The organism is Frondihabitans cladoniiphilus, assembly GCF_039544345.1.
In the GTDB taxonomy this organism is placed as follows: Bacteria; Actinomycetota; Actinomycetes; order Actinomycetales; family Microbacteriaceae; genus Frondihabitans; species Frondihabitans cladoniiphilus.
The window spans coordinates 394,865-450,767 of record NZ_BAABLM010000001.1 but is presented as its reverse complement, the minus strand read 5'-3'; the positions used below and the strand labels follow the sequence as shown (position 1 = coordinate 450,767).

Below are 55,903 nucleotides of genomic sequence, written 5' to 3'. Positions count from 1 at the left end.
CTTGACGCCGATCTGGAGCACGTCGGGGACCGGGATCCGCTCGCGTCGGTACCGCTCGCTGAGCGACGACGAGCACAGTTCCATGACGAGGTAGGGGCGACCGTCGGCGGACACGCTCGCCTGATAGACGGTGAGGATGGAGGGATGCCCGCTCAGCTGGGCCATCAGGTTCGCCTCGGCCTGGAACATCTGCCGCACCTGGTCGTTGACGACCTCGCTGAGGAGGACCTTGACCGCGACCTGGCGCCGGGGCATGTTCTGCTCGTACAGGAAGACGTCGGCGAAACCACCCGACCCGAGCACGTGCAGGTGCGAGAACCCCGGCAGGACAGGAGGCTGCGAAGGGAGGCGGCGTGCCATGGAGCCCCCTTCGGTACCAGTACGTGGAGAACCCGCGTGCCCGCGGATTCGTGTCATTCTAAATCGCAGTGTCCCCCGGTTCGCCGACCAGGGGGTCGATCTGGGGACAACTGAGTGTGCCCCAGTTCGGGGGGCAGAAGGCGTCAGGCGCGCGGGATCTGCCCCGACGGGAGCGTCGCCTCGACGTCGTCCGCGTCGACCGGACCGCGCACGTCGACGACCACTGCGGTGACGTTGTCTCGTCCGCCGGCGTCCACCGCGGCGTCGACCAGGGCCTCGGCCGCCGCGAGGCTCTCGGGGTTCTGGGTGAGGATCGCCGCGATGGTCGCGGCGGGGAGCTCTTTCGTCAGGCCGTCCGAGCAGACCAGCAGCCGCAACCCGGGCCGTGCCGCGATCCGCCAGTAGTCCGGGCTCGGTTCCGCGCCGAAACCGATCGCCTTGGTGATGACGTTGCTGTCCGGGTGGTTCTCGGCGTCGTCGGGGTGGAGCATCCCCGCCTGCACCATCTCCTGGACGACGGAGTGGTCGACCGTGACCTGGCTCAGCAGCCCGCTGTCGAGCATGTAGACGCGCGAGTCGCCGACGTTGAACACCGTGAAGAACGCCGAGCCCGACTCCTCCGTCAGGATCGCGCCCGTGACGGTCGTCCCGACGCCGAGCTCGGTGCCGATGGCCGCGATCTCGATGTCGTCGGTCGCGAGGCGGAGGGCGTCCTCGAGGGCGTCGGTGTCGAAGAAGGCCCCCGTGGCGGCCTCCTCGAGGCGACGGACGACGGCGTCGCTGGCCACGTCGCCGGCACTGTGGCCGCCCATGCCGTCCGCCACCACGAAGAGAGGCGAGCGCGCGACGTAGCTGTCCTCGTTGTGCGCGCGCCGTCTGCCCACGTCGGTCGCACCCGCCCAATCGAGTTGGAGGGTCCGGCCGCGGCCGAGGGAGAGGGAAAACGCGGTCGTCGGGCGGCCGATCTCTGTCACTGGTGTGGTTCTTCCTGGGGAATGATGCGCGTGAAGGGGAGGATCTCGAGAAGGTTCCCGTCCCCGATGTCTACTATCGTGCCCGTCAGCACCACGAGGGACTCGCCCTGCCGGAGAGCGACAGGGTTTCGCCCGGGAATCTCGACCCGGGTGCCGTTGGTCGAGCGGAGATCGGTCACGACGACCGCGCTCCCCTCCTGCCGGATCTCGACGTGGCTGCCCGAGACCTCGCCCCGAGGAGATGGGACCGTGACGAGCGCGGGGACGTCGCCGCGGAGGACGCGCGGACCGGACGGTCGACGGCCGATCACCAGCGGCGACGACAGACTCCACGCGACGCCGCCGACCCGGACACCCTGGAAGCGCGAGCTGGACTCCACTGCGTCTCCTGCGTCTCGAAACGGTGCGCGGTTCTGTGCCCCCCAAGACCGCGTCGGTCAACGGTACCGGGTCCCCGCGTACTCTCGACGCATGAGTGAGAACGTCGCCGCCCCCGAATCACCCGTGGCCGAGCCGCCCGCAGCCGAGTCGTCCCCTGTGTCGCGCACGCGCCGAGGGAAGGACATCGGCGCGCTGATCGCGTTCCTGGTGATCGCCTACGCCGTGGCCGCGTTCGGCACGGTCTCGACGATCACCAACGTCGACGGCTGGTACTCGGAAGCACGCAAGGCCGCCTGGAACCCGCCGAACGCCGTGTTCGGCCCTGCATGGGGAATCCTCTACACGCTGATGGCCGTCGCGGCGTGGCTGGTCTGGAGGAAGCGCCACGAGGTGCGTCCCGTCGCGCCCGCCCTGGCGCTCTACGTGGTGCAGCTGATCCTCAACTCGCTCTGGACCCCCGTCTTCTTCGGGGCCTACCCGGGGTGGGGTCCGGCCGCTCTCTGGATCGGCTTCGTGATCATCCTGCTGCTCGACATCGCCGTCGCCGCGACGCTGGCCTCGTTCCTGCACGTGTCGAGGGCAGCCGGGTGGATGCTCGTGCCCTACCTCCTCTGGGTGCTCTTCGCCACCACGCTCAACTGGGCCCTGGCAGCGCTGAACTCCTAGCCACCTGTTCTCCCCAGGTCGCCGATCCCCCGGAGCCCTCCCCAGGGATGCCTGAGGCCGGCTCCTGACGCCCGTCGCGTTCGTACCGTGGCTCCATGACCACGCGCGAAGCCTCCCTGCAGACACCACCCGCCTCCCTCGCCTCCGCCGGCCCGCCCGCCGCAGACACGGGGTTCGCGATCCACGACTCCCCCCTGGGGCGGCTCGGAATCCACACACGACACGGCGCCGTCACACGTCTCGATGTCGAACGAGCCGGCGTTCTCCCTCACGAACACCTCGTCCTCCAGCGCGACGAGGTCATCGACGAGACCCGACGGCAGCTCGACGAGTACTTCGCGGGAACGCGTCGGCAGTTCGCGCTCCCTCTTCGCATCGACGGGACCCCGTTTCAGAACGAGGTCTGGACGGCTCTGACGCGGGTGACCTGGGGCGCGCCGACCACGTACGGCGCGCTGGGGTCCGCGACGGGCCGCCCGACAGGCGCGCGAGCCGTGGGTGGGGCGGTTCGCGCCAATCCGGTGGCCCTGCTGGTTCCGTGCCACCGAGTGCTGGGCGCCGGGCGCCGTGTCACGGGCTACAGCGCCGGCAACGGAGTGCCGACGAAGACCTGGCTGCTCCGGCACGAAGGCATCGACTTCGTCGAATGACCTCGCCGGCCGAGGCTCGGCCTGCTCAGCCGCCGAGCACGCTCTCGGAGACGATGACGAGTTCGTCCCCCGACCACTCGACGACGATCCCGTCGGCCCGCGCCCAGGAGACGAAGTCGTCCACCGACCCGAATACGGGGCGGGCGGCCAGCAGCCGTGCCACGAGTGTGCCCTTGGTCTTCTTGTTGAAGTGGTTGAGCGCCCGGCGCCGGCCACCCTCGTCCGAAACGATTCGCACGTACACCGAACCCGCCGGCGCCGCGCCGAGATCGACGTACCCTTCCGATCGCAAGTCGACGACGGGCTCACCGAGCTCGGCCAGGGCGCCCGCCACCGGCCTCGACCACAGGCCGCGAAGGGGCAGCTCGGCCAGGCGGGAGTCGTGGGAGAGCCGATACGCAGGCACCGGGTCGGTGGCCCTCACCACCCCGAAGAGCGCGGAATGGATGGCGACGTGCTCGGCGGCCCAGAGCCACGCTCCCTCGTCGAGATGCTCGGCGTCGATGGGGTCGTACACGACGCCCGTGTAGCGGAGGAGCGCCGGCATCGTGGGCGACTTCTTCACGAGCCGGTTGCGCTCGACCTCGCTCCGCAGCGTGGCGCCCAGCTTCAGCGCCTTCATCGACGCGTCGACGTCCCGACTCAGACGGACCACGGCCGCGACGGCCGACCGCCGGGCGCGCGTCAATTCAGGAAAGGAGAGGGCGGCGTGGTCGAGCGTCGTCCCCTCGACTCCCCCGCCGCGCTTCGTCTCGGAGGGCGGGAGCAGGAACAGCACCACGGAACGGGCCTCTCGGGTCGGACGACGAAGGGCCCGGCTGCCGAAACAGCCGGGCCCTTCGGGGTGTGGAACGGGTGGTTCGACTACGCCAGCGCGGCGTTGCGCGACACGATCGTCACGGTGTCGTTCTCGACGGACAGGAACCCGTCTTCGGCCGAAGCCTCGACGATGGTGCCGTCACCCTGACGAACCCGGACCTGCCCGGACGCCAGGATCGCGAGCAGAGGCTCGTGACCGGGAAGGATCCCGATCTCACCCTCGGTCGTGCGAGCGGTGACCTGCACCGCCTCGCCCGCCCAGATCTGCTGGTCGGCCGAGACCACGTTGACACTGAGACCAGCCACGATCAGCCGTTCTCCTTCTGGATCTGAGCCCACTTCTCTTCGACGTCGGAGATGGAACCGACGTTGAAGAACGCCTGCGTGGCGACGTGGTCGAACTCGCCGTCCGCGATCGCAGTGAAGGACTCGATGGTGTCTTTCAGGGGCACGGTGGAGCCCTCGACGCCGGTGAACTTCTTCGCCATGTAGGTGTTCTGCGAGAGGAACTGCTGGATACGACGTGCGCGCGACACGGTGATCTTGTCCTCTTCGGAGAGCTCGTCGACACCGAGGATCGCGATGATCTCCTGGAGCTCCTTGTTCTTCTGAAGGATCGCCTTGACGCGGATCGCCGTGTTGTAGTGGTCCTCGCCCAGGTAGCGGGGGTCGAGGATACGGCTGGTCGAGGTCAGCGGGTCGACTGCGGGGTAGAGACCCTGAGACGCGATCTCGCGGGATAGCTCGGTCGTCGCGTCGAGGTGCGCGAAGGTCGTCGCCGGGGCCGGGTCGGTGTAGTCGTCGGCAGGCACGTAGATGGCCTGGAGGGACGTGATCGAGTGACCGCGGGTCGAGGTGATGCGCTCCTGAAGGATGCCCATCTCGTCGGCGAGGTTCGGCTGGTACCCCACGGCGGACGGCATGCGGCCGAGCAGCGTGGAGACCTCGGAACCGGCCTGCGTGAAGCGGAAGATGTTGTCGATGAACAACAGGACGTCCTGCTTGGCGACGTCGCGGAAGTACTCCGCCATCGTCAGCGCGGAGAGCGCGACGCGGAGACGGGTCCCCGGCGGCTCGTCCATCTGGCCGAAGACGAGGGCGGTCTTGTCGAAGACTCCCGCCTCTTCCATCTCCATGATGAGGTCGTTGCCCTCGCGGGTGCGCTCACCGACACCGGCGAACACCGACACACCACCGTGGTCCTGCGCGACGCGCTGGATCATCTCCTGGATGAGGACCGTCTTGCCGACGCCCGCACCACCGAAGAGGCCGATCTTTCCGCCCTGCACGTAGGGCGTAAGGAGGTCGATGACCTTGATGCCGGTCTCGAAGAGCTGCGTCTTCGACTCGAGCTGGTCGAAGGCCGGGGGCTGACGGTGGATCGGCCAGCGCTCGGTGATCTCGACAGTCTCTCCGGGCTCGAGGTTGAGGATGTCGCCCGTGACGTTGAAGACCTTGCCCTTGGTGACGTCGCCGACGGGCACCGAGATCGGTGCTCCGGTGTCGGTGACCTCCTGGCCGCGGACGAGACCGTCGGTCGGCTTGAGGGCGATGGCGCGGACCAGGTCGTCGCCGAGGTGCTGAGCGACCTCGAGGACGAGCTCGACCGTCTGGTCACCGATCTCGATGCTGGTCTTCAGGGCGTTGTAGACACCCGGAATCGCATCGTGCGGGAACTCGATGTCGACGACGGGACCCGTGACGCGGGCGATACGCCCGACGCCGGGAGTCGACTCCGTCGCGACTGGCGCGGTGGCGATGTCAGTCATTGGATTCTCTCTACTTGGTTACTTCTTGGCCGAGCCGAGGGCGTCTGCGCCGCCCACGATCTCGGAGATCTGCTGCGTGATCTCGCTCTGACGGGCGTTGTTGGCCAGTCGAGTGAAGTCGCGGATCAGGGTGTCGGCGTTGTCGCTCGCCGACTTCATGGCCTTCTGGCGAGCGGCGTGCTCGGACGCCGCGGACTGCAGCATCGCGTTGAACAGGCGGCTCTCGATGTAGACGGGAAGGAGAGCGTCGAGGACGTCGCCGGCCTCGGGCTCGAACTCGTACAGCGGGAGGATCGCGTCGTCGCCCGGGTCTTCGATGCCTTCGACCACTTCGAGGGGAAGAAGACGGACGACCTCGGGAACCTGGGTGACCATGCTGATGAACCGGTTGTAGACGACGTGGATCTCGTCGACACCGCCCTCGGCCGAGTCGGTCAGGAATTTGGCCACGACCGCGTCGCCGATCTCCTTCGCCGTGTCGAACTCGGGCTGGTCGGTGTTGCCCGTCCAGATCTGCTCCGAGTCGCGCTGACGGAAGGTGAAGTAGCTCGCGGCCTTGCGCCCGACCAGGTAGAACACGACGTCCTTGCCCTGGCTGCGGAGCAGCGTGGCCAGCTCTTCGCCCTGCTTCAGGACGTTCGACGAGAACGCGCCGTTCAGACCGCGGTCGGAGGTGAAGAGGACGATCGCGGCGCGATCGATCGACTCCGGCTCGGTGGTCAGCACGTGGTCGACGTTCGAGAACGTCGCCACGGCCGACACCGCGCGGGTCACGGCACGCGAGTACGGACCGGAAGCGGCCATCCGGGCCTGCGCCTTCTGAATGCGCGAGGCCGAGATGAGCTCCATGGCCCGGGTGACCTTCTTGGTCGTCTGGGCAGAGCGAATGCGCTGTCGGTAGACCCGAAGTTGCGCTCCCATGTGTCTCCTGTGGTTTCGAGGTACGAGGTGAAAGGCGTCAGACCGCTAGCGAGCGGACTTGACGATCTTCTCCTGGTTGACGTCTTCGGCGTTCGTCGCGGTGAATTCCTCACGGCCGACCGAGGCGAGCGGCTTGCCCTCGCCGGTCTGGAACTCCTGCTTGAACGCGTCGATCTGCGTCTCGAGCTCGGCGACGACCTCGTCGGACAGGACGTTGGTCTCGCGCAGAGTGGTCAGCACCTCGGAGTTGCGGCCGAGGAAGTCGTGCAGCTCGCTCTCGAAGCGCAGGATGTCGGGAACCGGGACCTCGTCGAGCTTGCCGTTGGTGCCGGCCCAGATCGAGACGACCTGCTTCTCGACCGGGAACGGCGAGTACTGCGGCTGCTTGAGGAGTTCGGTCAGACGAGCACCGCGAGCCAGCTGACGGCGGCTGGCCTGGTCGAGGTCGGACGCGAACATCGCGAACGCTTCGAGCGAGCGGTACTGGGCCAGCTCGAGCTTCAGCGTGCCGGAGACCTTCTTGATCGACTTGACCTGGGCGTCGCCGCCGACTCGCGAGACCGAGATTCCGACGTCGACCGCCGGACGCTGGTTGGCGTTGAAGAGGTCGGACTGGAGGAAGATCTGGCCGTCGGTGATCGAGATCACGTTGGTGGGGATGTACGCCGAGACGTCGTTGGCCTTGGTCTCGATGATGGGCAGACCCGTCATCGAACCGGCACCCAGCTCGTCGGACAGCTTCGCGCAACGCTCGAGGAGACGCGAGTGCAGGTAGAAGACGTCGCCCGGGTAGGCCTCGCGCCCCGGCGGGCGGCGCAGCAGCAGGGAGACGGCACGGTAGGCCTCGGCCTGCTTCGACAGGTCGTCGAACACGATGAGGACGTGCTTGCCCTCGTACATCCAGTGCTGGCCGATGGCCGAGCCGGTGTACGGGGCGAGGTACTTGAAGCCGGCCGGGTCGGACGCGGGCGAGGCGACGATGGTCGTGTACTCCATCGCGCCGGCCTCTTCGAGGGAACCCTTCACCGAAGCGATGGTGGACCCCTTCTGGCCGATGGCGACGTAGATGCAGCGGACCTGCTTGTTGGTGTCGCCCGACTCCCAGTTGGCCTTCTGGTTGATGATCGTGTCGATCGCGATGGCCGTCTTGCCGGTCTGGCGGTCGCCGATGATCAGCTGACGCTGGCCACGGCCGATCGGGATCATGGCGTCGATGGCCTTGATGCCGGTCTGCATGGGCTCGTGCACCGACTTGCGCTGCATGACGCCGGGGGCCTGGAGCTCGAGGGCACGACGGCCCGTGCTCGCGACCTCGCCGAGGCCGTCGATCGGGTTGCCCAGCGGGTCGACGACGCGGCCGAGGTAGCCGTCGCCGACGGGGACCGAGAGGACCTCGCCCGTGCGAGTGACCTCGAGGCCCTCGTCGATGCCGGAGAACTCGCCGAGGACGATGACACCGATCTCGTCTTCGTCGAGGTTCTGGGCGAGGCCCAGGGTGCCGTCGGCGAAGCGGATGAGCTCGTTGGCCATGACGCCGGGGAGACCCTCGACGTGGGCGATGCCGTCGGCGGCGTCGATGACGTGGCCGATCTCCTCCGTGGAGGTCTTGGAAGGCTCGTACGCCGACACGAAGTCTTTGAGGGCGGCACGAATCTCATCCGGGCTGATCTTGATGTCTGCCATTGGGATTCCTTTGTCGTTGTAAGGCACTTTGTCGTGAGGAGACGCAGCGCGAGGCTTCGTGCCCTTGAATCTTGTGTTCGCTCCGGCCGAGCCTTCTCGACCGATGCTACGTGCGTCAGCCTGCGAGCTGGAGGCGGAGTTCGGAGAGCTTCGTCGAGACGGTGCCGTCGATCACGTCGTCGCCGACCTGAACGCGGAGCCCGCCGAGGATGCTCGGGGAGACGACCACGTTGATCGTGAGATTGCGACCGAACTGCCTCGAGAGACCGCGCTCGAGCCGGTGGAGCTGCTCGTCGCCCAGGGGCTTCGCGCTCGTGACGGTGGCCACGAGTTCGTCGGCCTGGTCGGCGACGATGCGCGCCGCGTTGCGGAGCAGTTCGCCGATGCGACGGCCGCGCGGCTGTTGTACGAGCTGCGAGACGATGGAGACCGTCTGCTCCGAGGCCTTGCCGCCGAGGAGGTTCTCGACGAGGGCCGACTTGGCCGGACCGTCGCTGAGTTTGGTGCCCACCGCGAGCTCGAGGTTGGCGTCGGACGACACGATCTCACCGAAGGCGAAGAGCTCGCCTTCGATCGACAGGCCGGCCGGAGCGCTGGCCGCGATGACGCGGATGCCCAGCTCTTCGATGCCCGCGAGGAGATCGGTGTGAGACGACCACCGCGTGGACACGAGAGACACGAGCAGCGCGCGAGCGGCCACCGTGAACTCACCGAAGACCTGGTCGATCAGGCCCTTCTTCGCGGTCGCCTCGGCCGACGAATCGGCGAGGAAGGCGACGAGCTTCGACGAGCCGCCGATGACGCGGCCGGCGTTGAGGAGCTGCTCTCCGGTGGCCAGGTCGGCGGAGTCACCGAGATCGGCGAACACCCCGCGTGCGGACGCGAGGGCCTCTCTGGTCATGGAACCCACGGTCAGTTGCCTGCCTTCGACTGTTCGTCGGCCTCGAGGTCGGCGAGGAAGCGGTCGACGATCGCCGATGCCTTCGCGTCGTCGGTGAGGCTCTCGCCGATGACACCCGAAGCCAGGTCGATCGCGAGCGATCCGACCTCGCTGCGGAGCGAGACGAGAGCCGACTGGCGCTCCGCCTCGATCTGCGTCTGCGCGGCCGCGGTGATGCGGTCGGCGTCTGCCTGTGCCTGAGCGGTGACCTCTTTGCCGATGCGCGTGGCGTCGGTGCGAGCCTGCTCGCGGATCTTGGCTGCCTCGGCACGAGCGTCGGCGAGCTGCTTGTTGTATTCGTCGAGCGCGGCGGCAGCCTCGGCCTGAGCGTTCTCGGCCTTCTTGATGCCGCCCTCGATCACCTCGGCGCGAGCGTCGAGGAGCTTCTGCATGCGCGGAAGCACGACACGCCAGAAGACGACGACGATGACGATGAAGCAGATACCGCCCCAGAGCAGGTCGGGGGTACCGGGCAGGATGGGGTTGTGGTCTTCACCCGCCGCCACCACGAGTGTCTGTGCACTGAGCATGTGTCAGCCCTACTTGGTGAAGATGAAGTACGTCGCGATGCCGATGAACGCCAGCGCCTCGGTGAAGGCGATACCGATGTACATCAGGGTCGTCAGGCGGCTCTGGAGCTCGGGCTGGCGGGCGACGGACTCGATCGTCTTGCCGACGACGATACCCACGCCGATGGCCGGGCCGATCGCCGCGAGGCCGTAACCGACCGTCGCGATGTTTCCGTTGATTGCAGCGAGAACGGTAGTTGCGTCCACGTGTATTTCCTTCCGTGATGGCGGATCGGGCAGGCGCCCGGACCGTTGTTAGTGTTCGTCGTTCAGCGCGAGCTGAGCGTAAACAGCGGTGAGCAGCGAGAAGACGTAGGCCTGGAGTACAGCCACGAAGATCTCGAACAGAGTGAAGACGAATCCGAAGGCGACCGTACCGATGCCGAACAGCGCCAGGAGGTTGCCGGATTCGAAGAAGAAGAACGACGTCGCTCCGAAGAACAGGACGAGCAGCAGGTGCCCGACGATCATGTTCATCAGGAGTCGCAGCGTCAGGGTGATCGGCCGCAGGACGAACGTCGAGACGAACTCGATCGGCGTCACGATGATGTAGAGGAACCACGGCACCCCGGGCGGGAACAGCGCGTTGCGGAAGAACGTGCCCGGGTGCTTCTTGACGCCGGCGTAGATGAACACCACATACGCGACGATGGCCAGGATCAGCGGGACGCCGATGGTGGACGTACCGGCGATGTTGATGCCGCCGATGACGCCGGTGAGGTTGAAGAACAGCACCATGAAGAACACGGTGGTGAGGATCGGCAGGAAGCGCTTGCCGTCTTTCTTGCCCAGGATGTCGTCGCCGACGTTGCCGCGCACGAAGTCGAGGCCCATCTCGATGATGCTCTGGAAGCGACCGGGGACGAGCTTCATCTTGCGGGTGCCCAGCCAGAACAGCAGGATCAGCAGGATGGTGGCGAAGAAGCGCGCGAGCGTGATTCGAGTGATCTCGAACGGCGTACCCGCGAAGAGAAGAACCGACGGGAAGAACTCGTCGATCGATGGGCCTTGGAAACCTCCGCTGCTGCCCGTCGCGGCAGCGAGGGGGTGCAACAGGGTGATGGCGTTAGCTAACAGCGCTATCTCCTGATTCGGGACGCGAGCTCGGCAGCCGACATGCCTCTGTTCAGGAGCAACGATGTTGAAGAACAGTGACCGTGACGACACCACGAGACGCGGCGATGATCGGTGTGGAAGCGACCCTTCGGCAGTGAACAGGCCGGGGACACGAACAAGTACAGCCTATCAACAGAATTGATGGTTCATGCACCATCGGCCCCACTGTCGGGGGACATTTTCGACCGGTTCAGGAGTCCGAGTCGCCCGGAAGGCTGATGTCGCTCACGTACGGCATCCGGGAGCGCGACACGACGACCACGTCGACCACGAGGCTCCCCACGACGCCAACGACAATGCTGAGGAACATCACGAGCGTGTTCACCCAGGGCTGGTCCTTCAACAGGATCAGCAGCACCAGGAACACGATGAACTTCAACAGCCAGCCGCCGAGCACGATGCCGAAGAAGGCACCGCTGATCAGACTTCCGCCGGAGACGCGGAGGCCGACGAGGATGCTCACGGTGGTCAGACCGGTGAACACGAGGGCGAGCGCGGTGCCGATCAGGGCGCTCGTGACGCCCACTCCCCCCACAGTGAGGAAGCCGACGATCGAACCGACCACGGCGATGCCGAGGGCCAGGAGGCAGCCGTAGCGGAGGATCCTCGTGAAGATCTTGAGGTTCTCGGGTTTCATGCGTGCTTCTCCGTGTCGCGGTGCGGGTCTGAGGGCAGGATCGGCACCGGGCTCGTGGCGCCGGCGCGGGCGCTCACCGCCGTGCGCTCGTCGTCGAGGCTCGGCTTGCCGGGGGCGCGGGTGACCGGGGAGGCCGCGTCGAGGCGGTCGAAGTGCACGACTCCCGATGCTTCGGCGTCGATGCGGGCGGCGCGCTGCACGGCCCGCTCGACGCGTTTGCGTCGACTGAGCGGGGCCAATGTGATCACGGCGCAGACGATCAGCCCGACGGCGAGGAACAGGAACACCCAGCGCGCCGGGAGGAAGACGAAGAGCAGACAACCGATCGACACGACGGCGGTCCAGCCGTAGAAGATCAGCACGGCGTGGAAGTGCGAGTGGCCCATGTCGAGCAGGCGGTGGTGCAGGTGCTTGCGGTCGGCGCTGAACGGCGATTTGCCGGCGCTCACGCGACGGAGCACGGCGAGCCCGAAGTCGAGGAGCGGCACGACCAGGATCGCGAGGGGCAGGACGATGGGGATGAACGCGGGGATGAGCGAGGACCGGTCGGTCGTACCCGGATCGATGTTGCCCGTGACGCTGATCGCACTCGTCGCCATGAGCATCCCCGTCAGGAGGGCGCCCGCATCGCCCATGAAGAGCTTGGCGGGATGCCAGTTCAGCGGCAAGAAGCCGATGGCCGCACCGATCAGGACCGCGGTGATGAGGGCGGCGAGGTTGAAGTACTCGTACTCGGTGCCGTTGGAGAGCACGAAGCTGTAGATGAAGAACACGCCGTTCGCGATGATGGTGACGCCGGCGACCAGGCCGTCGAGACCGTCGATGAAGTTGACGGCGTTCATGACCAGGACGACCGCGAGCACGGTGAGGATCAACGACATGTAGCTGGACCCGACGGCGAGCGACCCGCCGATCGGGATCGACACCAGCTGCACGCCCTGCCACGCGAGGAGCCCCGCGGCGATGATCTGCCCGGCCAGCTTGGTCATCCAGTCGAGATCCCACAGGTCGTCGACCACGCCGATGACGACGATGATCAGCGCAGCGCCGAGGATCGCCAGGATGTGCTCCGGCTGGGCGAACACCAGTCGGAAGTAGTCGACGCCGGCGATCAACGGGAACAGGAACCAGGCCGCCAGGAGCGCGATCACCACACCGATGAACATGGCGATGCCGCCGAGGCGAGGCGTGGGGTTGACGTGGACGTCGCGTTCGCGGATCTTCGGGGCGAGGCGGTATTTCGTGCCGAGACGCCAGGCCAAGACCGAGAACGCGAAGCTGACCACGGCCGAGATGGCGGCGGCCAGGAGGTAATACCTCACCGGATCGGTGCGGAGGGGGCGTGTCTCGTCATACGACCACCTCGCTTCCGGCCACACGACGGATCTCGTCGTCGGAGATCACGCCGTGGCGCACGATGCGCAGGATGCCGTCGCCGGCCGCGGTGGCGTCGACGATCGTCGAACCGGAGTTTGCCCCGGGACGCCGCTCGTAGTCGGTGCCCGCCTGACCGCCGTCGAGGTAGACGGAGACGCTGTCGCCGAGCATGTCGAGCGCTTCTTGCGCCGAGGTCGCCGCCGGCTTGCCGGTGAGATTGGCGCTGGAGACGGCGAGGGGCCCCGTCTCTTCGAGCAGTTCGAGCACGAGACGGTTGCTCGGTTGACGGAGGGCGACTGTGCCCCGGGTCTCGCCGAGATCCCAGGAGAGGGAGGGCTGGGCTCGCAGGATGACCGTGAGCCCGCCCGGCCAGAACTCGTCGAGGAGAGGCAGGATGAGGTCGGGGACCGACTCGGCCAGCGCGGCGAGGGTGTCGCGCCCCTTGACGAGGACCGGCGGCGGCGACTGGCGGGTGCGCCCCTTGGCGTCGAGCAGTCGTTGCACGGCCGCAGGGTCGAAGGCGTCGGCGGCGAGGCCGTACACGGTGTCGGTGGGGAGGACGACGAGCTCGCCACGCCCGAGGGCGGCACGCGCGAGGCGCATGCCGGTCAGGAGTTCGGAGTCCACCGCGCAGTCGTAAAGGGTTGCCATGACCCGGTAATTGTAGTGTGCCGTTCCCGGCAGCCCCCTGACGGCTCGCCCGGGGTCAGCGAAGGGCGGTCGTCGCCCGGTCGCGGCCGGTGAAGTCCGGATGCGTCGCGGCGGCCCGCCAGCCTTCGTCGCTCAGCAGTGCGCGGATCGCCGGCCCCTGCTGTTCGCCGTGCTCGATGACGAGGGTTCCTCCGGGCATCAGGAGGCCCAGGGCCCGCTTCGAGAGCGAGCGAATCACGTCGAGACCGTCGTCTCCCCCGTAGAGCGCCAGCGCCGGGTCGAACAGACGGACCTCGGGGTCGCGGGGCACCATCCCGAGCGGGATGTAGGGCGGGTTCGAGACCACGACCGACACGGTCCCGTCGATGTCCTGCAAGGACGTCCCCATGTCGCCCACGACGAGGTCGACGCGGGCGCCGGTCGCCGCGATGTTGCGCTGGGTCCAGACCGCGGCCTCCGGAGACAGCTCGACGGCGTGCACGTGCGCGTTCGGCACCTCCGTGGCCATCGCCAGGGCCAGAGCGCCTGAACCCGTTCCGAGGTCGACCGCGACCGGCGACGGGTCGGCGACCGCACGCAGCGCGTCGATGGCGATCTGCGCCACCCCCTCGGTCTCGGGGCGCGGCACGAAGACGCCCGGGCCGACGTGCAGCTCCAGCGAGCGGAACGGCGCGAGCCCCGTGATGTGCTGCAGCGGCTCGCGGGTCGCACGACGGGCGACGAGGTCGCCGAAGGCCTCGGCATCACGGGGGGCGAGGGATGCACCCGTCAGCTCCTTGACCAGGACCTCGCCTCGGCTCAGACCGAGCACGTGGCCCATCAGGAGCAGCGCATCCACCTCGGGTGAAGGGATCTCCGCCTCGGAGAACACCGATCGCGCCGACCCGAGGGCCGACGCGATCGTGGGGTGCGGACTACTCACCGGTGTCGCCGATGTCGGCGAGCCTGGCTTCCTCGTCGGCCTGGATGCAGGACTGCACCACGGGCTCGAGCGCGCCGTCCATGACGGCGTCGAGGTTGTAGGCCTTGTAGCCGGTGCGGTGATCGGCGATCCGGTTCTCGGGGAAGTTGTACGTGCGGATGCGCTCCGAGCGATCCATCCCGCGGATCTGGCTCTTGCGGGCGATCGAGTCGACGGCGGCCTGCTCCTCCGCCTGACGTGCCAGGATCCGGGCACGGAGGACGCGCATCCCCGCCTCTCGGTTCTGCAGTTGGCTCTTCTCGTTCTGCATCGCGACGACGATCCCGGTGGGAAGGTGCGTGATGCGGACGGCGGAGTCGGTCGTGTTGACCGACTGGCCGCCGGGGCCGGACGAGCGGTAGACGTCGATCTTGAGGTCGTTCTGGTTGATCTCGACCTCTTCGGGCTCGTCGACCTCGGGGAACACCAGCACGCCGGTGGTCGAGGTGTGGATGCGCCCCTGCGACTCGGTCGCGGGCACCCGCTGGACGCGGTGCACGCCGCCCTCGTATTTGAGGTGCGCCCAGACGCCCTGGGCGGGATCCGTCGAGTTGGACTTGATCGCTACCTGGACGTTCTTGTAGCCGCCCAGGTCGGACTCGTCGCGCTCGAGGAGCTCGGTCTTCCAGCCCTTCGACTCGGCGTAGTGCGAGTACATGCGGAGCAGATCGGCGGCGAAGAGGGCGCTCTCGGCACCACCCTCGCCTCCCTTGATCTCCATGATCACGTCACGGCCGTCGTCGGGGTCGCGCGGGATCAGCAGTCGGCGGAGCTTCTCCTGGGAGTCGGCGAGGGTCGTCTCGAGAGCCGGCACCTCGTCGGCGAACGCCTCGTCCTCCTTGGCCAGCTCGCGAGCGGCCTCCAGGTCTTCGGTCGCCTGCTGCCACGCGGTGTGCGCGGCGACGATGCGGCCGAGTTCGGCGTATCGGCGGTTGATCTTCTTGGCTCGGGCCGCATCCGCGTGGACCGCAGGATCAGAGAGCTGAACCTGCAGGTCTTCGTACTCGGCCAGCAGCACCGCCACTGACTCGAACACGACTAGTCCTCCTTGTGGCCGTTGGCCGGGACGGACTTCTGGATCTGGACCAGGAACTCGACGTTCGTCTGGGTCTCCTTGAGGTTGCGGAGGACGATCTCGAGGGCCTGCTGCTGGTCGAGACCGGCAAGGGCCCGGCGCAGGCGCCAGGTGATCTTAACCTCGTCGGGGCTGAGCAGCTCCTCTTCGCGGCGGGTGCCCGAGGCGTTGACGTCGACCGCCGGGAAGATGCGCTTGTCGGCCAGGTGGCGCGACAGGCGGAGCTCCATGTTGCCGGTGCCCTTGAACTCCTCGAAGATCACTTCGTCCATCTTCGAACCGGTCTCGACGAGGGCCGTGGCGAGGATGGTGAGGGATCCCCCGTTCTCGATGTTGCGCGCAGCGCCGAAGAAGCGCTTCGGCGGGTAGAGCGCGGACGAGTCGACGCCGCCGGAGAGGATGCGACCGGAGGCCGGGGTGGCCAGGTTGTAGGCACGACCGAGGCGGGTGATCGAGTCGAGGAGCACGACCACGTCGTGGCCCAGCTCGACGAGACGCTTGGCGCGCTCGATGGCGAGCTCGGCGACCGTGGTGTGGTCTTCGGCGGGGCGGTCGAAGGTGGAGGCGATGACCTCGCCCTTCACCGTGCGCTGCATGTCGGTGACCTCTTCGGGGCGCTCGTCGACCAGCACGACCATGAGGTGGACCTCGGGGTTGTTGATGGCGATGGCGTTCGCGATCGACTGGAGGACGACGGTCTTGCCGGCCTTGGGCGGCGAGACGATGAGGCCGCGCTGGCCCTTGCCGATCGGCGACACGAGGTCGATGATGCGCGTCGAGAGCTTCGACTGCTCGGTCTCGAGGCGCAGGCGCTCCTGCGGGTAGAGCGGGGTCAGCTTCGAGAACTCGACTCGCTTCGCGGCCTCGTCGATGGTCTGGCCGTTGATCGAGTCGATGCGCACGATGGCGTTGTACTTCTGGCGGCCCTGGGCGTTGTCGCCCTCACGCGGCTGGCGGATCGCGCCGACGACGGCGTCGCCCTTGCGGAGGTGGTACTTCTTCACCTGGCCGAGGGAGACGTAGACGTCGCTCGCACCGGGCAGGTAGCCCGTGGTGCGCACGAACGCGTAGTTGTCGAGCACGTCGAGGATGCCCGCGACGGGGATGAGGACGTCGTCTTCGGTGATCTCGGGCTCGAAGTCGTCGTTCTGGCCGCTGCGTCCGCGCTTGCGGTCGCGCTGACGGTTGCGCGAGCGACCGCCCTCGGCGTCGTCGCGCTGCTGCTGAGCCTGCGTCTGGGCGTTCTGCTGACCGCCCTGACGGCGGTTGTCGACGTCGTCGCCCGGCTGGTCGTTCTGGTTCGGCGCGCTCTGCGGGGCGTTGCCGTTGCCGGTGCCGTTGCCGTTCTGGGCGTTCTGGCCGTTCTGCTGGCGCTCGGCCTGCTGGCCGTTCTGCTGGCCGCCCTGCTGAGCGGTCTGACGGTCGCCGCGGTTGCGGTTGCGGTTGCGGTTGCGGCGGCCGCCACCCTGCTGCGGCTGGTCGCCCTGGTTCTGATCGCGGTCGTTCTGGTCGCGGTCGTTCTGGTTCTGGTCGCGGTCGTTCTGCGCGGAGCGAGCGCCCTGCTCGGTCTCGGCGGCGTCGGTGGCCGGGGCGGAGCTCGACGCGGCGGCGGCCTCGGCCTCGCGCTCGGCACGCAGACGGGCCTGCTCGGCGCGGGTGCGGTCGGCGCGGGACTGGCGCGGGGGGAGGTCGATGCTCACGCCGTTGACGGGCTCGGTGGCCTCGACCTCGGCCGGAGCGGCCGCGGAGGTGGCGTTGCCGCCGGTGGTCGCACGACGCGAACCGCGACGGTTGCGACCGCGACCGGCGGGAGCCTCGGTCGTGGACGCGTCGGAGGAGGCCGCGTCGGAAGCCGGCGTTCCGGTCTCGACCGGCGTCGTGGCTGCGCTCTCGACCGGGGCGTCGGCGGTCGCCGCAGCGGCGGGCGCCTCGACGGCGGCGGGCAGTTCGATGATCGGGGTGACGCCGGACTCGCCCTGGTTCGCGTGCGAGACGGCGGACTTGGGCTCGGGGGCACCGGCGGCGGCGGTCGCGCGGCGGGGGGCACGCTTGGCGCGGACCGGGGCGGCGGGCGCCTCGGTGGCGGCCGGCTCGGCAGCCGCCGGCTCGGCGGGGGTCTCGGCGGAGACCGAGGCGGCAGCGGGCGTCTCGGCCTCGATGCTGAGCGTCGGCTGCTCGACGGCGGGGGCCGAAGCGGCGGGGGCCGAAGCGGCGGGGGCCGAAGCAGCCGGGGCGGAAGCAGCCGGCGCGGCAGCACCGTCGCGGGCCGCGGCGATCGCGGTCACGAGGTCGCCCTTGCGGAGCTTCGAGATGCCGCTGATTCCGAGCGTGGAGGCGAGGGCCTGGAGCTCGGGGAGGCGCAGAGCGCGCAGATCGGCGGCGGAGTCTGTCGACTCGGTGGTGATGTCGGTCAAGAGGATGGTTTCCTTTCGCTCCCCCACGAAGACTTCGCGGAGGTGAGCCGGCCGAGCTTCGAGCTACGGCCACAGGCGAGAACACCCTGCAGGAGAGGGACGTGATGAGCCCCGCTCGCGAAGGGATACTCGCGATGATTGATTCGGAGAAACACGCAACTCGGGATTCGACGGCCGACGACGACGAACTCTGTCGTCAGACCTGCGCTTCTACCGAGTGCGGGTTCACTGTAGCACCCTTCAAGTCCACGGCCAGCATGAGCGGACGCCATGTCGAGACGGAGTGTTCGGCCACCAGTTCGGCGGCGAAAAGCCGCTGCGACGGGTCGCTGCCCAGCACGAGCAGCGACGGCCCGGCGCCGGACACGACGGCCGCGAGCCCGGCGTCGCGGAGCATGCGGATGAGCGTGTCGGTCTCGGGCATCGCTTTGGCCCGGTAGCTCTGGTGCAGGCGGTCTTCGGTCGCCGCCAACAGGAGCTCCGGGCTCTGGATCAGCGCCGCGACGAGCAGGGCGGAGCGCGAGACGTTGAACGTGGCGTCTTCGTGCGGTACCGACGCCGGCTGGAGGCTGCGCGCGAGCTTCGTCGACAGGGTCGTCGAGGGCACGAAGACGACGGGCGACACCCCTCGGTGGACGAGGAGGCGTTTGTGCGACGGGCCCTCGGAGGTGGTCCACGCGATGGTGAGTCCGCCGAACAGGGCCGGCGCCACGTTGTCGGGATGACCTTCGAGATCGGTCGCCAACCGCAGCAGCGTGTGCGAGTCGACGTCGACGATCCCCTCGAGGAGCCCCTTGGCCGCCATGATCCCGGAGACGATGGCCGCCGCCGACGAGCCGAGGCCCCGACCGTGCGGGATCACGTTGGCCGCCTGCAGACGAAGGCCCGGCACGGGCTGCCCGAGCGCCTCGAAGGCGTGCACGACGGCCTGGGCCACGAGGTTCGAGCCGTCGGTGGGCACCTCGCCCTGACCGACACCGGTGACCTCGACGTGGATGCCCGGCTCCGCGACGGCGGCGACGACGAGTTCGTCGTACAGCGCGAGCGCGAGCCCCAGCGTGTCGAAGCCCGGGCCCAGGTTGGCCGACGTGGCCGGGACCCGGACCTTGACCGACCGCCCGATCACGCCGGACGCTCGGGAAGGCGTGATCATGCCGTCGCTCGCACCAGACCGAGCACGTCGGCGACCTCGGCGGTGTCGACGCCCACGACGGTGGGGGTGACCTCGCCGCCGTCGGACGTCTTGAGAGCCCACTGCGGGTCCTTCAGTCCGTGCCCGGTCACCGTGAGGACGATCGTCGACCCGGCGGGGACCTGGCCGGCCTCGGCACGCTCGAGGAGACCGGCGACGCTGATGGCCGAGGCGGGCTCGACGAACACGCCGACCTCCTGCGACAGGATCTTCTGGGCCGCGAGGATCTTCTCGTCGGTGATCGCGCCGAAGTAGCCGTCGGTGAGCTCGCGGGCCTCGAGAGCGAACTGCCACGAGGCGGGGTTGCCGATGCGGATCGCGCTGGCGATGGTCTCCGGGTGCTTCACGACGGAGCCGCCCACGATCGGCGCGCTTCCCGCCGCCTGGAATCCGAACATGCGGGGCAGCTTGGTCGTGCGGTTCGCGGCCAGGTCTTCGCGGTAACCGCGGGTGTAGGCCGTGTAGTTGCCGGCGTTGCCCACGGGCAGGTAGTGGAAGTCGGGCGCGTCGCCCAGCACGTCGACGACCTCGAACGCGGCGGTCTTCTGGCCCTCGATGCGGTCGTTGTTGACCGAGTTGACCAGGTGCACCGGGTAGTTCGCGGCGAGGTCGCGCGCGATGTCGAGGCAGTCGTCGAAGTTGCCCTGGATCTGCAGCAGCTGGCCGTTGTGAGCGACGGCCTGGCTGAGCTTGCCCATGGCGATCTTGCCCTCGGGCACGAGCACGGCGGCCGTGATGCCGGCATGGGCCGCGTAGGCCGCGGCCGAGGCCGAGGTGTTGCCGGTGGAGGCGCAGATGACGGCCTTCGCACCGTGCTCGACAGCTTTGGAGATGGCCATCGTCATTCCGCGGTCCTTGAAGGAGCCGGTGGGGTTGATGCCCTCGTACTTCACCCAGACCTTGGCGCCCGTGCGATCGGACAGCGCCTTCGCGAAGATCAGCGGTGTGCCGCCCTCGCCGAGGGTGACGATCGGGGTCGCGTCGGTGACGTCGAGGCGGTCGGCGTATTCGCGCAGGACACCCTGCCACTGGTGGGCCATCTCAGGCTCCTTCTACTCGGAGGACGCTCGTGACGGAGTTCACGACGGTCGCGTTGGTGAGGGCGGCGACGGTGGCCGCCAGGTCGGACTCGCGGGCTCGATGCGTTCCGATGATCAGCGTAGCGGTGGCGACGCCGCCGTCCGACGAGATGACCCCCGAGGTCTGCTCGACGGTCTCGACGCTCACCTCGTGCTGCGCGAGGAGGCTCGCCACCGTCGCGAGGACGCCCGGCTGGTCGGCCACGTCGAGCGTGATCTGGTAGCTCGTGACGACGTTGCCCATCGGCAGCACGTGCAGGTTGGCGTGATTCGACTCCGCGAGACCGGGCCCCCCGATCACGTGGCGACGAGCTGCGGACACGAGGTCGCCCAGCACGGCCGAAGCGGTCTCCACTCCCCCGGCGCCGGCGCCGTAGAACATCAGGTCGCCGGCGGCCTCGGCCTCGACGAACACCGCGTTCTTCGCCCCGTGCACGGCGGCGAGCGGGTGACCGAGGGGCACGAGTGCGGGATGCACGCGCGCACTCACCCCGGGAGCGCCGTCGTCGTCGACCAGGCTCTCGCAGATCGCCAGCAGTTTGACGACGTAGCCGGCCTTGCGTGCCGCCACGACCTGCTCGTGCGTCACGCCCGTGATGCCCTCGCGATGCACGGACATCAGCGGCACGGTCGTGTGGAAGGCGAGGCTCGCCAGGATCGTGGCCTTCTGAGCGGCGTCGTAGCCCTCGATGTCGGCGGTCGGGTCGGCTTCTGCGTAGCCCAGCGCCGTGGCCTGGGCCAGGGCGTCTTCGAGGGACTCGCCGAGCGAGTCCATCCGGTCGAGGATGAAGTTGGTGGTGCCGTTGACGATGCCCATGATCCGCTTGATGCGATCGCCCGCGAGGCTCTCCCGCAGCGGGCGGATGATCGGGATCGCTCCCGCGACGGCGGCCTCGTAGAAGACCTGGGCGCCGACCTGCTCGGCCGCAGCGAACAGCTCGGGGCCGTGGCTCGCGAGGAGGGCCTTGTTGCCCGTCACGACGTCGGCCCCCGACCCGAGGGCCTGGAGGACGTAGCTTCGGGCCGGCTCGATGCCGCCGATGAGCTCGACGACGATGTCGGCTCCGAGGATCAGCGATTCGGCGTCGGTGGTGAACAGGTCGCGCGGCAGGTCGACGTCGCGCTCGGCATCGAGGTCGCGGACGGCGATGCCGGTGAGCTCGAGGCCGGCGCCGGCGCGCCCGGCGAGCTCGTCGGACTGTTCGAGCAGCAGGCGGGCGACCTGGCTGCCGACCGAGCCGGCTCCGAGGAGGGCGACGCGGACGTTGCGGTATTCGATCATGGGGATCCGTTCTGAGCGGGATCCGGGCGAGGCCCGGGGAGGTCGTCGGTGGGTCGGGAGGGCGAGCGTCGCCCGAGTCGGGAGGGCGGTCAGGCCCGAGTCGCTTCGGCGCCGATGCCGGCGTCGCGGGCGAGCAGGTCGGAGATGGTCTCGCCCCGCACGAGCAGTCGGGCGTGCCCGTCGCGCACGGCCACGACCGGCGGTCGGCCGACGTGGTTGTAGTTGCTCGACAGGCTCCAGCAGTAGGCGCCGGTGACGGGCACCGCCAGGAGGTCGCCGGGCTCGACGTCGCCGGGGAGGTAGTCGGCGAGGACGACGAGGTCGCCGGACTCGCAGTGCTTGCCGGCGATGCGCACCAGGGCGGCCTCGGCGTCGGACGCGCGATTGGCGAGCCGCACGGAGTAGTCGGCGCGGTAGAGGGCCGTGCGGGCGTTGTCGCTCATCCCGCCGTCGACGCTCACGTACTTGCGGACGGCGACCCGGGCGTCGCCACTCGGGTCGGCCGCCGCCTCGTCGACGGTGACCGCGACGTCTTTGATCGTGCCGACCGTGTAGAGGGTGGAGCCGGCGGGTGCGGCGATCACGCGGCCCGGCTCCACGGCGAGAACCGGCACGGGGATGCCCAGGCGCGCACACTCGGAGGCCACGACGTCGGCGATCCCCCGGGCCAGCTCGGCCAGCGAGGCCGCCGCGTCGACGGACGTGTACGCCACGCCGAAACCGCCGCCGAGGTTGAGCTCGGGAACGGGACCGGTCTCGAGGAGAGAGGCGTGGAGCTCGAGCATCCTGCGCGCCGCCTCTTCGAACCCGGCCGTGCCGAAGATCTGCGAGCCGATGTGCGAGTGCAGGCCGAGGAACCGCAGCTCGGGTCGGGCTCGGATCCGGGCGACCGCGGCTGCGGCCTCGACGAGGGGGATGCCGAACTTCTGGTCTTCGCGCGCGGTCGCCAGGTATTCGTGCGTGGAGGCGTGGACGCCGGTGGTGACACGCAGGCGGACGTTCTGCACCGCCCCGTGACGACGAGCGGCCTCGGCGACCCGCTCGATCTCGACGAGGCTGTCGATCACGATGGCGCCGAGCCCGATGGAGACGGCCTGGTCGATCTCGGCGAGCGACTTGTTGTTGCCGTGGAAGCCGATCCGGTCGGCGGGCACGCCTCCGGCCAGCGCGACGGCGAGTTCGCCCTCGGTGCAGACGTCGACGTTCAGCCCCGCCTCGTCGACCCAGGCGGCGACGGCGGTCGAGAGGAAGGCCTTGCCGGCGTAGTAGACCTTGGCGTGCGAGCCGATCCGCTCGAACTCGCGAGAGAAGGAGGCACGGGCCTCGGTCGCGCGGGCCCGGAAGTCCGCTTCGTCGACGACGTAGAGCGGGGTGCCGTAGGTGTTTTCGAGGTCGGCGACGGGGACTCCCCCTATGAGGAGCGCCCCGGTCGCGTCGCGCGTCGTGTTCGCCGACCAGACGGCTGCGTCGAGGGCATTGGCGTCGCTCGGCACCTCGAGCCAGGAGGGGGCGAGCGGGTTGGGGGTGGTCACGAGCAGCTGCCCTTCGTGCTGAGGCCGGCGGAGCTCAGCGGCAGGCCGGTGTTGTGGAGGTCGAGCGTGACCTGCTTCGGCGTGACGGCCACCTTCGTGACGGAGCTGCCGGCCGGGAGCGACTCGGCGATGCAGACCTTCGGCGGACTCGACTTCAAGAAGTTCAACAGGGTCGAGACGTCGAACGCCGAACCGCCGTTCGTGACGTCGGCCTTCGTCGGCGTGAGGACGAGCTGCTTGCCGCCGTCGGAGAGCGACGGGTCGACGGTGACGCGGTAGCCGATGGAGAGCGAGAGGAACTTGATCGACGAGTCGTAGGTGAAGTCCCCCGAGCCGAGGGCCACCTGGCCGGTGACCCCACCCAGCACGGCGGACTTGTTCAGAGCGGCCTGGCTCAGCTTCACGGTCGCGTCGACCGCGCCGGTCTCGCCCCCGGACTTCAGCGGCACGTCTTTCACGTCGGCCGAGAAGATCAGCGGCACCCCGCTCGCGACGATGTCCGACGACGAGAGGTTCACGTCGCTGAGAGAGCCGGAGAGGGCCTGGAGGATCACGCTGAAGCCGTGGATCTTCACGTCGACCGTGCCCGTGGTGCCGGTCGGGAGGTTCGACTCGATCTGCTTCTCGGCGCGGTTCTCGGCGTAGTTCCGGGCAGCGAAGTCGGCGATCACGGCGAGGATCACGAGGACCACCACGATGACGACGAGGACGATCACGGCGGTCCGGCCGCGACGACGCCTCTTCGGCGAGGCGCCGTCTCCGGGCGCCCCGGCCATCGCGAAGTCGCCGGAGCCGGGTTGCTGGGGCGACATCGTCACATTCTCTCGGGGGCCGACACGCCCAGGAGTCCGAGGCCGTTGCGGATGACCTGACCGGCGGCGGCGTTGAGCCAGAGGCGGGTGCGGTGCAGGTCGGTGACCTCTTCGTCGCCCAGCGGGGTGACGCGGCACGCGTCGTACCAGCGGTGGTAGGTGCCGGCGACCTCCTCGACGTAGCGGGCGACGCGGTGCGGCTCGCGGAGCTCGGCGGCCTGCTGGACGACCCGGGGCAGCTCGGAGAGCGCACCGAGGAGCGCCGCCTCGGTCGGGTGGGTCAGGAGCGAGGCGTCGAAGGCACTGCGATCGACACCCGACGAGGCGGCGTTCCGCGCGACGGCCTGCGTGCGGGCGTGGGCGTACTGCACGTAGAAGACCGGGTTGTCGTTGGAACGCTTCGTGAGCAGGTCGAGGTCGATGTCGATCATGGAGTCGATGCTGGAGCGCACGAGGGCGTAGCGACCGGCGTCGACCCCGACGGCGTCGACGAGGTCCTCCATCGTGACGACGGTGCCGGCGCGCTTGGACATGCGCACGGGCTCGCCGTCGCGGACCAGGTTGACGAGCTGCCCGATCAGGATCTCGAGATTGACCCCGGGGGTGTCGCCGAACGCGGCGCACATGGCCATCATGCGGCCGATGTAGCCGTGGTGGTCGGAGCCGAGCATGATCAGGTTGCGCTCGAAGCCGCGCTCGCGCTTGTCGAGGTAGTAGGCGAGGTCGCCCGCGATGTAGGCGGCCTCCCCGTCGCTCTTGATGACGACGCGGTCGCGGTCGTCGCCGAAGGTGGTCGTGCGCAGCCAGGTGGCGCCGTCGGCCTCGTAGATGTGGCCGAGTTCGCGCAGACGCGCGATGGCCCGCTCGACGGCGTGCGACTCGTGCAGCGAGTTCTCGTGGAAGTAGACGTCGAAGTCGACCCCGAAGTCGTGCAGCGACTTCTTGATGTCGGCGAACATGAACTCGACGCCCACCGCGCGGAACAGCTCTTGCGCCTCGTCGCGGGGCAGGTCGGCGATGTCGCCGTCGTACGTCTCGATGACCCGGGCGGCGATCTCGGGAATGTACGCCCCGCCGTAGCCGTCTTCGGGCGTGGGCTCGCCGAGGGCACTGGCGAGGAGGCTGCCGGAGAAGCGGTCGAGCTGCGTGCCGTGGTCGTTGAAGTAGTACTCGCGCGTGACGAGGCCGCCGACCGCCTGGAAGATGCGCGCGAGGCTGTCGCCGACGGCCGCCCACCGGACGCCGCCGAGGTGGATCGGACCGGTCGGGTTCGCGCTGACGAACTCGAGGTCGATCGTGACGCCCTGGTAATAGGTGCCGTCGCCGTAGGAGTCGCCGGCCTCGACGATGCTCTGGGCGAGGGCGCCGGCAGCGGCGGCCTCGAGCGTGATGTTGATGAAGCCGGGGCCCGCGACGTCGACCGAGGCGATGCCGTCCTCCTCCATCAGCTCGCCCGCGATGGCCGTGGCGAGCTCGCGAGGGTTCGTGCCGACGCGCTTGGCGAACTTCATCGCGATGTTGGAGGACCAGTCGCCGTGGTCGCGGTTCTTCGGGCGCTCCAGCACGGCGTCGGCGAGGGTGACCGCGACGGGTGCGGTGACGACGGCGGTGGCGCCTTCGCCCGACCCCTCGCCTGCAGCACCCTCGTCGGCGCGTCGGCGCTCGAGAACGCCCTGGACGACGGCGAGCAGGGAGGCGGAGAGTTCAGCGGGAGTCACGGTCGACAATCCTACCGGGCCGGTCTCCGGGGAATTCGAGGGCCGACACGCAAGGATGGGCGTCATGTCCACGGCCTCCCGACCCCTGCCCGTCCGTGCGCTCGCACTCGCCACCACGGCTGTCGCCGTCACGGCCCTGCTGGCGGGATGCTCGGCCGCGGCCTCGACGTCGTCCCCGTCGAGCCGGGCATCCTCGTCGCCCTCGGCCACGGCCGCGCCTGTGACGGGCAGCCCGGTCTCGATCGCCTGCACCGCGCTCGTCCCGTCCTCCGCCGTCGGCGGGGCCGCGCTCGCCACCGCGTACCCCGGCATGACTCCTACGACTCCGGCGAAGGATCCGCTCGGCGACGCCGGGGTCGTGGCCGACGCCTCGGGACGCGTCTGCACCTGGAACACGACCGACGGGCACCCGATCACCGTCGCGGTCGGCTCCTTCGACGACAGCACGCTCACGCGGGTGAAGAACGGCCTCGTCACCACGAGCAACTCGGTGCCGACCTACGGCGTCGAGGGGTACTTCGCCCTGGTGGAGAAGACCGGCATCGCCGAGGCGTTCACGGGGTCGTACTGGATCGTCGCGACGTCGAAGTCGTTCGTCGAGCCGGGATCCGCGCAGCCGCTGATGGCGCAGGTGCTCTCGACGCTCGGAGGCTCGGCGGGCTGAGGCTCGGGTCGGGCTGAGTCGCGGGTCGGTCGGGCTGAGTCGTGAGCCGGGCAACAGCTCGTCGTTGCGGTCAGGGCCAGAGCTCGGCGCGAGTCCATCCGCCGTCGACCGTCGGGCGCGAGTAGCCGAGCCGGACCTGGTCGTGGCCGGTCGTCGCCTGCCAGAACTCCACGGCGGTCGGGTCGACGCGGTACGCGGTCCAGTCGTCGGGGGCGAAGGAGTCGTCGGCGGCGATGCGGGCTTTGGCGGCGTCGAGGTGGGCCCGTGCATCCCCCGGGCTCGTGACGACGGAGCTCTGCGGCTGCGCGATCGCTCCGGCGCGGGAGTCGGGATGCCGCGAGGTGAAGTCGGCCACGCTGACGTCGCGCGGCCCGGGCGCGGCCCGACCGACCACACGGATCTGGCGGCCCTGCTCGCGCCAGTAGAAGGTGAGGGCGATGCGCGGATCCTCGGTCATCTGCCGACCCTTGGGGCTGAGGGACGACGTGGCGAACCAGAGGGCTCCGTCGCTCACGTCTTTGAGGAGGAGCGTGCGGGCCTGCGCTCCCCCGTCGGCGGTGGCGGTCGACAGGGTCGCGGCCTGGGGCTGGACGGCGCCACCTTCCGCCGCGGCGCGGATCCACTGGGTCAGGAGCGCCATAGGGTCGGCGGGAGCCTCGGCCGGGTCGAACGCGGGGGCGTCGTTGGCAGGGCGGGCGGCATCGTGGAGCAGCGAGCGGATGCTCGGGACGGCGTGGTCGGTCATGGTCACCACCCTGCTCCCCCGCCGGGCCGCCGTGCCCAGCGGGTGCGTCCGGCTGTTGTGCGGCCAGGACCCTCGCCCGCGGCACAGAACCACGCCGCGGCGCCACTCTCCGGCCGCATGCGAGTTTCCTCGCCGCCGAGCTGCTGTGCCCAGCGGGTGCGTCCGGCGCGGGCCGCTCGGGCTGCTAACGTTGGTCCTGCTCCTGGCCCCCATAGCTCAGGGGATAGAGCACTGCCCTCCGGAGGCAGGGGCGAAGGTTCGAATCCTTCTGGGGGCACCGAAGTCTTTCATTTCCCTCCAGCGCTCGTCACCCGCCGCTGCGTCCACCTCCGGCCGACCGGCGATCGGCTCTGGCGCGGCCAGACGAAGAGGGCGTCTCCCCCACGGAACCGTCGGAGCATCACGAAGAGCACACCGACGGGAAGCGGCACCACGAAGCAGCCGATCTGGACGATCGGAGCGCGCACGGGGTCCGCCACTCTCAGGAGCAACACCATCACGCTCAGGTGCGTGACGTAGAAGACGATCGACTGCCGCCCGAGGCCGCCGAGAGCCTCGACGACACGGCCCCCCGCCCGGCTCCTGGCTGCCTTCCAGGTCGGTCCCGTGATCGCCAGGGCCACGAAGAGTCCGGCCGGACCCCAGGCGAAGGCCGATTCGTATCTCGTCCGCCAACCGAGCACGCCCTCCGCCAAGACGGCGAGGGCTGCCGCGAGCCCCATCCCGACGGCGACACCGCGACGTCGACACGAGACACGGAACTGTCGACGTTCGGCCCACCACCACCCCCCGAAGAAGAACGCCGACAGGAAGGCGAATCGTGGCAGACGGTGGACGTCCGGCACGACGGTGCTCGACAGCAGGGCCACGACGGCGAGGATCGGCAGAAGCAGGGCCGGTGCCCCGACTGCGGCCCGGAGACGGGACACGAGCCACGCGAGGCAGCAGAGCAGACCGAGCAGCCACAGGTACCAGAGGTGCGTCGGGGAGAACACGGGGATTCGGAGCACCGATGACAGGGAGAGGTCGCCGACGCAGACGAGCGTCACGACCGACCAGAGGACGTACGGCCACCCGAGCCGCCGCCACGTGCCGCGAAAGAAGGCTCCCGGAGCCCTGCCGAGCGAACGGGGGACGACCAACCCCGAGAGGGCCATGAGCATCGGCATGCGAAAGGCGCCGACGGCGTCGTCGAAGGCGAAGAGGGCTCTCGGTACCTCCCATCCGGCCTGATCGACGAGGCTCGTGGCGTGATGAGCGATGACGAGGAGGACGCAGAGACCTCGGACGAGATCGATCCAGACCTGCCGAGCCGGCGGAGAGGGGCGAGTGGGGGCGGGACGAGTCGGAGAAGCCACTCACCATGAGTAGCGTTTTCCATCTGAAATGTCAGCGGTGAGTCGATCCGTACAGAGGCCAGACGAAGAAGGCGCGAACGATCGGGACCCTGGTGAGGCCGGCGACCACGGCTCCAACACCCAGGCCCGCGACGAGCGCGAGCGAGAAGCTCGGGCCGACGGGCAGCCACTGGAGAGCGACGTCGAGCGTGAGGGCGATCACACTCATGTGCGTCACGTACATCACGAGCGCTTGACGACCAAGGAACTGCAACCCGCGTTGCAGGGCCCTCGCGCTCCTGGGACGCCACGCTCGGAAACGAGGACCGGCCGCCGCGAGGGCGACGACGAGCCCGATGGGGCCCCACGCCCACGGCAGGGTGTGTCGAGCATCCGCCCCCAGGATCGCCGCCACCGCGACGACCGCCGCAGCGACGCCGCCCACGGTCACGGCGAGCCGTGCGCCGACGGTCCTCTCCTGGAGCGGCTGCCGTTCCGCCCACCACCATCCGAACAGGAAGAAGGCGCCGAGGAAGGCGAAGCGAGAGAGCCGGTGCGTCTCAGGAAGCCCGGCGCTGGCCGCCAGGAGGACACCGGCCACCAGCAGCAGGGGCGTGGGACCCAGGCCGAGTCGACGAAGGAGTCGCGCAAGACAGAATGCGAGGGCCGAGTAGGCCAGGAGGAACCAGAGGTACCAGAGGTAGGTCGGAGCGAAGAGTGGAATGCGCGAGACGGTGGCGAGCGACAGCGATCCGAGCGCGGCGAGTGTCAGCACCGACCAGACGAGGTAGGGCCAAGCGACACTCCTCAGTCGGGAGGCGAAGAAGGCGCGCGTCGATTTCCGCAGGGAGAACGGAAACACGAGTCCTGACAGCGCCATGAGCAGTGGCTGCCGGAAGGGACCCGATGCCTCGTCGAAGGCGAGGATGCCGGCAGGGAGGGCGGCCTCCCTCTCGACGAGCAGGCTCGTGACGTGACGGAAGACGACGAGGACGACGCAGATGCCGCGAACCCAGTCCATCCAGGTCTGACGGATCCCGGAGCCGAGGGTCGGTGACGATGACCGAATACGCGTGTCTCGGCCGGATTCTGCACTCATATTTCAATACTAACTGAAATACCACGCGAGTGAGACTGACAGCGGGCATGAGAAACGGCCCAACGGTGGGGACCGTTGGGCCGTCGCTGACACGAATCAGGACCGGGTCAGGCGCTCGACCCCGGTGGAACGATGTTGCTCAGTTGTAGGTCAGTGCGATGACTGCCACGTCGAGCGAGCCGTAGGCCCCCTCGGCACGGGTGGCGCTGCGGACCCGGCCGCGAAGGACGTGGAAACGGCCGTCGTGCTCTTGCACGAATCCGATCACGCCGGCGGTCGGTGTGGAGACTCGGGTGAATCCGTCTCCCAATGGAACGACCTCGGCCTGCGAGGTGCGTTCGAGAACAGCTCCCATGATGTTCCTCCCTGTTGCACTTACCGACCGCTGCCCCGCGGTCATGTCCAGAACACTACCCGCGGCCGGGGGACAAACCACAGGGCCGCAACCCAGAATCGCCTGAGTAATCAGGCATTTCGGGGGACGCATCGTCGCTCAGGCGGGTTCGATGTCCCCCAGTTCGGTCGCCCGGGGCACGGATTTCCGACCGAGCGTTATGGCAAGACTCGCGACGGAGACGAGCACGAGGGCGACCACCTCGCGGAGGTGGAGCCCCTGCTGGAGCACCACGAGGCCCGCGATGGCGGCCACGGCCGGCCCGAGGCTCGACAGCACGCCGAAGACGCGAGTCGGAAGCCGCCGTAGGGCGATCATCTCGAGCCCGTAGGGCAGGGCCGAGGTGAGGACCGCCACGAGGAGGAAGACCAGCACGAGGCTCGGATCGGCGTGGATCGCCGAGACCGCGTGCCCGGCACCGAACGGAGCGACGACGACCGCCGCGACGCAGACCGCGACCACGAGCCCGTCGATCCCCTCGATGACCTTCCCCACTCGCGAGCTCGCCAGGATGTACCCGGCCCAGAACAGGCCGGCGGCGAACGCCAGAACCACTCCCCCGATCGCGATCGAGCCGGAGGAGGCCGAACCGAGGAGGACCACGCCGACGAAGGCCAGTACGGCCCAGGCCGCATCCCGCCATCGTCTGGTCTGCACCAGAGCCAGCACGAGCGGCCCGGTGAATTCGAGGGTGACGGCGACACCCAGGGGGATGCGCGCCACGGCCAGGTAGATCAGCGAGTTCATGCCGGCCAGCGCCAGACCGAGGAGGATCGCCGCGAACCACTGTCGGCGCGACCACCGGTGCACCCGCGGCCGCACGACGGCGACGAGGATGAGCGCACCGAAGACGAGGCGGAGAGTGGCGGCGCCGGTCGGACCGACTTCGTCGAAGCGAGTCCGGGCAAATGCACTGCCGAATTGCAGACTCACGATCGCCGCGACCGCCAGGATGGGTGCGGGGATGCGATTCACTCTCACAATTTACTCTCAGGATGACGGTGGGCGTGGCTAGACTCCCCGCAAGAACCGCTACGAGGCTGACCTGCCACGGGCTGAACGAACGGGGAACAGCGTGAGCACCACCACGGCGCCGACCATCGACCGGAGTCGCGCACTGCGTCGGGCACTCGTAGCGCTGGCGGTCCTCCTCCTTTCGGCGGTGGTCGTCTTCGGTCCCGCTCGCGCCGCTCACGCCACGGCTCCGGTGAACCTCAACGGTGCGTACGTCGTCGATCAGTCGTCCGTGTTGTCGACCTCCGACAAGGCGAAGATCCAGGCGTCCCTCGACAAACTGACGAAAGACACCGGCATCAACCTGTTCGTCGTCTTCGTGCCGACGTTCACGAGCCCGTCCGATCGGGTGGAGTGGGGTGCCGCGGCGGCCCAACTCAATAACCTGGGCACGAACGACATCCTGCTGTCGGTCGCCACGCAGTCGAGGCTCTACGACGTCTCGAAGGCGACCGCCTCGAAGCTCACGACCTCGCAGCTCTCGAGCATCGAGACGAACGACCTCGTGCCGCAACTGCGCTCCTCGTCCTGGGCGGCAGCAGCGGTCGCCATGGCCGACGGCATCGACAGGGCCCAGGGCCCCGCCGACCTGTCGTGGATCCCCGTCGTGATCGGCATCGTGGTGGTCGTTGCGATCATCGTGATCCTCCTGGTCGTCATCGTCCGGCGTCGTCGCCGCAAGGCCACGGATGCGGCGGACCAGGCGACGCAGACCGACCTCGACCGGCGCGCTGGCTCACTCCTCGTCGGGATGGACGATCAGATCACCCAGGCCTCACAGGAGGTCGGCTTCGCCAGCGCCCAGTTCGGCGAGGCTGCCGCCGCGCCCTTCGCCGAGGCCGTCGAATCGGCCAAGGCGCGGGTCCGGCAGGCGTTCGAGCTCCGTCAGAAGCTCGACGACGAGATCCCCGACACCAGGCAGCAGAAGCGCGACTGGACCCAGCAGATCATCGATCTGTGCGAGGCCGCCCACGCCGACATCGAGGCGCAGTCCGACGCCTACGACAAGCTGCGGGCCTCCGAAGCGACGGTCGTCGACGACACGGCAGCCCTTCGAAAAGACGTCGCGGCCCTCCAGAGCCGGGCGGCGCAGGCCGACACCACGCTCGCCGGTCTCCGTTCCACCTATTCCGATCGGGCCGTGTCGAGCATCGCCCAGAACCCCGACCAGGCCGATCAGCGCCTCCAGTTCGCCGGTCAGGCGGCCGACGAGGCCGAGAAGCAGATCGCCGCAGGCAACACCGGCGAAGCGGTGGGGTCCGCCTCGCAGGGTCGGCAGGCCCTGGTGCAGGTCGAGCAGTTGCTCGGTGCCGTCGACAAGGCCTCCGAGACTCTGCGCACCGCGCAGGGCACCATCGATGCAGCAGTCGCCGATCTCCAGAACGATCTGCGGTCGGCCGACCAGGTGCGGCAGGGCTCCGTCCCGCAGGCCGCCGACCTTCCCGGAGCAGTGGCAGCGGTGCAGGCGGCCGTCGCATTCGCCGGAGCCACGCGTGACGATCCGATCAGCGTCCTCGATCGTCTCACCGAGGCCAACACGCGCATCGACACCGCCCTGGCCGCCGTTCGCGACGCCGAAGTGTCGCGCCAACGCGCGCAGCAGGCCCTCGATCAGTCGCTCCTGACCGCCCGCAGCCAGATCAGAGCCGCTCGCGACTTCATCGAGACCCGGCGGGGCGCCATCAGTGCAGGGCCCCGGACGCGTCTCTCCGAGGCCGAGCGCCACCTTTCGACCGCCGTGAGCCTCGCCACGTCGGATCCGCAGCAGGCCCTCGGCGAATCGCAGCAGGCCGGTGCCCTGGCGTCGGCCGCGATAAACGACGCGAACGCCGAGGTCGGCAGCTACCAGCAGCAGGGCATGTTCGGCCAGGGTGGTGGTCTCGGCGGAGGTTTGGGCGGGGCGCTCGGTGGCCGAGGGGGCGGCAGCGGTCTCGGGGGCGTCCTCGCCGGAGTCGTCATCGGCGGGCTCCTCAACGGCGGCGGACGCGGCTTCGGCGGTGGCGGCGGGGGCTTCGGCGGATTCGGCGGCGGGTTCGGAGACGGCGGCGGGTTCGGCGGCGACGGGGGCGGGTTCGGCGGTGGCGGCGACGGCGGTGGCCGCGACGTCAGCGGCGGCCGGTTCTGACGGATTTTCACTCGAGGTAGACGACAACCAACGAAAGGAACGCACGATGGCAAAGCAATCGATCTTCGGCCGTATCGCTCAACTGACGAAGGCGAACATCAACAACCTGATCGACTCCGCGGAAGACCCGAAGCTAATGCTCGATCAGCTCGTCCGCGATTACACGAACAACATCGCCGACGCGAAGAACGCCGTCGCCGAGACGATCGGCAACCTCCGTCTGCTCGAAGAGGACCACGCCGAAGACGTGAAAGCCGCCTCCGACTGGGGCAGCAAGGCACTCGCCGCCTCGAAGAAGGCCGACGAGTACCGCGCGTCGGGCCAGAGCTCCGAAGCCGACAAGTTCGACGCCCTCGCCAAGGTCGCGATCGGCCGTCAGATGGCCTCCGAGAAGGAGGCGACCGACGCCGAGCCGACGATTGCTTCGCAGACCGAGACCGTCGACAAGCTCAAGAAGGGCTTGACCGACATGGAGGAGAAGCTGCGCGAGCTCGCGACCAAGCGCGACCAGCTCGTGGCGCGATCGAAGATCACCCAGGCTCAGGCCAAGGTCAACGACGCCGTCGGAAGCATCAACGTGATGGACCCGACCAGCGACCTCGGCCGCTTCGAGGACAAGATCCGTCGCGAAGAGGCGAAGGTCAAGGGCCAGGCCGAGTTGAACGACTCGAGCCTCGACGCGCAGTTCAACAGCCTCGACGACCTCGACGAGCAGACCGAGGTCGAAGCCCGGTTGGCAGCCCTGAAGTCGGGCTCCTGATCCGCGCCCGATGAGGGGTTCCTGTCACGCGGCTCGCCGGGGTCGCAAGCCTGGCTCGGGCGAGCCGCGCGTGTCAGACTGTCGCCCGTGAGGTTCGTCGCAGTACCGCAGTGGCAGGGTTCTCCCTCGCCGCGAGCCATGAGGTTGTCCGACGGCGCCAACGCCATCTTCGGTGATCTGCCCGCCAAGTCCAGCACGATGATCGAGGTCCCGGTCGGTGCCGGCGACGCCTTGGGCACGAAGATCCACCGGCTCAGCGCCGTGTCGATCGTCTCCGAGCGTCTCGCCACCGAGCTGGCCGGTTCGTCCGAGACGGCACTGGTCGTGGGCGGCGACTGCGGCGTGGAGTACGCGGCGGTGTCGCATGCGCTCACCCCGGACACCTGTGTGGTCTGGTTCGACGCGCATCCCGACCTCCACTCCCCCGAGTCGAGCGAGAGCGGCGCCTTCAGCGGCATGGTGCTCGGGGCCCTGCTCGGCCGAGCCGACGACGAGTTGCGAGCGGGGGGCGTCACGCCCGGATCGCCGGTGGTGGATGCGGCTCGCGTCGTTCTCGTCGGCACCCGCACCTTCGACGACGCCGAGGACGCCTTCGTCGACGAGAGCGGCATCACCTCCGTCTCGGCGCTCGACCTCGACCCCGCCGAAGTCGTCGAGGCCGTGGCTGCCACGGGTGCCACCTCCATCTACGTGCACGTCGACCTCGACGTCCTCGACCCGGGCGACTTCGACGGACTCCTCGACCCGCAGCCGTTCGGGCTCGCACCCGCGACGCTCGTCGCCACCATCGGCGCCCTGCGCGAGCGCTTCGCGCTGGTCGGGGCCGGAATCTGCTCCTTCGCCCCGGCCTCCGCAGCGGCGGCCGGCGACGACCTCGGCACGATCCTGCGGCTGGTCGGGGCGCTCGCGCGCTGATCCGGCGCCGCCGCGCACGGCCGGACGGCCCGGAGCCGTACGATCGGGGAATGGCCACCGCACTCGACCCCGCCACCGCCGACGCCGAGCCCCGAGTCACCGTGGAGAAAGACGGTCACGTCCTCCTCATCGGGCTGAACCGGGTGCTCAAGCGGAACGCCGCCGACCTGCGCATGCTCCGCGAGCTCTCGCTGGCCTACGCCCGCCTCGAGGACGACCCCGACATCTGGGCGGGCCTGCTCTTCGCGCACGGCGACCACTTCACCGCTGGCCTGGACCTCGGCGACGTCGCGACGGCTGTCGGGCCCGAGGGCCTCGACTTCCTGCCCGAGGGCGGTTTCGACCCGTGGCAGACCGACGGGCGGCAGCTCACCAAGCCGGTCGTGATGGCAGTTCAGGGCACCTGCTTGACCCTCGGCGTCGAACTGGCGCTGGTGAGCGACATCGTGATCGCGGGGCGGCAGACGCGCTTCGGGCAGATCGAGGTGCGGCGGGGCATCCTGCCGTTCGGCGGAGCCACCACGAGACTGCCGGCCCGCGTCGGTTGGGGCAACGCGATGCGGTGGATGCTCACCGGAGAGACCTTCGACTCGGCCGAGGCCCTGCGGATCGGGCTGGTCCAGGAGGTCGTGTTCAACGCCCAGGTCTACAACCGCGCCTACGACCTCGCTCAGCGAATCGCGCAGCAGGCGCCGTTGGCGGTGCAGGCGACGCTCGCCAATGCGAAGCTCGCCGTCCGAGAGGGGGCGGAGGCGGCCCATGCCCGCCTGCAACCGGAGCTGGTGCGGCTGATGGCGACGGACGACTCCCGCCTCGGCATGCAGTCGTTCGAGCAACGGGGCGACGCGACGTTCACGGGGCACTGACCACCGCCTCTCGACGCGGTCGCGTCGTTGTCCCGACAGCCGCTCGTCCCCCACGCACGGTCCTCACAGCGAACCCCCGAGTTCGCAGCGACCGGCCCTCAGCGCCCCGGGCCTACAGTCGGAGTCATGACGACTTATGACCTCATCGTGATCGGAGCCGGCGCTGTCGGCGAGAACGTGGCCGACTATGCCGCCCGAGGCGGCCTCAAAGTGGCTCTTGTCGAAGCGGAGCTCGTCGGAGGCGAGTGCTCGTACTGGGCGTGCATGCCGTCGAAGGCACTCCTCATGTCGACCAGCGCTCTCGACGCGGCAAAGGCCGTGGGCGGCGCGAAGCAGGCGGTCACCGGCGACGTCGACGTCCAGGCCGTGCTCGACCGCCGCAACTCCTTCACGAGCAACTGGGACGACTCCAGCCAGGCCGACTGGGTCGCGAGTGCCGGCATCGACCTCATCCGGGGCCACGCCACCATCACCGGAGTCCGCGAGGTCACCATCGACGGCACCGTCCACACCGCCACGCACGCGGTCGCCGCCGTCACCGGTTCGAACGCTCTCATGCCCGACATCGACGGCTTGAAGGACGCCAAGCCGTGGTCGAACCGCGAGGCCACCAGCGCCCAGACGATCCCGTCGAGCCTCATGGTCATCGGCGGAGGCGTCGTCGCGGCCGAACTCGCGACCGCGTACCAGCAGCTCGGCGCGAAAGTCACCGTCGCGGCCCGGAGCGGACTCCTCGGCGGTCAGGAGCCGTTCGCAGCGGACCTCGTCCAGGAGTCCCTCGAGGCGCTCGGCGTCGATCTGCGCCTCCACACCTCCCCCATCTCCGTGGTCCGCGACGAGCACGGTCTCGTCACGACGACGTTGTCCGACGGCAGCACCGTGGTCACCGACGAGGTGCTCGTCGCGACCGGCCGGGTCCCCCGCACCCTCGATCTCGGGGTCGAGAACATCGGCCTCACGCCCGGCGACTGGCTCGAGGTCGACGACACCCTCCTGGTCAACGGCTTCGACTGGCTCTACGCCGTGGGCGATGTCAACCACCGTGCCCTCCTCACGCACCAGGGGAAGTACCAGGCCCGCGCCGCCGGCGAGGTCATCGCCGCGCGTGCGCTCGGCGAGGGCGTCCACGCGGAGCCGTGGGGGGCCCACGTCGCGACGGCCGACCACGCCGCAGTGCCCCAGGTCACTTTCACGAACCCCGAGGTCGCCAGCGTGGGCCTCACCGCCGACGCGGCCCAGAAGCAGGGCATCGACGTGAAGGTCGTCGACTACGACCTCGCCGCGGTCGCGGGATCCTCGCTGAAGTCCGACACCTACAAGGGCCAGGCCCGCATCGTCGTGGACGAGAGTCGCAAGGTCATCGTCGGCGCCACGTTCGTCGGGCCGGACGTGTCCGACCTCCTGCACGCCGCCACCATCGCCGTCGTCGGCGAAGTGCCGATCGATCGTCTCTGGCACGCCGTCCCGTCCTACCCGACGGTCAGCGAAGTGTGGCTGCGACTGCTCGACGCCTACGGCCGTCCGTGAGCGAAACGCCCCCCCGACGGCGCCCCGGGCGCCCGACGCGGCCTGCCGTTCGGCTGGCCGCTCGTCGGTTCGCCGATCTCGCGGGCCGGCTGCGCGTTCGCCACGGCGGTCGGCCTCGTGATCGGTGTGCCCCTGAGCACAGGGCGCGTCCGATTCGTCGGTGACCTGATCGTGTGCTCGGGGCTTCCACGCTGGGCCTTCAAGCGCGGAGGCACGTGCATCGGTCGCGTCTACCTCACCCGCGACAACGATTCCGACGAGGTCCTCGAGCACGAGGGCGTCCACGTCACGCAATGGAAGCGCTACGGGATGCTCATGCCGCTCCTCTACGCGCTGGCCGGAACCAACCCTCTGACCAATCGGTTCGAGATCGAAGCAGGCCTCGAGAAAGGCGGCTACCAGTGAGCCCCGAACCCCGCACCATCGTCATCACCGGCGCGTCCAGCGGCATCGGCCGGAAGGCGGCCGTCGCCCTCGCCGAGGGCGTTGCCACGATCGCCGTCGTCGGCCGCAACCCGGAACGGACGAAGGCCGTCGCCGAGGAGGTCGGCGGCACCGCCTTCCTGGTCGACTTCGACCACCTCGCCTCGGTCCGCCGACTGGCCGAAGAGCTCCTCGAGACCTACCCGAGAATCGACGCTCTGGCCAACAACGCCGGCGGCCTCGTCAGTACGCGCGAGATCACGGCGGATGGTTTCGAGCGCACTCTGCAGTCGAACCACTTGGCTCCGTTCCTCCTCACCCGGCTTCTCCTGCCTCGGCTGGTCGAGAGCGGCGGGCGCGTCGTGTCCACGTCGAGCGCCGCGAACCTGCTCGGCCGCGTTCGCCTCGACGACCTGAACTGGGCGAAGCGCCCGTGGTTCGGAGGCTGGGGTGCCTACGGCGCGAGCAAGATGCTCACGATCCAGTTCATTCAGCAGCTCGCACGCCGTTCCTCCGTCAAGGCGTTCTCCTTCCACCCGGGCCTCGTCAAGACGAATTTCGGTTCGGAGTCGGCCTCGATGAAGGTGATGAACGTGCTGTCGGGCGGCAACTACGGCATCTCAGCCGACGCCGGCGCGGTGCCGCTGATCCAGTTGGTCGGGCCGACGACGATCGGCGTGGCCAGCGGCACCTACTTCGACCAGTTGAAGCCGAACGGACTGAGCGGGCCGCAGGCGAAGAACGAGCCCCTCGCCGAGGCCGTCTGGGAGCGCACGAGCGAGCTGGTGGGGTTGCCGGCCGAGCTCTAGCGTCGCGGTGGGGCGCTCGGCAGTGCGTGCGGGCGGGGGCTGACGGCTGCGGCTCAGGCACCTGGCTGCGGCTCAGGCACCTGGCTGCGGCGGGCACCTACCGCCGCGGCCGAGGGTTCGCGCCGCAAGCGGGGTGCCGAACCGCGCAACCACGCAAACACGCTCTTGCGGCAGGCACCCACCGCCGCGGACGAGGGTCTCCGCCGCAAGCGAGGTGCCGAACCGCGCACGCACGCAGACACCCCCATGCGGCGGGCACCCTCCCGCGCGGCGGGCACCCACCGCCGCGGACCGGGGTCTGCGCCGCAAGCGAGGTGCCGAACCGCGCACGCGCGCAAACACCCTCCTGCGGCAGGCGCCCACCGCCGCGGACCGGGGTCTCCGCCGCAAGCGAGGTGCCGAACCGCGCACGCACGCAGACACGCTCTTGCGGCAGGCGCCCTCCCCTGCGGCGGGCAACTACCGCCGCGGACGGAGGTTTGCGCCGCACGAGGGATGCTGTGCCGCGCGGTGGGTGCCGCGCCACCACCGCACGACGACCGGGCACCGCACCGACGTGCGACCCCGAAGCCCACCGCAGCCGCCACGCGCGCATCCCAACCGATCCGCCGCATCCCACCTGACCCCCAGGCCGCCACCCGCGCATCCCACCCGACCCACCGCAGCCGCCAGGCGCGCATCCCACCCAATCCCCCCGCCGGCAACCGCGCATCCCACCGCCCCGCTCAGCGAGCGAGCGACGCCAGCGGCACCACCATCGGCGTATGCGACTGCGGGTCGTCGATGATCTCGCAGGGCAGCCCGAAGACGTCCTCGACCAGGGACGCCGTGAGCACCTGGGCGGGAGACCCGGCGGCGACGATCGCACCGGCCTTCATGACGACGAGATGGGTCGCGTACCGCGCCGCCTGATTGAGGTCGTGGAGGACGGCGACCAGCGTCCGCCCTTCGCGATGCAGCCGGGCGCAGAGCTCGAGCACCTCGTACTGGTGCGCGATGTCGAGGAACGTCGTCGGCTCGTCGAGCAGCAGCAGCGGTGTCTCCTGGGCGAGTGCCAGCGCGATCCAGGCGCGCTGCCGCTGGCCTCCCGAGAGCTCGGCGACGGGACGATCGGCCAACGCCTCGACGGCCGTCGCCTCCAGCGCCCGGTTCACTGCGTCCTCGTCCGCCGCGGACCACTGGCGGAAGACGCCCTGGTGAGGGAAGCGACCCCGGCCGACGAGGTCGCGCACGGTGATGCCCTCGGGGGCGATCGGGCTCTGCGGGAGCATCCCCAGTCGCTTCGCCACGTCTTTGCTGCGGTACGAGCCGATCGGCCGGCCGTCGAGCTCGACCTGGCCGGCCGCGGTCTTGAGCGTGCGGGCCAGTGCCTTGAGCAGCGTCGACTTGCCGCAGGCGTTGGGTCCGACGATCACGGTGAGCTCGCCGTCGGGCACGTCGAACGAGAGGTCGTCGACGACCACGCGGTCGTCGTACGCGAGGCGGACGTGTCGAGCCGAGAGCGACGAGGTCATCAGACGGTGCCTTTCTTCCATTCGCGCAGCAGCAGGTACCCGAGGTACACGCCGCCGACGAGGGCCGTGAGGAGTCCCACGGGCAGTTGGTAGCCGAACGCGCCGAGCTGCACGAGCAGGTCGGCCGTGAGCATGAGGACGGACCCCATCAGTGCCGAGAGGGGGATGCTCGCCCCCGGCGCCCGGGCGAGCCGCCGCGCGACCTGCGGTGCGGTCAACGCGACGAACGAGATCGGACCCGCGACGGCGACCGACGCCGTCGACAGCCCGATCGCCACCAGGATGACCAGGCTCCGCGTCTGCGACGTGCGAGCGCCGAGGGCGTCGGCGAGCTCGTCCCCCATCTCGACCAGGTCGAGCCGCCGACCGAGGACCAGCGCGCAGGGCACGAGCACGAGGAGGGCCACCCAGATGATCGCGCCCTGGTTCCACGACCGGTCGGCGAGGGTGCCGCTGATGTAGGCGGCGAGGGTCGTCGCCTGCTGCTGCCCCACCCGGGTGCTGACGAACTGGACGAAGGCCACGGCCATGGCGCTCACGCCGATGCCGACGAGGATCATCCGGCTCGGCGACGCGAAGCCCCGCCCGGTGCCGACGTACACGAGCGCCATGGCGAGGACCGCACCGATCAGAGCGCCGACCGGCGTGGGCACCACTCCGGGCAGGAGGAACGCGGCGGCCGCAGCACCCGCGCTGGCACCGGACCCGAGTCCGATCACGTCGGGGCTGCCGAGCGGGTTCCGCGTGACCGTCTGGAACAGGCAGCCCGAGATGCCGAGGGCGGCACCGGTGCCCACCGCGACGACGAGTCGGGGCCCGCGCAGGATGTTCAGGACGAACGCGGTCCGGGCGTCCGGCGGGTCGACGACGGCGGACGGCAACTGCGCGAGGGGGATGCCGAGACTGCCCTGGGTCAGGGTCAGCACGCAGGCCACCAGGAGTGCGAGCGCCAGGATCCCCGCGACGACGAGGGTGCGGCGTCGGATCGGGATGCTCAGCCAGGTGCCGACCCGGAGCACGTGTCGCCGTGACTCGACGCCCGGAATCGACGAGGCGGTCACTCGATCCCCCGCATCCGACGAACGGCGAACAGCAGCACAGGCGCCCCGAGGAACGCCGTCACGACGCCGACCTGGAGCTCCTGCGGGCTGGCGACGATGCGCCCGAGCACGTCGGCCAAGAGCAGGAGCGCCGGGCCGAGAAGCGCGCTGAACGGCATCAGCCACCGGTGGTCGGCGCCGGTGAACGTCCGCACGATGTGGGGCACGGCCAGGCCGATGAAGGCGATGGGCCCGACCGAGGCCGTCGCCGCGGCGCACAGAAGAGCCGAGGCGACGGCCCCGAGGATGCGCGTGCGGCCGACCTTCGCCCCCAACGCCGTGGCGGTGTCGTCGCCGAGCGCCAGCGCGTTGAGCGAGCTCGGCAAGAGGAGGGCCAGCACGAAACCGATGACGAGGTAGGGCAGCACCTGGAGGATCAGGCCGGGGTCGCGGCCGGCGAGCGAACCGACGACCCAGAATCGGTAGTCGGCGAAGGCATTGGGGTTCGTCAGCGTGATCGCTTGGATGTAGGCGCTGAGGACGGCGGTGATGACGGCGCCGGCGAGGACGAGGCGGACCGGGGTGGCCCCGCGGCGTCCCGACCCGAGGGCGTAGACGGCGACGACGGCGATCAGCGCGCCGACGAGCGAGAGCCAGACCTGCTGCTGGTCGGAGGAGACGCCGAAGAAGGCGATCCCCGAGACCACGGCGGCCGCAGCCCCCGTGTTCACCCCGAGGAGCCCCGGGTCGCCGAGCGGGTTGCGCGTCAGCCCCTGCATGATCACGCCGGCGATCGACAGGGCTGCGCCGGCCAGGAGGCCGAGGATCGTCCGCGGCACCCGGCTCTGCACGACCGTGTCGTCGTAGCTGGTGCCGGGGTGGATCAGCGCCCGGACGACCTGGTCGAAAGGCACGTACTGGGTGCCGACCGACACGCTCAGAAGGGCGGCGAGGGCGAGGACCCCGGCGGCCAGGAACAGCGCGGGGACGAGTCGGGAGGCGCGCGGACGCGGCCGCGGGCCGGACGACGTGCGTCCGGCCCGGGCCTTCGTCGGTGCGGGGAGACTAACCAACCTTCGCGGCGGCCTTCTTCAGCATCGGGATGTAGCGGTCGAGGGCGTAGGGCACGCTCAGCGGTGTGATGAACGTCGAGCCCATCACGAACTGCTGGTCGGTCGTCGACACGATGGAGTCGCGCTTCACCGCGGGGAGGGAGGCGATCAGCGGCTGAGACAGGGTCGCCTTCTCGTTGGCGTCGTCGTAGAACCAGGTGACGAGGATGTCGGTCGAGTCGAGCGTGTTGGCCTTCTCGAGTCCGAGGGTGGCGAGGTAGGAGTTCTTGGCCAGCGGGACCGCCGCGACCTCCTTGGTCTCCGTGAGACCCAGCGAGCTCAGGAGGTCGACGCGCGGGTCTCCCTTGGCGTAGAGCGACAGCGTGCCGGCATTGGCGGCGGAGATGTAGGCGAAGGTGAGCTTCGAGAATTCCGGGTTGGCCTTGGCCGCGGCGGCGAGCTTGGCCTTGATGGCGGTGACCTGCTGCTTCGCCTGCTTCTCCTTGCCGAGCGCCTTGCCGATCATGTCGATCTGCGTGTCCCACTTCGTGAGCCAGGCCTGGCCCGGGTAGGCGACGGTCGGGGCGAGGGCGCTCAGCGTGTTGTACTGCGCCTGCGTGAGGCCCGACTGCGGGGCGATGATCACGTCGGGGTTCAGGGCGGCGATCGCCGAGACGTCGATGTCGGGGTAGACGTTGAACGTGGCGGGCAGCGTGCCGCCCGCCTTCTGGATGGCGCTGGTGACCCACGGGTAGTCGCCGTGCGCGTCGTTGCCGTAGGTGACCTTCTCGATTCCGACCGGTACGGTGCCGAGCGCGACGACGGTGTCGGCGGAGCCCCAGCCGATGGTCACCACGCGCTTGGGGGCCGACTCGATGGTCGCGGATCCGAGGGTCGACTTGATCGTGACGGGGAAGGCGTTCGCATCGGTGCCCGACGACGAGCCGGTCGAGGCGGACGCATCGCTCGAGGAGTTCGACGAGGTGCTGCAGGCCGCCAGCGACAGGGCGAGGCCGACGGCCACTGCTCCTGCCACGAGGCGGCGCTTGAGGGGGCTGAACACGGGTGTTCCTTTCGGTGGGCGCAGACGGCCGCTGCTGTGGGCCGTGCGCTGGTGTGGGAGGGAGGTGCGGAAGTCGTCGAGAAGGTGTGGCTCAGCCCTCGGCCTTGCCGAGTCGCCAATAACCCATGAAGGCGACCTGCGAGCGGTGGATGCCCATCTCGCTCACGAGGAAGCGCCGCAGCGTCTTGATGGCGCCCGCCTCCCCCGCCAGCCAGGCGTACAGCTCTCCTCCGAGGTCGGTGCCGATCGGCACCTCCCAGAGGATCTCGTGGTCGATGTCGACCTCGGCCAGGCTGTCGGCGTCGGTCGGGGCGCCGTGGTGCGTGGCGGTCACAAAGCGGGAGGTCCAGTCGCGGACGGCCTGGATGAGCGGCTCGCCGTGAGCGGCTCCGCCGGCGAGAGCGTGGGATGCGCGGGGCAGCCAGTGCACGTCGACACCGTCGGGCGCCCCGATCGGAAGGACGTCGGCGTCGGACGGGACTTCGAGGAACACGCAGCCCCGGGCATCCCCCGGCAACTGCTCGAGGATCGCCGAGATGGCGGGCACCGCCGTTTCGTCGCCGGCGAGGAGCACCGTGCGGGCCTCGCGGGGGTCCCACTCGATGCCGGAGCGGCTCCAGCCACTGGTGCCGTCGGGGCCGACGATGACGATCTCGTCGCCGACGGCAGCGCCCTCGACCCAGGCGGAGGCGGGGCCGGCCGTGCCGTGGCAGACGAAGTCGACGTCGACCTCGCGCTCGGCCGGGCGGACGGCGCGGGAGGTGTAGGTGCGGAAGACGTTGCGCTCGGCGTCGGGGAGTCCGCGCCAGACGCCGTACCAGTCGCCCTCGGTCGGGAAGCGGTCGAAGCCGAGCTCGGGGTGGGGCAGGACGATCTTGACCCGCTGGTCGAGGCCCTCGGCCCCGAACTCGTGGAGCTCGTCGCCCGAGAAGGTGACGCGGACGAAACTCGGCGAGAGACGACGAACCCGGCTGACACTCACGCGGAAGGGGCGGGAGGACGGCCGGGTGGGGGTCGAAGTAAGCACAGCCTAACTATGGCATGCCTTACCTAACTTAAGCGACTGCTGTGGCTCTCTTGAAGGTGTCTCGCAGGTCGTGGCGGAGATCGTACGCGAAGCCCGCGGCGCCGCCGATCCAGAACACGTAGTCGCTCTCGACCAGGGCCTTCTCGTCGACGAAGAACTCGCCGATCCAGGCGCGGACCGCCCGCTCGAGGGCCTGGCCGGGGCGGCAGTGCTCGCCCGTGCCGGGGCGACCTGTGCGACGCGACCGGTCGAGCCAGCTCACGGTCACTCGCCCCGGGGTGACGACCTCGATGATCTGGGACGCATCGTCGACCTCGATGAACACCTGGCCGCGGGCGCAGATGGGGAGGACTTCGAGCATCGTCTGGATGTCGCCGATGGACGAGGCGTCGCCGGCGAAGAAGACGCGCGTGGCGGCGGGCTGCAGATCGGGTGCGGAGCTGTGCAGATACATGTTGGTTCCAATATAGGTAAGGCTTACCTATCGCGCCAGGGGCTCGGACCCGTCCCGGCGAACTCACGGCTGGGCCGGCCCTCGCATCCCGCCGTCTTGCCGTCTCGCCCCCTGGCGTTGTTTCGCCTTGGGGGTGTTCTTTCGCGCCGCGGCGCGAAACCACTCCCCCAAGGCGAAACAACCTCGGAACGACGTGTTCTCCACAGGGGCCGCGCGGGCCGGCTTCATCCACAGATCGTCGAGTGGCCGCCACGTCCGAGCCGCAGTCCTCGATCGTGGAGTCATGTCCGAACCGCCTCCGCTCCTCCCCGCGCCCCTCTTCTCCACGTCCCGCGACGATCGCCTCGTTCGGCGCTCGCTCGCTCGCGGCGAGGCTCTGCGCCTGCGCCGCGGCATCCACGCCGAGCACGACGGGTCGGCGCCGCCACGCGATGCGGCCGGCATCGCCGAGGCCGGACGCCGTCTCACCCTCCTCCGTGCCCAGGCTCTGAGCGCGACCATCGACGACGCGATCTTCTCCCACTCGACGGCCGTCGCCCTCTGGGGCCTCGATTGGCTCGGTGAGTGGCCCGAGCGACTGCACACGACCGACCGCGGCACACGGCCGGCTCAAACGAGAAGCACGTTCACCCGACACCGCGGGCCGCTGCTCGGGCCGGACATCCGTCTGAGAAGTGATCTTCGAGTGACCAGTCGAGCCCGAACCGTGGCCGACGTCCTACTCACGCGTCCTGCCGCAGAATCGCTGGTCACCCTCGACGACGCCCTCCGCTCGACGTTCCTCTCCGCCGACGACATCGCGAACGACCTGTCCGGTCGGAAGACGGCTCGTGGCAGCCGCCGAGCAAGCGAGACTCTCGCGTTCGGCGACCCGAAGTCCATGTCCGCAGGCGAATCCATCAGCCGACTCCGGATGCGCGACTCGCGTTTCGTCGCGCCCGTGCTGCAGGAGTCGTTCTTCGATCACGAGGGAAGGATCGGCGATGTCGACTTCTGGTGGCCCGGGTACGGGATCATCGGCGAATTCGACGGTCACGGCAAGTATCTCCGCGACGTCTATCTCAAGGGCAGGTCTCCCGCCCAGGTCGTCATCCAGGAGAAGCAGCGGGAGGATCGCCTCCGCGCGCACCGGCTCGTCCGGCGAGTCGTGCGCTGGGGCTGGGCCGATCTCGAGCCCCTGCGGCTGGAAGCGCTTCTGATTCGGGCGGGCGTGCCTCGGATATGACGGCAGCCTCGGCCCGTGATCGGAGCCCGGAATGGAAGGGTGCAGGATGGAGGGATGCAGACCGACGACGTCGACGAGTTCTCGTTCAGCCACGAGCAGGCGGAGGGCCTCGGTGTCGCACCGCTCGCCGCGCGCCGGGAGACGACCGAGGTCGACGGCAGGGAGGTGAGCTCCCTGGTGTGGGGCAGCGCGCATCCCACGGTCGCCTTCCTCCACGGCATGGGGTTGAACGCCCACACCTGGGACTCGACGGTGCTCTCGCTCGGTGCGCCGGCCGTCGTGCTCGACCTGCCGGGGCACGGCGACTCGACCTGGCGCGACGACGTCGACTACCGTCCCGTGACGATCGCCCCAGCGGTGGATGCGGCGATCCGCGCGAATTCGGAGGGGCCCCTGCTGCTCGTCGGGCAGTCCCTCGGCGCCATGACGGCCCTCGCCGTGGCGGCGCTCGACCCCGAGCTCGCGACGGGGCTGGTGCTGGTCGACATGAGCCCGGGCATTCGGCCGGCCGACGCGGCGCAAGTCGGCGACTTCCTGTCGGGCCCGCAGGTGTTCCGTTCGCGAGAGGAGATCGTCGACCGCGCCCTGGAGTACGGCATCGGCCACGACCGCGTCGCCCTGACGCGAGGGGTCGGCTTCAACACCCGGATCCTCGACAACGGCGACGTGATCTGGAAACACCACTTCGCCAACCTGCCGGACGGCATCGCTCCTCTCACCGGCGACTTCCCCACCCTCTGGCCCGTGCTCGAGAAGGCGACGGTGCCGATCCTGCTGGTCCACGGCACGACGGGCTACCTCTCCCCCGAAGTCGTCGCGGACTTCCGCGAGCGGGTGCCGGCGGCCAGGGTCGTCGAGCTCGAGGCCGGCCACAACGTGCAGGAGCACGCGCCCAGAGAGCTCGCGGCCACGATCGCGAGCTGGGCAGCCGCCGCCGGCGTCGATCTATGACGTAACAACCATTCCGCCATTCCGCAGCGATGGGGTACTTTTGCTGATGGTTCCGGTTCAGCAGCAATCGGAAGCACTGGGGGCGGCCCCTCGTTCACCAGCGACGAGGCGCACTGCAGAAGCACACTGTTCTTGAGCGACGGGGTGTCCACCACCGCACCTCTGACGACGGGCCTCTCCCGTCGGCAGTGACCCACTCCATCCACGCAAAAAAGGCCCTGTCACCGGAGACACGGAGACAGCCGGCCTGAAAGGTCCAGCCACACACATGCGTTCTGCTCGAATCCTCGCGGGTGCTGCACTCGCCCTCACCGTCGCGCTCGTCGCCGCCGGCTGCTCGTCGTCCTCGTCGTCGTCGTCCTCGTCGAGCGGGAAGGCCGACAGCGGCGCCACCGTCAACGTCGGCCTCGTGCTCGAGCCCACCGACCTCGACATCCGGACCACGTCCGGCATCGCCCTCGACCAGATCCTGATCGACAACGTCTATCAAGGGCTCGTCGGCCGCACCTCGACCAACAAGATCGTGAACGTCTTGGCCAAGAGCCACACGATCTCCAGCGACGGCCTCACCTACACGTTCACCCTGAACAGCGGCGTCACCTTCGACGACGGCGCGAAGCTCACCGCCGACGACGTCGTGTGGTCGCTCGAGCAGGTCAAGAACACTCCCACCTTCCAGAACTCGACCGACCTCTCCGCGGTCTCGAGCATCACCGCGCCGAGCGCCGACACGGTCGAGCTGAAGCTCTCCGCCCCCGACTCGCAGCTGCTCTGGAACCTGTCGGGCCGCGCCGGTCTCGTCCTGGAGAAGGCCGCCACGAACGACCGCAAGACGACCGCCAACGGCACCGGGCCCTACAAGCTCGCGACCTGGAAGCAGGGCGACAGCGTCCACCTCACCCGCTTCAGCGGCTACTGGGGCACCAAGGCCAAGGTCGCCGGCGTCGTCTTCAAGTACTACACGAGCGCCTCGGCTGCCATCAACGCCACCATCTCGGGCGACGTCGACGTGCAGACCGCGGTCGACCCGACCCTCAAGGCTCAGCTCAGCGGCGTCAGCGGCGTGAAGCTCGTCTCGGGCAAGACCACCGACAAGTACACGCTCGCGTTCAACAACGCGGTGGCACCGTTCACCGACATCCGCGTGCGCCAGGCGATCCGGCAGGCCATCGACACCAAGGCGCTGATCACGGCGCTGGGCGGTTCCGCGGTGCAGCAGGGCGGCCCGATCCCCGAGCTCGATCCCGGCTACCAGAACCTCGACTCGGTGGACGCCTACAACCCGACCAAGGCGAAAGAGCTTCTGAAGGAGGCCGGGCAGACCGACCTCACGCTCAACCTGACCTACCCGAACATCTACCCGGCGCAGGTCGGCGACATCCTCACTTCGCAGCTCAAGGCGGTCGGCATCACCCTCAAAGTGCAGCAGACCGACTTCACGACCTGGATCAACAACGTCCTGCTCAAGCGGCCCGCCACGTACCAGCTGAGCTTCGTCGACCACGCCGAGTCGCACGACTTCGACAACTGGGCCAACCCGGACTACTACTTCGGCTACGACAACGCGACGGTGCAGCAGCTCTACAAGGAGTCGATCGCGGCGACCGACACCTCGGTGGCGAACGCCAAGCTCGCCCAGGCCGCGAAGATCGTGGCGGAGGATGCACCGGCCGACTGGCTCTACACGTCGACCACGATCACGGCCATCCATGACGGCGTGACCGGATTCCCCACCTCCTCCACCAGCGCACGCCTCGACCTCGCGAACCTCGCGAAGTCGTAGTGCTCCGCTTCGTCCTGTCCCGCTTCGTCCTGCTCGTCCTCGGGCTGGTCGTCGCGAGTGCCCTGATCTTCTTCACGCTGCGTCTGCTCACCGGCGACGTCGCGCAGGTGATCGCGGGCACGCAGGGCACGGCGGCGCAGGTCGCCGCCATCCGCAGATCCCTCGGGCTCGACCGGCCGGTTGTCGTGCAGTACGGCGACTGGCTGGTCGGGCTCCTGCACGGCGACCTCGGTCGCTCGCTCGTGACGGGGTCGTCCGTCTCGAGTCAGGTCGGCCAGAAACTCGAGGTCACACTGCCGCTGGCAGGGCTCTCGCTCGTGTTCGGGCTGCTGCTGGGCATCCCCCTGGGTGTCGTCTCGGCCCTGCGCCGGCGGAAGATCTCGGGCACGGCGATCTCGGTCGTGGCCCAGGCCTTCGCCGCGGTGCCCGCCGTCTGGGGCGGAATGATCCTCATCGCCCTGTTCGCGGTGTCGATCAAGATCTTCCCGACGCAGGGGTTCCCGAGCGACGGCTGGGCCGAGCCGGGGCGCGCGCTCCGCAGCCTGATCCTGCCGGCGCTGACGGTCGGTGTGATCGAGGGGGCAGTCCTGCTCCGCTTCACCCGCTCGGCCACCCTGTCGGCGCTCGACCAGGACTACGTCCGCACCGCAGCCGCCAAGGGCATGACGAAGACGAGGGCCGTGATCCGCCACGGGCTGCCGAACGTGCTGCTGAGCGTCGTGTCTGTCCTCGGCATCCAGATCGCCGGGCTGATCGTCGGCGCCGTGCTGGTCGAGCAGCTCTTCGTGCTTCCGGGAGTCGGGCGGATGCTCGTGTCAGACGTGGGCGTGCGCGACCTGACGAAGGTGCAGGGCGAACTCCTCGCACTCACGGGCCTCGTGCTGATCGTCGGCTTCGTCGTCGACCTCGTCCACCGGCTCGTCGACCCTCGACTCCGGGAGGTGGGCGAATGACCTGGCTGCGCGAACTCTTCCGCCGCCCCGCCGGCGCGGCCGCCAGCGTCTGGCTGCTGCTGCTCGTCGTCTCCGCGATCGTGTCGTCGTTCTGGACCCCGATCGATCCGTTCACGACCGACCCCTACCACGCGTGGGCCGCGCCGTCGCCGAAGCACCTCTTCGGCACGGACGGCATCGGCCGCGACATCTTCAGCTACGTCTTCGCGGCGACCCGCACGAGTCTCCTCGTCGCCGTCTCGGCCGGAGTCCTCGCCTCCCTCGTCGGAATCGGCCTCTCGGCTTTCGGGTCGTTGACCAGTCGCTGGGTGCGCGACTCGATCGCCGTGCTGATCGACATCCTGATCGCGTTCCCGACGATCCTGATCGCGATGCTGCTGGCCTCGATCCTCGGCGGCTCGCTGTTCGTCGTGGTCGTCGCCACCGGCATCGGCTACGGCGTGAACATCGCCCGGGTCTCGCGCGCCGAGATCCGCCGCGTCCGCCGCACCGACTACGTCCTGGCGGCTCGGGCGAGCGGTGTCGGGCCGGGCGGGATCCTCCTCCGGCACCTGCTGCCCAACGTCGCGCCCACGTTCATCGTCCAGCTCTCGCTCGCGATGGCGACGTCGATCCTCGCCGAGGCCGGTCTGTCGTACCTCGGCTACGGCGCCAGCGCCCAGACGGCGTCGTGGGGGCGCCTCTTGAACGACCTGCAGAACTACATCTCGATCCACCCCCTCAGCGTCGTCTGGCCCGGGCTCGCGATCACCCTGACCGTGCTGGCCTTCAACCTGCTCGGCGACGGCCTGCGCGACGCCACCGACCCGCGACTGCGCGTCCGCAGGAGGACCCGATGACCCTCGACGTCACCTCGCTCACCATCGACATCGGCGGCAGCCGCGTGGTCGACGACCTCTCCTTCTCGGTGGCCGACGGCGAACGCCTGGGGCTGATCGGCGAGTCCGGCTCCGGCAAGTCGCTGAGCATCCTCGCGCTGATCGGGCTGGCTCCCGACGAGGCGACAATCACCGGCAGCGTCGTTCTCGACGGCACGGAGATCCTCGGCCTGCCGGAGCGAGCGCTGGCGCGCATCCGCGGCTCCCGCATCGGCTCGGTCTTCCAGGATCCGCTGACCTCCCTCAACCCCCTCCACACGATCGGGCGGCAGATCGCCGAGCCGTTCCGACTCCACGACAAGCTCGGCAAGGGGGATGCCCGGGCCCGCGCCGTCGAGGCCGCGCGCGAGGTCGGGCTCCCCGACCCCGAGCACGTGGTCGACCTCTTTCCGCATCAGCTCTCCGGCGGGCAGCGCCAGCGTGTCGGGATCGCGATCGCCATCGCACGGCGCCCGACCCTGCTTCTCGCCGACGAGCCGACGACGGCGCTCGACGTCACGACGCAGGCCGAGATCCTCGAGCTGTTCCGACGTCTCACCGACGAGCACGGCATGTCGCTGGTGTTCGTGACCCACGACCTGGCGGTGCTGGCGCAGATCACGTCCGAGGTGGTGGTGCTCTCGCACGGGCGTGCGGTCGAGCGCGGAGCCGTGTCGCGCATCCTCGCCTCTCCCGTCGACCCGGTGACGCAGGGGCTCGTTCGCGCGGCCCGTGAGACGACCTGGAGTGCGTCGTGAGCGGGGCACCCCTTCTTTCGGCCACCGGGATCGGGCGCGACTTCGTGCTCCCCCGTCAGGGGCTCTTCACGCCGGGCGCGGTCCGGCACGCCGTCGTCGACGCGTCGCTGTCGGTCGGGGTCGGCGAGAGTGTCGGCCTCATCGGCGAGTCGGGATCGGGCAAATCGACCCTGGTGCGCATCCTCCTCGCCCTCGATCGCGCCTCGCGCGGCACCGTGGCCTTCGAGGGGCGGCCCGTCGTGCCGGGTTCCGCGGCGTCGCTCCGGTGGTTCCGCCGCGACACGGGCATCGTGCTGCAGGACCCGTACGCGTCGTTGGATCCGAGGATGCGCGTGGCCGACACCGTCGCCGAACCGCTGCGTGCTCTGCGGATCCCCGGCGATCACGCCGCTCTCGTGCTCGCGATGCTGGAGAGGGTCGGCCTGGACTCCACCGCGCTCGACCGGTTCCCCCACGAGTTCAGCGGCGGTCAACGTCAGCGCATCGCCCTCGCGCGGGCGCTCGTGCACGGGCCGCGGCTGCTCGTCGGCGACGAACCCTTGAGCGCCCTCGACGTCACGGTCCGGGCACAGGTCCTCTCCCTGCTCACCTCGCTGCGAGAGGAACGCGGGCTCTCCCTGCTGATCGTGTCGCACGACCTCGGGCTCGTGAACCACCTGTCGGACCGCGTCGCCGTGATGAAGGACGGCGCGATCGTCGAACAGGGGCCGACGCACTCGGTGCTGCGGTCGCCGTCGCACGACTACACGCGACGACTGATCGCGGCGGTGCCGACGTTGCCGGGGGCTGCGCCGCGGGAGTGAGCTGGGGCGGATGCGGCTTGGGGCGGGGCTGCGGCGGCTGCGGCGGGTGCGGCGGCGGCGGTGTGCGCGGCGGCTGCGGCGGTGTGCGTGGCGGCGGCAGCTGCGGGAGGCCGACTCCAGAACACGCCGCTCATGTTCCGGCTGGGCCGCAGCTTCTGGAGTCGGCCCGGCCCCGCCACCCTCTCGTCCGCGGATGTCGGTGGCTGCCCGTACCGTGCTGCCCATGCCCGAGCCGGTCGCAGCATGGTGGGCGCGACGTCAGTGGTCGCGCGGTCTCGACGTGCCCTATGCCACGGGCATGTACCGCGAGGCCTGGGCACCGTTCCCCGTGCTGGTGCGGCAGTACCACCCCGAGTTCAACGGCGGCATCCTGCTGACCCAGATCCCGCCGACCGCCGAGGTCTACCTCTGCTGGCAGTGCGACGCGGGCCACGTCTTCGTGGCCACCCCGGCCGAGCAGCGCTCACGCCCCGGGCGGGAGCGGCGCAGGTCGTCGTGGTGCCCCGACTGTGCGGCCGCCGCGAATCCGCGGGCGCCGGTGCTGCGGCCGGCTCCTCCGGCTGTCGAAGGCGTCCAGACGTCGCGGGTCGCGGCGACGACCGCTTCGGTGCCGGCTGCGGCCACGGGCCGGTTCGCCGGGCCGCACCCGCTCTCCGTCCGACCTCCGCGCCCGAGCACCCGGGCCGCGGCACGTGTGTGCGCGAAGACTCCCCACCTGCCGCCTGGAGAAGCGTTCGCCAGCCAGTGCGCTCCCAAGCCCGCGTCGGCTGTCGAAGCCCAGCTCCGCTTCGACCTCGCCGCCCGGCTCGAGTTCGAGCCCGGGCTCACGGCGGTACGGCTCGCCCGGCCGTTCTTCGATCACCTCGAGGCCTGGCCCGACATCGTGCTGTCCGAACTCCGAGTCGCCATCGAGTACGACTCGACGGGCCGCCACGGCCTCGAGCACGTGGGCAAGCGCGAAGAAGCCGATCGGCGAAAAGACCGCGCTCTCCGGGCGGCCGGGTGGGAGGTCCTCCGGATCCGCACCGGCCGACTCCCGGCGCTCGGCCCCTACGACCTGCAGGTGGCCGGCCTGACGAAGAAGACGGTCGGGCTCGTGCTCGATCGGCTCCGCGAGGTCCGCGGCTCGTTGTTCGTCGACGCGTACCTCCGCTGAGTCGCGCCGGGCCATCCGCTGCGCCGTCCCCTCCCCCGCGCGGGAGGCCGAATGGGCGGAGTCGGCCGCCACCGGCGGGGTGACCGGCCATCTCCGCCCTCTCGGTCTCGCGCCAATCGCCACAGCAGCCGAATGTGCGGCGAGAGTCCCGTTCGTGCTCCTCGGACGGTCGAGCGGCAGCAGCACGTGGACACTCGCCGAGCCGGCGGCAGCTGCACGTGGACACTCGCCGAGCGAGCGGCGCCGCCACTCAGACTCACCGAGCCAGCGCCTCGCTCAACCAACGCGAGTACTGCGCCCAGGGGTCGGGATGCCCCGCGGCCAGCTCGGCCACATGCGCGAGCAGCCGGGGCTCGGCGGCGAACCATTCCGTCGTGGCGAATCGCTCGGCGGCGAACTGCTCGTGACGGGCCCGCTCGACGAGGCGGTCGCCGCGTTCGAATGCCAGCACCTCGTCGTGCCACAGCCGGCCGAGGCGCTGCCGCGGGTTGGCCGACGTGCCGATCTTGATCCGGTCGTCGAAGCGGATGTAATAGACGACGTCCACGCGCGGCAACGGCAGTTCGTCGTCGGGGAAGTCACCCACCCGCCACTCGCAGACCGCGCAGAGCCAGCCCGCCGGGTAGCGGACCCCGAGGCGCGAGCCGCAGGCGACGCATGGCGACGCGAGCAGATCGGTGGCCCCGAAGGCCGCCTGGTGGGAGTCGGAGGCGGCCCACTCGGCTGCCACCTCGAGGTGCTGCGGGCAGAGCGGAACAGGGCACAGTGCACCAGGGCCCGCGGGATGCACTCGACCCGGGCATCCCCCGACGGCGCACGCCGCCCCTGCCGCCACCCCTCGAGTCATGCCGCGACGATAGCCCGAGCCACCGACACCGTCACCGTCACGACAGCGGAGAAAGCGAGAGCGAGAGCGACAGCGACAGCGACAGCGTCGGAGTCGGAGTCAGAAGGTCCCCGTCGGCACGCCGAGCGCCACCTCGAGGCCGCGCGACACCAGGGCGGCCCGCGCTTCGGCGTCGAGGTAGCCGACCAGCGCGTAGGCGGTGGTGCTGTCGACCAGCGCGAAGAACTGCCGGGCCACCAGCTCGGGCTCGCAGGGCTGGAACATCCCCGCGTCGACTCCGGCGACGATGAGCTCGACGAGAAGGCCCTGCCACGCCGTCATGCTGGTGCGGGCGGCGGCGGCGACGCGGTCGTTGTGGCGTCCCACGCTCCAGGCGTCGGCCCAGACCGTCTTCGAGATGTCGTGCTCGCTGCCCTGCAGAGACACGACCAGCTTCTGGACCCCTTCGAGCGGAGTCGAGGCCGTGCCCAGTTCGGTGCTGATCCGGTCGAGCTCGGCGGCGGCCAGATCGGAGAAGGTCCGAGCGGCGAGGGCGCTCATCGACGGCTCGCGGGCGGCGACGGCCGCCGGGGTGAGCCCCGACGACGACACCATGCGGCGCAGGGTGATCGAGGTGAGCCCGACGGAGGTCGCGATGTCGCGAGCGGCTCGGTCGATGGCTTCGCCTTCGGCGTCGGTCGCCGTTCCCGAATCGAAGGTACGGGACAGCGATGATTCGACACTCATGCTCCCCAGGCTAGGCGACCTTGTCGGACGCGACGGGGAACCGGGCCGCATCAACCCCGCTTCAGGCGACTTCGGTGGCCTTCTGAGCCTCGGGGACGACGAAGAAGTCGCCGTAGCAGGCCTCGTCGGCGGGGAGCGGGGGATGCACGACAGACGCGGTCGAACGGGAGGTCGCGCCCGCCGGGAAGCCGGCCATAGCGGAAGCCGACGTGGCGGAGGCGGACGTGGCGCGGCGACGCTTGGGGTAGACCTCGAGTGTGATCGGACGCACGCCGGGTGCGCGGAGATAGGTGCTTCCGCCGTGCGAGACGGCGGTGGGGGGAACGGCATGCAAAGGAGACATGATCGACTCGTTTCTGGTGGCCCTGCAGCCACCCGAGGCTCCGGATGTGAGATGCGGCCCTGCCGTGAACCAGGACCACGAGAGGATCATGACACGCAGATCGCTAGATCGGCTAGCGACTTGGACGCACCGTTCGCATTGCGGACAGAGAACCTCGGAGGTCGACCCGAGCATCCCGCCGTCTGGCCGTAACCGACCGGCGCGTGCGTCGATAGGGTGACTCGAGCGCACCGAGAGGGTTGGAGGACCATGCACGGCTACGTCCTGTTCGTCGCCCCCGACGGGCGAATCGATCGGCTCGAAGCCGACCAGCCGACACGTCGCAGTCTGATGCGCTTCCTGACCGATTCGGTGCCGCTCCAGTGCCGCACGGTCGGGCTCGTGATCACCGACACGGAAGCCCTGCCGCTCCGTGTCGCCCCGCATCGTGGCGAGTCACGGCACCTCCGGTCGGTGCCCGCCTCCTGACTGTGGGTCGCGGCTCGACTGCGGCCGATCGGCGACGGAAGGCCACCCGGAGCCAGGGTGTTCACTGGCACGATGACCGATCCCATCGTCACCCCCCTCGGGTATTCGCACGTCCGCTTGACCGTCACCGACATCCATCGCAGCAAGGCCTTCTACCGGGCCCTCTTCGGCATGGAGCCGGGCAGCGACTTCAGCGACCAGATCGACGATCCCACGATCCACGACGACCCCGACCGGACCTACGGCGGCTGCTCCTTCACGTTCGGCGGCCAAACACTGGGGCTCCGACCCGTGGCCCTCGCTGATGATCGGTTCGACCCGAACCGCGTCGGGCTCGACCATCTGAGCCTGCGTGTGGCTTCGGTCGCCGACCTGCACACGGCGGCCGAACGACTCGCCGAGGCCGGCATCGAGCACGGAGAGGTGACGGATCTTCCGGCCTTCGGCCTCGTCATCCTCTCGCTCCAGGATCCGGACGACATCAACCTCGAGCTCGCCGCGCCTCGCGGCTGAGGTCGCCGCGCGCCGATCCTGAGCGAGTCCGCGCTTCGTGCGTGAGCGAGTCCGTCAGGCGCGCGTCGTCTCTAGGTGGGCGTAGTCCGGCAACTCGATCTTGTCGGCCGGAGG

Annotated in this window: 59 protein-coding genes and 1 tRNA gene (2 of these 60 cut by a window edge); 21 read left to right on the top strand and 39 right to left on the bottom strand. The window is 69.5% G+C overall.

Annotated elements, in window-relative coordinates; all coding sequences use genetic code 11:
- The 3 genes from ABEA39_RS02115 to ABEA39_RS02105 all read right to left on the bottom strand — a co-directional run.
- A protein-coding gene (locus ABEA39_RS02115; protein WP_345372692.1) for a serine/threonine-protein kinase crosses the window boundary here: on the bottom strand, positions 1–360 show its start. The gene continues 1,077 nt to the left of window position 1, outside the view; 360 of the gene's 1,437 nt are visible here — the first part of the coding sequence; the start codon lies at positions 358–360; its stop codon lies beyond the left edge, outside the window.
- A gap of 143 nt (positions 361–503) precedes the next feature.
- Positions 504–1,334, bottom strand: coding sequence for a PP2C family protein-serine/threonine phosphatase (locus tag ABEA39_RS02110; RefSeq protein ID WP_345372690.1), 831 nt, complete (start codon positions 1,332–1,334; stop codon positions 504–506).
- The gene (locus ABEA39_RS02105) at positions 1,331–1,714 is read right to left on the bottom strand and encodes an FHA domain-containing protein (RefSeq protein WP_345372688.1); all 384 of its coding nucleotides are present in this window, start codon (positions 1,712–1,714) and stop codon (positions 1,331–1,333) included. Before ABEA39_RS02105 ends, ABEA39_RS02110 begins: the two co-directional genes overlap by 4 nt.
- A 91-nt stretch (positions 1,715–1,805) precedes the next feature.
- Between ABEA39_RS02105 and ABEA39_RS02100 the strand changes: the two genes are divergently transcribed.
- Positions 1,806–2,381, top strand: a complete 576-nt coding sequence (locus ABEA39_RS02100) for a TspO/MBR family protein (RefSeq protein ID WP_345372686.1) — start codon at positions 1,806–1,808, stop codon at positions 2,379–2,381.
- Positions 2,382–2,476: 95 nt separating this feature from the next.
- Positions 2,477–3,031: a methylated-DNA--[protein]-cysteine S-methyltransferase gene (locus tag ABEA39_RS02095; RefSeq protein ID WP_345372683.1), complete on the top strand. Its 555-nt coding sequence runs from the start codon at positions 2,477–2,479 to the stop codon at positions 3,029–3,031.
- 25 nt (positions 3,032–3,056) lie between these two features.
- Here the strand turns inward: ABEA39_RS02095 and ABEA39_RS02090 are convergent, their stop codons facing one another.
- The 21 genes from ABEA39_RS02090 to argS all read right to left on the bottom strand — a co-directional run bounded on the left by ABEA39_RS02090 (position 3,057) and on the right by argS (position 25,578).
- Positions 3,057–3,812 (bottom strand): YaaA family protein, encoded by a 756-nt coding sequence (locus tag ABEA39_RS02090; protein ID WP_345372681.1) that lies wholly within the window; start codon positions 3,810–3,812, stop codon positions 3,057–3,059.
- 83 nt (positions 3,813–3,895) lie between these two features.
- Positions 3,896–4,156 (bottom strand): F0F1 ATP synthase subunit epsilon, encoded by a 261-nt coding sequence (locus ABEA39_RS02085; RefSeq protein ID WP_345372678.1) that lies wholly within the window; start codon positions 4,154–4,156, stop codon positions 3,896–3,898.
- Positions 4,157–4,158: 2 nt separating this feature from the next.
- The gene (atpD, locus tag ABEA39_RS02080; RefSeq protein WP_345372676.1) at positions 4,159–5,619 is read right to left on the bottom strand and encodes a F0F1 ATP synthase subunit beta; all 1,461 of its coding nucleotides are present in this window, start codon (positions 5,617–5,619) and stop codon (positions 4,159–4,161) included.
- Positions 5,620–5,637: 18 nt separating this feature from the next.
- Positions 5,638–6,540: a F0F1 ATP synthase subunit gamma gene (locus tag ABEA39_RS02075; protein WP_345372674.1), complete on the bottom strand. Its 903-nt coding sequence runs from the start codon at positions 6,538–6,540 to the stop codon at positions 5,638–5,640.
- Between the two features lie 45 nt (positions 6,541–6,585).
- Positions 6,586–8,223, bottom strand: coding sequence for a F0F1 ATP synthase subunit alpha (gene atpA / locus ABEA39_RS02070; protein WP_345372671.1), 1,638 nt, complete (start codon positions 8,221–8,223; stop codon positions 6,586–6,588).
- A gap of 115 nt (positions 8,224–8,338) precedes the next feature.
- On the bottom strand, positions 8,339–9,133 hold the full coding sequence (locus ABEA39_RS02065) for a F0F1 ATP synthase subunit delta (protein ID WP_345372669.1): 795 nt from the start codon (positions 9,131–9,133) through the stop codon (positions 8,339–8,341).
- Positions 9,134–9,135: 2 nt separating this feature from the next.
- On the bottom strand, positions 9,136–9,693 hold the full coding sequence (locus ABEA39_RS02060) for a F0F1 ATP synthase subunit B (protein ID WP_345372667.1): 558 nt from the start codon (positions 9,691–9,693) through the stop codon (positions 9,136–9,138).
- 9 nt (positions 9,694–9,702) lie between these two features.
- Complete coding sequence (gene atpE / locus ABEA39_RS02055; RefSeq protein ID WP_345372665.1) at positions 9,703–9,939, bottom strand: ATP synthase F0 subunit C; 237 nt, start codon at positions 9,937–9,939, stop codon at positions 9,703–9,705.
- Between the two features lie 48 nt (positions 9,940–9,987).
- Complete coding sequence (gene atpB / locus ABEA39_RS02050) at positions 9,988–10,785, bottom strand: F0F1 ATP synthase subunit A (protein ID WP_425556889.1); 798 nt, start codon at positions 10,783–10,785, stop codon at positions 9,988–9,990.
- A gap of 253 nt (positions 10,786–11,038) precedes the next feature.
- Positions 11,039–11,485: a hypothetical protein gene (locus tag ABEA39_RS02045; RefSeq protein WP_345372660.1), complete on the bottom strand. Its 447-nt coding sequence runs from the start codon at positions 11,483–11,485 to the stop codon at positions 11,039–11,041.
- Positions 11,482–12,807 (bottom strand): MraY family glycosyltransferase, encoded by a 1,326-nt coding sequence (locus tag ABEA39_RS02040; RefSeq protein ID WP_345372658.1) that lies wholly within the window; start codon positions 12,805–12,807, stop codon positions 11,482–11,484. Before ABEA39_RS02040 ends, ABEA39_RS02045 begins: the two co-directional genes overlap by 4 nt.
- A 28-nt stretch (positions 12,808–12,835) precedes the next feature.
- Positions 12,836–13,513 (bottom strand): L-threonylcarbamoyladenylate synthase, encoded by a 678-nt coding sequence (locus ABEA39_RS02035; RefSeq protein ID WP_345372654.1) that lies wholly within the window; start codon positions 13,511–13,513, stop codon positions 12,836–12,838.
- Between the two features lie 55 nt (positions 13,514–13,568).
- Complete coding sequence (gene prmC / locus ABEA39_RS02030; RefSeq protein ID WP_425556888.1) at positions 13,569–14,435, bottom strand: peptide chain release factor N(5)-glutamine methyltransferase; 867 nt, start codon at positions 14,433–14,435, stop codon at positions 13,569–13,571.
- Entirely contained in the window at positions 14,428–15,510 is a 1,083-nt protein-coding gene (prfA, locus tag ABEA39_RS02025) for a peptide chain release factor 1 (protein ID WP_345372651.1), read from the bottom strand. Before prfA ends, prmC begins: the two co-directional genes overlap by 8 nt.
- A gap of 2 nt (positions 15,511–15,512) precedes the next feature.
- Complete coding sequence (gene rho / locus ABEA39_RS02020) at positions 15,513–17,963, bottom strand: transcription termination factor Rho (protein WP_345372649.1); 2,451 nt, start codon at positions 17,961–17,963, stop codon at positions 15,513–15,515.
- Positions 17,964–18,159: 196 nt separating this feature from the next.
- Positions 18,160–19,116 carry a homoserine kinase gene (gene thrB, locus ABEA39_RS02015; protein ID WP_345372647.1) on the bottom strand — a complete coding sequence of 319 codons (957 nt, stop codon included), beginning with the start codon at positions 19,114–19,116 and terminating at the stop codon, positions 18,160–18,162.
- Positions 19,113–20,195, bottom strand: coding sequence for a threonine synthase (thrC, locus tag ABEA39_RS02010; protein WP_345372644.1), 1,083 nt, complete (start codon positions 20,193–20,195; stop codon positions 19,113–19,115). The genes thrB and thrC overlap by 4 nt, the downstream gene beginning before the upstream one ends.
- A gap of 1 nt (position 20,196) precedes the next feature.
- Entirely contained in the window at positions 20,197–21,516 is a 1,320-nt protein-coding gene (locus ABEA39_RS02005; RefSeq protein ID WP_345372641.1) for a homoserine dehydrogenase, read from the bottom strand.
- Positions 21,517–21,605: 89 nt separating this feature from the next.
- A complete protein-coding gene (lysA, locus tag ABEA39_RS02000) occupies positions 21,606–23,054 on the bottom strand; it encodes a diaminopimelate decarboxylase (RefSeq protein WP_425556914.1) in 1,449 nt (482 codons plus the stop codon).
- Complete coding sequence (locus ABEA39_RS01995; protein ID WP_345372634.1) at positions 23,045–23,860, bottom strand: LmeA family phospholipid-binding protein; 816 nt, start codon at positions 23,858–23,860, stop codon at positions 23,045–23,047. The genes lysA and ABEA39_RS01995 overlap by 10 nt, the downstream gene beginning before the upstream one ends.
- Positions 23,861–23,862: 2 nt before the next feature.
- Complete coding sequence (gene argS, locus ABEA39_RS01990) at positions 23,863–25,578, bottom strand: arginine--tRNA ligase (protein ID WP_345372629.1); 1,716 nt, start codon at positions 25,576–25,578, stop codon at positions 23,863–23,865.
- A 64-nt stretch (positions 25,579–25,642) separates the two neighbouring features.
- Here argS and ABEA39_RS01985 point away from each other — a divergent pair, with 64 nt between their 5' ends.
- Complete coding sequence (locus tag ABEA39_RS01985; RefSeq protein ID WP_345372627.1) at positions 25,643–26,242, top strand: hypothetical protein; 600 nt, start codon at positions 25,643–25,645, stop codon at positions 26,240–26,242.
- 70 nt (positions 26,243–26,312) lie between these two features.
- Here ABEA39_RS01985 and ABEA39_RS01980 read toward each other — a convergent pair whose 3' ends face one another.
- Entirely contained in the window at positions 26,313–26,987 is a 675-nt protein-coding gene (locus ABEA39_RS01980) for a pyridoxine/pyridoxamine 5'-phosphate oxidase (RefSeq protein ID WP_345372624.1), read from the bottom strand.
- A gap of 205 nt (positions 26,988–27,192) precedes the next feature.
- Here ABEA39_RS01980 and ABEA39_RS01975 point away from each other — a divergent pair.
- Positions 27,193–27,264, top strand: a tRNA-Arg gene (locus tag ABEA39_RS01975).
- A gap of 10 nt (positions 27,265–27,274) precedes the next feature.
- On the opposite strand, the gene ABEA39_RS01970 is transcribed toward ABEA39_RS01975, so the two are convergent.
- From ABEA39_RS01970 to ABEA39_RS01955, 4 genes are all read right to left on the bottom strand, one after another.
- Entirely contained in the window at positions 27,275–28,345 is a 1,071-nt protein-coding gene (locus tag ABEA39_RS01970; RefSeq protein ID WP_345372621.1) for an acyltransferase, read from the bottom strand.
- Between the two features lie 31 nt (positions 28,346–28,376).
- Entirely contained in the window at positions 28,377–29,423 is a 1,047-nt protein-coding gene (locus ABEA39_RS01965) for an acyltransferase family protein (RefSeq protein WP_345372619.1), read from the bottom strand.
- 139 nt (positions 29,424–29,562) lie between these two features.
- Positions 29,563–29,778 carry a hypothetical protein gene (locus ABEA39_RS01960; RefSeq protein WP_345372617.1) on the bottom strand — a complete coding sequence of 72 codons (216 nt, stop codon included), beginning with the start codon at positions 29,776–29,778 and terminating at the stop codon, positions 29,563–29,565.
- A 138-nt stretch (positions 29,779–29,916) separates the two neighbouring features.
- A complete protein-coding gene (locus ABEA39_RS01955) occupies positions 29,917–30,792 on the bottom strand; it encodes an EamA family transporter (RefSeq protein ID WP_345372615.1) in 876 nt (291 codons plus the stop codon).
- Between the two features lie 100 nt (positions 30,793–30,892).
- On the opposite strand from ABEA39_RS01955, the gene ABEA39_RS01950 reads away from it, so the two are divergent.
- The 7 genes from ABEA39_RS01950 to ABEA39_RS01920 all read left to right on the top strand — a co-directional run bounded on the left by ABEA39_RS01950 (position 30,893) and on the right by ABEA39_RS01920 (position 38,256).
- Positions 30,893–32,956, top strand: coding sequence for a TPM domain-containing protein (locus ABEA39_RS01950; RefSeq protein ID WP_345372613.1), 2,064 nt, complete (start codon positions 30,893–30,895; stop codon positions 32,954–32,956).
- 46 nt (positions 32,957–33,002) lie between these two features.
- On the top strand, positions 33,003–33,716 hold the full coding sequence (locus ABEA39_RS01945; RefSeq protein ID WP_345372611.1) for a PspA/IM30 family protein: 714 nt from the start codon (positions 33,003–33,005) through the stop codon (positions 33,714–33,716).
- A gap of 138 nt (positions 33,717–33,854) precedes the next feature.
- Entirely contained in the window at positions 33,855–34,631 is a 777-nt protein-coding gene (locus tag ABEA39_RS01940; RefSeq protein ID WP_345372609.1) for an arginase family protein, read from the top strand.
- Positions 34,632–34,681: 50 nt separating this feature from the next.
- On the top strand, positions 34,682–35,497 hold the full coding sequence (locus ABEA39_RS01935; RefSeq protein WP_345372607.1) for a crotonase/enoyl-CoA hydratase family protein: 816 nt from the start codon (positions 34,682–34,684) through the stop codon (positions 35,495–35,497).
- Positions 35,498–35,623: 126 nt separating this feature from the next.
- On the top strand, positions 35,624–37,024 hold the full coding sequence (locus ABEA39_RS01930; protein ID WP_345372604.1) for a dihydrolipoyl dehydrogenase family protein: 1,401 nt from the start codon (positions 35,624–35,626) through the stop codon (positions 37,022–37,024).
- A gap of 126 nt (positions 37,025–37,150) precedes the next feature.
- Positions 37,151–37,429, top strand: coding sequence for a Fe-S oxidoreductase (locus tag ABEA39_RS01925; RefSeq protein WP_345372602.1), 279 nt, complete (start codon positions 37,151–37,153; stop codon positions 37,427–37,429).
- Positions 37,426–38,256 carry an SDR family NAD(P)-dependent oxidoreductase gene (locus tag ABEA39_RS01920; protein WP_345372600.1) on the top strand — a complete coding sequence of 277 codons (831 nt, stop codon included), beginning with the start codon at positions 37,426–37,428 and terminating at the stop codon, positions 38,254–38,256. The genes ABEA39_RS01925 and ABEA39_RS01920 overlap by 4 nt, the downstream gene beginning before the upstream one ends.
- A gap of 725 nt (positions 38,257–38,981) precedes the next feature.
- On the opposite strand, the gene ABEA39_RS01915 is transcribed toward ABEA39_RS01920, so the two are convergent.
- From ABEA39_RS01915 to ABEA39_RS01890, 6 genes are all read right to left on the bottom strand, one after another.
- Positions 38,982–39,770, bottom strand: coding sequence for an ABC transporter ATP-binding protein (locus ABEA39_RS01915; protein ID WP_345372598.1), 789 nt, complete (start codon positions 39,768–39,770; stop codon positions 38,982–38,984).
- The gene (locus ABEA39_RS01910; RefSeq protein ID WP_345372596.1) at positions 39,770–40,831 is read right to left on the bottom strand and encodes a FecCD family ABC transporter permease; all 1,062 of its coding nucleotides are present in this window, start codon (positions 40,829–40,831) and stop codon (positions 39,770–39,772) included. The genes ABEA39_RS01915 and ABEA39_RS01910 overlap by 1 nt, the downstream gene beginning before the upstream one ends.
- Complete coding sequence (locus tag ABEA39_RS01905; protein ID WP_345372594.1) at positions 40,828–41,883, bottom strand: FecCD family ABC transporter permease; 1,056 nt, start codon at positions 41,881–41,883, stop codon at positions 40,828–40,830. The genes ABEA39_RS01910 and ABEA39_RS01905 overlap by 4 nt, the downstream gene beginning before the upstream one ends.
- Positions 41,876–42,925 carry an iron-siderophore ABC transporter substrate-binding protein gene (locus ABEA39_RS01900; RefSeq protein WP_345372591.1) on the bottom strand — a complete coding sequence of 350 codons (1,050 nt, stop codon included), beginning with the start codon at positions 42,923–42,925 and terminating at the stop codon, positions 41,876–41,878. Before ABEA39_RS01900 ends, ABEA39_RS01905 begins: the two co-directional genes overlap by 8 nt.
- Positions 42,926–43,016: 91 nt before the next feature.
- Positions 43,017–43,952: a siderophore-interacting protein gene (locus tag ABEA39_RS01895; protein WP_345372589.1), complete on the bottom strand. Its 936-nt coding sequence runs from the start codon at positions 43,950–43,952 to the stop codon at positions 43,017–43,019.
- A 28-nt stretch (positions 43,953–43,980) separates the two neighbouring features.
- Positions 43,981–44,406: an SIP domain-containing protein gene (locus tag ABEA39_RS01890; RefSeq protein ID WP_345372585.1), complete on the bottom strand. Its 426-nt coding sequence runs from the start codon at positions 44,404–44,406 to the stop codon at positions 43,981–43,983.
- 283 nt (positions 44,407–44,689) lie between these two features.
- On the opposite strand from ABEA39_RS01890, the gene ABEA39_RS01885 reads away from it, so the two are divergent.
- From ABEA39_RS01885 to ABEA39_RS01850, 8 genes are all read left to right on the top strand, one after another.
- Entirely contained in the window at positions 44,690–45,631 is a 942-nt protein-coding gene (locus ABEA39_RS01885) for a hypothetical protein (protein WP_345372583.1), read from the top strand.
- A 54-nt stretch (positions 45,632–45,685) separates the two neighbouring features.
- The gene (locus ABEA39_RS01880; RefSeq protein ID WP_345372580.1) at positions 45,686–46,582 is read left to right on the top strand and encodes an alpha/beta fold hydrolase; all 897 of its coding nucleotides are present in this window, start codon (positions 45,686–45,688) and stop codon (positions 46,580–46,582) included.
- Positions 46,583–46,850: 268 nt separating this feature from the next.
- Positions 46,851–48,365: an ABC transporter substrate-binding protein gene (locus tag ABEA39_RS01875; RefSeq protein WP_345372578.1), complete on the top strand. Its 1,515-nt coding sequence runs from the start codon at positions 46,851–46,853 to the stop codon at positions 48,363–48,365.
- Entirely contained in the window at positions 48,365–49,318 is a 954-nt protein-coding gene (locus tag ABEA39_RS01870) for an ABC transporter permease (RefSeq protein ID WP_345372576.1), read from the top strand. Before ABEA39_RS01875 ends, ABEA39_RS01870 begins: the two co-directional genes overlap by 1 nt.
- Positions 49,315–50,157, top strand: a complete 843-nt coding sequence (locus ABEA39_RS01865; RefSeq protein ID WP_345372574.1) for an ABC transporter permease — start codon at positions 49,315–49,317, stop codon at positions 50,155–50,157. The genes ABEA39_RS01870 and ABEA39_RS01865 overlap by 4 nt, the downstream gene beginning before the upstream one ends.
- The gene (locus ABEA39_RS01860; RefSeq protein WP_345372572.1) at positions 50,154–50,933 is read left to right on the top strand and encodes an ABC transporter ATP-binding protein; all 780 of its coding nucleotides are present in this window, start codon (positions 50,154–50,156) and stop codon (positions 50,931–50,933) included. Before ABEA39_RS01865 ends, ABEA39_RS01860 begins: the two co-directional genes overlap by 4 nt.
- On the top strand, positions 50,930–51,736 hold the full coding sequence (locus ABEA39_RS01855; protein WP_345372570.1) for an ABC transporter ATP-binding protein: 807 nt from the start codon (positions 50,930–50,932) through the stop codon (positions 51,734–51,736). Before ABEA39_RS01860 ends, ABEA39_RS01855 begins: the two co-directional genes overlap by 4 nt.
- Positions 51,737–51,959: 223 nt before the next feature.
- A complete protein-coding gene (locus ABEA39_RS01850; protein ID WP_345372567.1) occupies positions 51,960–52,892 on the top strand; it encodes a zinc-ribbon domain-containing protein in 933 nt (310 codons plus the stop codon).
- Positions 52,893–53,148: 256 nt separating this feature from the next.
- Here the strand turns inward: ABEA39_RS01850 and ABEA39_RS01845 are convergent, their stop codons facing one another.
- From ABEA39_RS01845 to ABEA39_RS01835, 3 genes are all read right to left on the bottom strand, one after another.
- The gene (locus ABEA39_RS01845; RefSeq protein ID WP_345372565.1) at positions 53,149–53,739 is read right to left on the bottom strand and encodes a GIY-YIG nuclease family protein; all 591 of its coding nucleotides are present in this window, start codon (positions 53,737–53,739) and stop codon (positions 53,149–53,151) included.
- A gap of 99 nt (positions 53,740–53,838) precedes the next feature.
- Positions 53,839–54,465, bottom strand: a complete 627-nt coding sequence (locus ABEA39_RS01840; protein ID WP_345372562.1) for a TetR family transcriptional regulator C-terminal domain-containing protein — start codon at positions 54,463–54,465, stop codon at positions 53,839–53,841.
- A gap of 61 nt (positions 54,466–54,526) precedes the next feature.
- Positions 54,527–54,808, bottom strand: a complete 282-nt coding sequence (locus tag ABEA39_RS01835) for a hypothetical protein (RefSeq protein ID WP_345372560.1) — start codon at positions 54,806–54,808, stop codon at positions 54,527–54,529.
- Between the two features lie 249 nt (positions 54,809–55,057).
- Here ABEA39_RS01835 and ABEA39_RS01830 point away from each other — a divergent pair, with 249 nt between their 5' ends.
- Complete coding sequence (locus tag ABEA39_RS01830) at positions 55,058–55,276, top strand: hypothetical protein (RefSeq protein WP_345372557.1); 219 nt, start codon at positions 55,058–55,060, stop codon at positions 55,274–55,276.
- Positions 55,277–55,348: 72 nt separating this feature from the next.
- Positions 55,349–55,789, top strand: a complete 441-nt coding sequence (locus ABEA39_RS01825) for a VOC family protein (protein ID WP_345372555.1) — start codon at positions 55,349–55,351, stop codon at positions 55,787–55,789.
- A gap of 54 nt (positions 55,790–55,843) precedes the next feature.
- Here ABEA39_RS01825 and ABEA39_RS01820 read toward each other — a convergent pair whose 3' ends face one another.
- Positions 55,844–55,903, bottom strand: partial view of an FAD-dependent monooxygenase gene (locus tag ABEA39_RS01820; protein WP_345372553.1) — the end only. It continues 1,272 nt past the right edge of the window; 60 of the gene's 1,332 nt are visible here — the last part of the coding sequence; its start codon lies beyond the right edge, outside the window — the gene reads right to left on this strand; the stop codon is at positions 55,844–55,846.

What these genes read in the sequence shown, in the direction of transcription:
- ABEA39_RS01885 (WP_345372583.1), top strand. Translation starts at nt 44,690, where the DNA reads ATGTCCGAACCGCCTCCGCTCCTCCCCGCGCCCCTCTTCTCCACGTCC.
- ABEA39_RS01860 (WP_345372572.1), top strand. Translation starts at nt 50,154, where the DNA reads ATGACCCTCGACGTCACCTCGCTCACCATCGACATCGGCGGCAGCCGC.
- ABEA39_RS01875 (WP_345372578.1), top strand. Translation starts at nt 46,851, where the DNA reads ATGCGTTCTGCTCGAATCCTCGCGGGTGCTGCACTCGCCCTCACCGTC.
- ABEA39_RS02060 (WP_345372667.1), bottom strand. Translation starts at nt 9,693, where the DNA reads ATGCTCAGTGCACAGACACTCGTGGTGGCGGCGGGTGAAGACCACAAC.
- ABEA39_RS02045 (WP_345372660.1), bottom strand. Translation starts at nt 11,485, where the DNA reads ATGAAACCCGAGAACCTCAAGATCTTCACGAGGATCCTCCGCTACGGC.
- ABEA39_RS01985 (WP_345372627.1), top strand. Translation starts at nt 25,643, where the DNA reads ATGTCCACGGCCTCCCGACCCCTGCCCGTCCGTGCGCTCGCACTCGCC.
- ABEA39_RS01995 (WP_345372634.1), bottom strand. Translation starts at nt 23,860, where the DNA reads ATGTCGCCCCAGCAACCCGGCTCCGGCGACTTCGCGATGGCCGGGGCG.
- ABEA39_RS02100 (WP_345372686.1), top strand. Translation starts at nt 1,806, where the DNA reads ATGAGTGAGAACGTCGCCGCCCCCGAATCACCCGTGGCCGAGCCGCCC.
- ABEA39_RS01940 (WP_345372609.1), top strand. Translation starts at nt 33,855, where the DNA reads ATGAGGTTGTCCGACGGCGCCAACGCCATCTTCGGTGATCTGCCCGCC.
- ABEA39_RS01930 (WP_345372604.1), top strand. Translation starts at nt 35,624, where the DNA reads ATGACGACTTATGACCTCATCGTGATCGGAGCCGGCGCTGTCGGCGAG.
- ABEA39_RS01945 (WP_345372611.1), top strand. Translation starts at nt 33,003, where the DNA reads ATGGCAAAGCAATCGATCTTCGGCCGTATCGCTCAACTGACGAAGGCG.
- ABEA39_RS02095 (WP_345372683.1), top strand. Translation starts at nt 2,477, where the DNA reads ATGACCACGCGCGAAGCCTCCCTGCAGACACCACCCGCCTCCCTCGCC.
- ABEA39_RS01980 (WP_345372624.1), bottom strand. Translation starts at nt 26,987, where the DNA reads ATGACCGACCACGCCGTCCCGAGCATCCGCTCGCTGCTCCACGATGCC.
- ABEA39_RS02035 (WP_345372654.1), bottom strand. Translation starts at nt 13,513, where the DNA reads ATGGCAACCCTTTACGACTGCGCGGTGGACTCCGAACTCCTGACCGGC.
- ABEA39_RS01890 (WP_345372585.1), bottom strand. Translation starts at nt 44,406, where the DNA reads ATGTATCTGCACAGCTCCGCACCCGATCTGCAGCCCGCCGCCACGCGC.
- ABEA39_RS01830 (WP_345372557.1), top strand. Translation starts at nt 55,058, where the DNA reads ATGCACGGCTACGTCCTGTTCGTCGCCCCCGACGGGCGAATCGATCGG.
- ABEA39_RS01935 (WP_345372607.1), top strand. Translation starts at nt 34,682, where the DNA reads ATGGCCACCGCACTCGACCCCGCCACCGCCGACGCCGAGCCCCGAGTC.
- ABEA39_RS02075 (WP_345372674.1), bottom strand. Translation starts at nt 6,540, where the DNA reads ATGGGAGCGCAACTTCGGGTCTACCGACAGCGCATTCGCTCTGCCCAG.
- ABEA39_RS01880 (WP_345372580.1), top strand. Translation starts at nt 45,686, where the DNA reads ATGCAGACCGACGACGTCGACGAGTTCTCGTTCAGCCACGAGCAGGCG.
- ABEA39_RS01825 (WP_345372555.1), top strand. Translation starts at nt 55,349, where the DNA reads ATGACCGATCCCATCGTCACCCCCCTCGGGTATTCGCACGTCCGCTTG.
- ABEA39_RS01960 (WP_345372617.1), bottom strand. Translation starts at nt 29,778, where the DNA reads ATGGGAGCTGTTCTCGAACGCACCTCGCAGGCCGAGGTCGTTCCATTG.
- ABEA39_RS01865 (WP_345372574.1), top strand. Translation starts at nt 49,315, where the DNA reads ATGACCTGGCTGCGCGAACTCTTCCGCCGCCCCGCCGGCGCGGCCGCC.
- atpA (WP_345372671.1), bottom strand. Translation starts at nt 8,223, where the DNA reads ATGGCAGACATCAAGATCAGCCCGGATGAGATTCGTGCCGCCCTCAAA.
- ABEA39_RS01850 (WP_345372567.1), top strand. Translation starts at nt 51,960, where the DNA reads ATGCCCGAGCCGGTCGCAGCATGGTGGGCGCGACGTCAGTGGTCGCGC.
- ABEA39_RS01840 (WP_345372562.1), bottom strand. Translation starts at nt 54,465, where the DNA reads ATGAGTGTCGAATCATCGCTGTCCCGTACCTTCGATTCGGGAACGGCG.
- thrB (WP_345372647.1), bottom strand. Translation starts at nt 19,116, where the DNA reads ATGATCACGCCTTCCCGAGCGTCCGGCGTGATCGGGCGGTCGGTCAAG.
- ABEA39_RS01915 (WP_345372598.1), bottom strand. Translation starts at nt 39,770, where the DNA reads ATGACCTCGTCGCTCTCGGCTCGACACGTCCGCCTCGCGTACGACGAC.
- ABEA39_RS01845 (WP_345372565.1), bottom strand. Translation starts at nt 53,739, where the DNA reads ATGACTCGAGGGGTGGCGGCAGGGGCGGCGTGCGCCGTCGGGGGATGC.
- ABEA39_RS01965 (WP_345372619.1), bottom strand. Translation starts at nt 29,423, where the DNA reads ATGAGTGCAGAATCCGGCCGAGACACGCGTATTCGGTCATCGTCACCG.
- ABEA39_RS02005 (WP_345372641.1), bottom strand. Translation starts at nt 21,516, where the DNA reads ATGATCGAATACCGCAACGTCCGCGTCGCCCTCCTCGGAGCCGGCTCG.
- thrC (WP_345372644.1), bottom strand. Translation starts at nt 20,195, where the DNA reads ATGGCCCACCAGTGGCAGGGTGTCCTGCGCGAATACGCCGACCGCCTC.
- ABEA39_RS01835 (WP_345372560.1), bottom strand. Translation starts at nt 54,808, where the DNA reads ATGTCTCCTTTGCATGCCGTTCCCCCCACCGCCGTCTCGCACGGCGGA.
- atpD (WP_345372676.1), bottom strand. Translation starts at nt 5,619, where the DNA reads ATGACTGACATCGCCACCGCGCCAGTCGCGACGGAGTCGACTCCCGGC.